This is a genomic window from Paenibacillus rubinfantis (assembly GCF_001486505.1).
Lineage (GTDB): Bacteria > Bacillota > Bacilli > Paenibacillales > Paenibacillaceae > Fontibacillus > Fontibacillus rubinfantis.
Map to the genome: position 1 here is coordinate 173,015 of NZ_LN909064.1, position 57,671 is coordinate 230,685.

The window sequence follows — 57,671 nt, forward strand, 5'->3', positions numbered from 1 at the left end:
CGCAACTTCCGGAAAGACATCAGCGTCTCCTTAAAAGGAGTGACCGTGGAAGGTCAATTCGATCGCTATGCCGTGAAGGTTTGGTTGGATTATGACTATGCTCCTTACGGTTACGGATACCTCCTTCCCTTCTCGGAGAAAGAAGCCAACGTGGTCATCGGCATCCCCGATATCCCCGCGAACCGGGGCGTGGAGCTAGAGAAGCTGTGGGAACCCTATTTTCAGCGGGTACAAAGCGAGCTGAACCAGGCGCTGCGCGTGACCGACGAATTTCAGATCACGCATTACCCGGTGGGGATTTGCGACAGGGGGCGGGTCGGTAACACCTTCTATGTAGGAAATTGCTTCGGCAGCTTGATGCCGTTTCTCGGATTCGGCCAATATCATGCGCTGCTCACCGGGGTGTACGCTGCTTACGATCTCTGCGGACTCGGCAATTATGAGGAGTTGACGGGGGCGTTTCGTCAAAGCTATGAGCATTCCCTGGTCCTTCGCCGGGTAATGGAGCAGTTGGACAATGCGGATTTGGATTGGATGGTCCGCGCGTTAAGTGGAACCTTGGGGAACAAGCTGTTTTTTGCCAAACGAATTAACCCCTTGAAAGTAGCTAGTTATTTGATGCGTCCTTATGTGAAAATCAAACAAGGAGTGACCTCCTGATCCAACGCGAGGAGGGGATCGGTTGTGATTACCGTACTGAATCTGGATGGCCGGGAGTTAACCCCGTGCACGCTGGACCGCGCCAGGCGGGAAGTGAACCGGGACCGGGCGGTCTGGGTGGATGAGCAGACGATTCAATTGCTCTATAACCCGTTCTTGTTCCGGGATTATCGGAAGATCGCCTTGAAGCGGGATCGTTATATTTGCTTATGGTGCGGCGAACCCGCAACGACGGTGGATCATCTCGTGCCCTCGAGCAAAGGCGGCTCGGATCTGCCCCATAACCTGATTGCTTCGTGCAGCGAGTGCAATTCGAGGCGCGGGAACCGTTCAGCGTTTAGCTATCTCCAGGAAAAGAAGGCGGGCGTCCCTCACCCCCTAAAGCTGCGTTACCGGATCCTGAGAGCGATGATGGGTCCCTATCTAACCTCTCAATGGAGAAGAAAACCTAGATAAGCCTGGCGGATGCCAGGTTTTTTGCGATGGCCGTGTGAAGAATCTCACAGAAGAAAGATATTAAAATTTAAGATAATTAGAGCATGGCAGTAATGCCTGTTGAATCTTCGAAGGGAGAGAGGGATGGACATGGCGTTAAATCGGGGTCCCGTCGAGCAAGATATCGTTATTGAGCGTGTGCAAGAGCTGTTTTCTTGCCGGGTGTTATGGAGCGAAGGGCGTCCTTGCTTGGAGTTTGATCGTGCGGAGGAGTTAGTAAGAATCTCCGATTACATAAGAGCGAACTTTGGGGTGGAGATGCTGGACGTATTTTTTACGGCCATTGAGAGCTTGCCTCCGGATGACGAAGACTAGCATGAGACGGCAAATAAGCTTCCGATGACTGATTTGTGAAAATTCGACCGGAACGGTTATATTCAGCGAGCGCGGGTATATTATTGAGGGTGACTAAATTATGAAGACTTGGTGAAGTAGATTGACGTTGAGAATGGTTCGCATATAATAATTAATATAAATAACTGCTGAAACCAAAAACAAAGGAGAGTTCAAATCATGTCATTGATTGGAAAAGAAGTCCTGCCTTTTAAAGCTCAAGCGTATCACAACGGAAATTTCATCGAAGTATCCGATGCGGATTTCAAAGGAAAATGGAGCGTCGTATGCTTCTATCCAGCCGACTTCACATTCGTATGCCCTACGGAGCTGGAAGACTTGCAAGATCAATATGCTACTTTGAAAGAGCTGGGCGTGGAGGTGTATTCCGTATCTACGGACTCCCACTTCGTGCACAAAGCTTGGCACGACAGCTCTGAAGCGATCGGCAAGGTTACTTACATTATGATCGGCGACCCATCCCACACGATCTCCCGTAACTTCGACGTCCTGATCGAAGAAGAAGGCGTGGCAGACCGCGGTACCTTCATCATCGACCCGAACGGTGTGATCCAAGCGATCGAAATTACGGCTGGCGGCATTGGCCGCGATGCAAGCACGCTGATCGACAAGATCAAAGCGGCTCAATACGTACACAACCATCCAGGTGAAGTATGCCCGGCGAAATGGAAAGAAGGCGCCGCTACTTTGAAACCAAGCCTTGATTTGGTTGGCAAGATCTAAGGAGAGAGAATTATGAAACTGGATGCAGACATCAAACAGCAATTAGAGCAATATATTCAGCTTCTGGAAGGGAATGTTCTGCTGAAAGTCAGTGCCGGAACCGATGAGGTTTCGAACGAAATGGTGGACCTCGTCAACGAGTTGTCCAGCATGTCGGATAAAATTACCGTCAAGCAAACGACTTTACCCAGAACCCCAAGCTTCAGCGTAAATCGCGTTGGGGAAGACACCGGCATCACCTTTGCCGGTGTTCCACTGGGCCATGAGTTTACTTCCCTGGTACTGGCTTTGTTGCAAGTCAGCGGAAGACCACCGAAAGTTGAACAACCTATCATAGATCAGATCAAAGGAATCAAAGGCGAATACCGCTTTGAAACCTATGTGAGCTTGTCTTGCCACAACTGCCCGGACGTCGTGCAGGCATTGAACCTGATGAGCGTGCTTAACCCTGGCATTTCCCATACGATGATCGACGGCGCGGCTTTTAAAGACGAAGTCGAAAGCAAAGAGATCATGGCGGTGCCGACTGTATTCCTGAACGGCGAGCTGTTCGGCAACGGTCGGATGTCCGTTGAGGATATCCTGGGCAAGCTCGGCGCCTCGGATGCGACGGCCTTCGAAGGCAAAGAGCCTTACGACGTGTTGGTCGTAGGGGGCGGACCTGCCGGCGCCAGCGCGGCGATCTATGCAGCGCGCAAAGGCATCCGCACAGGGATCGTAGCGGAGCGCTTCGGCGGGCAAGTAAACGACACCCTGGGCATCGAGAACTTGATCGGCGTGAAGTACACGGAAGGGCCTAAGCTTGCGGCCAATCTGGAAGAGCACGCGAAGGAATACAACATCGACATCATGATGTCGCAGCGGGCGAAAGGCCTTCAGAAGAAGGACCTGATCGAAGTGGAATTGGAGAACGGGGCCGTGCTGAAGAGCAAGACCGTAATCGTATCCACCGGGGCACGCTGGCGCAACATGAATGTACCGGGCGAAGCGGAATTCAAGAACAAAGGCGTGGCGTATTGTCCGCATTGTGATGGTCCGTTGTTCGCTGGGAAACGCGTCGCTGTCGTTGGCGGAGGCAACTCCGGCGTTGAGGCGGCCATCGATCTGGCGGGCGTCGCATCCCATGTGACCGTGCTTGAATTTATGCCTGAGCTGAAAGCCGACTCCGTCTTGCAGGATCGCCTGAACAGCTTGCCGAACACTACCGTGATCAAGAACGCGCAAGTGAAGGAAGTCACGGGGGACAGCAAGGTGAACGGTGTGACCTACATCGATCGGGAGAGCGGCGAAGAGAAGCATCTCGAGCTGGAAGGCATCTTCGTTCAAATCGGCCTGGTTCCCAATACGGAATGGCTGGAAGGCACGCTGGAACGCACCCGGATGGGCGAGATCATCGTCGACAACCGTGGGGCAAGCACCCTGCCGGGCGTATTTGCCGCCGGCGACTGCACGAACTCGGCCTATAAACAAATCATTATCTCCATGGGATCGGGCGCAACCGCAGCTTTAGGCGCCTTCGATTACCTGATTCGCAATCAATAACATCACGCGTTACTTCTTAAGGCCTGCTCCTCGAGCGGGCCTTTTTTGTCGTCTAAACCTAAAGTTTGTTGACTATAGTCTCAAGTTTATGGTCTGGATGAAAGCGCTATCTTCCCGATAAAATGAAGATACAAGAGGCGCACACGCTAAAGGAAAGAGGTGACAGAGCATGAGCTCGAAGGAAACTAGAAAGCGCTTGCATACGCGTTGGCGCAAGCAAGATACGGAGCTGACGTTACTGGCCCTGCCAACGACCCTGTGGTACATCCTGTTCAGTTTCCTGCCAATGTTCGGGATCATTATCGCCTTTAAGAACTTTAAAATAACCGGGGGTTTCCTGAGCAACGTATTCAACAGTCCATGGGCAGGCCTCAAAAACTTTGAATTCCTGTTCAAATCCAACGATGCCTGGATCATCATCCGAAACACCCTGGGCTACAACCTGATCTTTATCGTCCTAGGGATTGTCATTCCCGTGGCGTTGGCCATCCTGATCGGGATGCTTCACAACCGCCGGGCAGGGAAAGCTTATCAAACGATGATGTTCTTGCCTTATTTTCTCTCATGGGTTGTTGTTTCAGCCGTTGGTTGGGCGTTCCTCAGCTTTGACAAAGGGATTCTGAATCAAATGCTGGTGGGAGCCGGAAACGATCCGGTGAACTGGTACATGGAACCGAAATATTGGCCTTACTTCTTGATCTTCATGAATGTGTGGAAGGGGCTTGGGTACGGGATGGTCGTCTATCTGGCGACGATCGCCGGCATTGATAAAACCTACTATGAAGCAGCCGTCATCGATGGTGCTACACTTTGGCAGCAAACTCGTTTTATTACGTTGCCGCTGATGAAGCTGGTCATCGTCATGATGTTTATCCTGGCGGTGGGGCGGATCTTCTACACGGACTTCGGGTTATTCTTCCAGGTGCCGCGGGATTCCAACTCCCTGTTTAATGTGGCCACAACCATTGATGTCTTGGTTTATAAGCAGCTCAAGACGGCAACCGTCGGCATGGCTTCGGCCGCAGCTTTTGTCCAATCGGTGCTCGGCTGCTTGATGATTCTGGCGGCGAACTGGACCGTCCGCAAAATTGATCCAGATAGCGCGATGATTTAAGGGGGTGCGTTTATGGCAACAAGAACGGTTTACGAGAGCGGTCTGGATCGCTTTAATCGTCCAAGCAAAGGAGTGAATGTGCTCCTTCATCTCCTCTTCTTCTTCCTTGCAGTGATTTGTGTCGTACCGATGCTGGTGGTCCTGTCCATCTCGCTGTCGAGTGAGGATTCGATCCGGGAAAACGGCTATCACCTGTTCCCAACCGCATTCTCGGGAGATGCCTACGGATATATCGCGAAGCAGGGGACGATGATTTTGCAAGCCTTGGGGATCTCCGTCTTCGTCACGATCGTCGGAACCGTGTTGGGGATTCTGCTCACCACCTCAATGGGGTACGTGCTTTCCCGGCCGAATTACAAGCTGAAGGGCTTCCTGACCTGGGTTGTCTTTATCCCGATGGTGTTCAACGGGGGCTTGGTCTCCAGCTATTATATCAACGCGAATCTGCTGGGGTTAAAGGACACGGTTTGGTCGCTGATTCTGCCCCTGGCGGTCTCCTCGTTTAACGTCATTATCTGCAAAACCTTCTTCAAAAGCACGATTCCGGACGGGTTAATCGAATCCGCCGAAATCGATGGAGCCGGCCAACTGCGGATCTTCTTCTCGATCATCCTGCCGATCTCCTTGCCAGTGATCGCAACGATTGGGTTGTTCCTGTGCTTTGGGTACTGGAATGACTGGTTCCAATCGATGTTGTACATCAATAATCAGGATCTGTTCTCCTTGCAGGCGCTCCTGAACAACTTGATGAGCAATGTGGATGCGCTGGCCAGAAATGCCTCTAGCTTAGGGATTAGCTACGCTGAGCTGGTTGCTACAATGCCTAAAGAGTCTGCCCGCATGGCGGTTGCCATCGTGATCGTGCTTCCGGTCGCATTTGCCTACCCGTTCTTCCAGCGGTACTTCATCTCCGGTTTGACGGTAGGCGCGGTCAAAGGATAATCCGAAGTAAACTGAGCTTGTCTCGGTTTATGTATAAATTTAGAACACAAAAGGGAGGAAATATTTTATGAAAAGGTCTTTGAAGCTCATCTCTACCTTATGTATTATGATGCTTCTCATGTCCGTTCTAGCTGCCTGCGGTTCGAAATCCAATTCTCCGTCGGCGAACAATGCTTCAGACGCTTCGAACAACACGTCTACAGACACCTCCACATCAACGAACTCGGGAGAAATCCCAACTCTGGTCTGGTGGACGATCGGCGGGCAAATCCCGGATAACTTCGAGAAAGCTATTGAAGCGATGAATGAATATACCGCCGAGAAAATCGGCGTAAAGATCGACATCAAGGTCGCGAGCTGGGGCGATTGGGATACGAAAATCAACACGATCGTAAATACAGGAGAACCTTTCGATATCCTGTTCACCAACGTTTCTAAATACAATCAACAGGTGGCGATCGGGGCGCTGGCGGACATCACCGATCTGGTGCAAAGCGAGACGCCGGAACTGTACAAGTTCATTCCGGAGAAGGTATGGGATGGGACGAAGATTGGCGGCAAGCTTTACTCCGTGCCAACCTATAAGGATTCCTCGTTGACCCAATATTGGGTATTCGACCATAAGTATGTTGAGAAATACGGCATTGACTTGAGCAACATCAAGACCTTGAAGGATCTGGATAAACCGTTCCACGACATGAAAGCTGGAGAAGGCAAGAGCTTCTATCCATTGCCGATGACGCAAGGCGACGGATTTAACGGATTCTTTAACCGGTACGACGATCTGGCGTTGGGATTCCCTCCGGTTGGCGTGAAGGTGGATGACGCTTCCCGTAAAGTGGTTTCCGTTCTGGAACAGCAAGATGTGATGGACGAACTGAAGATTTTGCATCGATGGTATAAGGACGGCATTATCAATCCGGATGCTCCAACCAAACCGGAAGCGGACAAAGGCCGCGCGTTCTTCAGTGCCCAAGGCTTCCCTGGAGCAGATATCACTTGGCAAATCAACGAAGGCGTAGAGAAGTACGACATGACGCAGATTTACGGTCCGCTCTACACCACTGCTACGATCCAAGGTTCCCTCAACGGAATCTCGGCAAACTCGAAATATAAGAAGGAAGCTCTGAAATACCTGGAGCTGGTTAATACGGATCCGAAGCTTCGCAACATGCTGGCCTTTGGTGAAGAGGGCGTTGATTACGTGAAGGTGGACGGCGAAAAAGTCATTGAACGGACTTCCGATACTTGGCCGCTGGCAGGGTATACGCAAGGAACCTTCTTTAACATGGCCACCACTAAAGGTGCTCCTGAAGATCAATGGGCACAGGTTCAGAAGTTGAATGAAGTAGCAACGGCTTCGTCCCTGCTGGGCTTCTCGTTGGACACGACCAACCTGACGACCGAAGTAGCAAACGTCAAAGCCACATGGGATAAATACCGTTATGAATTGCTTACAGGTGCATCCGATTCGGAGAAAATGGTTCCCAAAATCATCGAAGAGCTGAAGAAGGCGGGAATGGATACCATCATGAAGGCCGCTCAAGAGCAGATCGATGCCTACTTTCAATAAGAGTTAAGCTTGATGCGACGGCCCGGACGGAAGAATTATCTACCGTCCGGGCTTTCTATATGATGCTATAATGATAGTGAAGGATGGCAATGGAATCAGCGCCGTAGGATCAAGGACGAAGGAGGCGCGAGAATGGGTTCCTTTTGGCAGATTAAAATCTATCGCAGCAAATTCATTGCCTACATGGTGTTTGTCGTGACGATCGGTCTGGCGCTGGGCATCATGACCTGTGCGGTCCTCATGTATCAGTGGATCGAAGGTGCCCGGAGCGAGGCGGTCAGCGCCTTCGGCCGGATCGAGAATGAACTGCAGTATGATACCGATCGAATTGAAGCGTACATGCAGCGAATCTACTCCAATGATCGTCTGATGAAAGATGTGCGTTATTTTCTGGGCAATACCGCGGAGGGTTATCTGACGAACAGGTTAGAATATAGCATGTACAACGAACCGCTGGTTTCTTTTCCGGAAGATATGAGGGCTTTCTTATACAGCTCGATGAAGGGGGATCTAACCCAAGTCAGCTTGCACACCGAGACCGACAGCAATATGGTGCGGTTTGATGAGAACGGCAACGCCAGCTTTCGATTTAACGTGTCGAACAAAGATGAGATCTTTCGCGAGAAGCTTGAGAAGGGATTCGTGTACCGCAAGAAATTGTCCGATCCTAATCAGATCTCCCGTCAGATCGGAGAATTTCGCTACCTGATCGGCAGCGAGCCGCTCTTCCGAAAGGTGCAAGGTTATAAACTGGATATCGCCGCCGCCGTAAGTGCTTCGGGAGATGTGTATATGATCTCCGGCATGGATCACGGAACGAAGGAGATGATCCTTCGCGCCACGGAGGAGAAACGCAACAGCGGGTATTCCTCGTTGGGAGGAACCAGGAACGTATTTTTCATGACCTTTTCCTCCACGAAGTTCGATTACCGGTTTGTGATTCTCGTGGATTTGTCGCACCTGATCCGGCAAAAGGCGGGGATTCTGATCACGGTCGTAGCAATCGTTCTGTTGGCCATGATCAGCGTGCTGATGCTCATCGTTTACAATATGCGGGATGATGCGAGGTTCTTAAAACAAATCATCCATTCGATCAAACGCGTGAAAACGGCGGATTTTACGTCGAGTTCCCCGGCCCGGTATCGGCGCAACGAATACGGCATGATTGCCCGCGAATTGGACGATATGGTGCATGAGCTTGATAAACACATCCGCACCGAGTACTTGTTGAAACTAAAGCAGCAGGAAACCGAAATGAAAGCGCTTCAGCATCAGATCAATCCGCATTTTCTCTATAATACCTTGGAGTCGATCCGTTCTACCGCTTTGCAACACCGGGATGTGGACACCGCGGACGCCATTGCGACCTTAGGTTCTCTCTATCGCGATATCGTTCATAAGGATAATCTGATCTCCATCGGCGAAGAGCTGGAGCTGCTGCAGAAATTCCTCAGCATCATGGAGCTGAAGTATCCCGGTAGGTTCTACTACCAAATCAATGTGGATGAGACGCTCTTGTCCATCTTAACGGTTAAGTTCTGGATGCAGCCGCTCGCGGAGAATTTCTTCGTACATGGTTTTAATCCGAGCAGCGAGTTTAATCTGCTTGTCGTAAATGGCTGGGAGGAGGACGAACGTTATGTTCTGGAATTCGTGGATAACGGCAAATGGATCCCGGAAGCGCGGTTGGAGGAAGTAAGGCGGAACCTTTATTGTAAAGAGGATACGCCGGTACCGGGTATCGGGTTACGGAATGTGTATACGCGGCTGCATTTTTTCTATGGGGAAGTCTTTGCGATGGACATTGAGAATAACGAGGAAGCCGGCGTTAAGATTACCGTGATGATCTCAAAGGGGTGACTTCTGGATGTATAAACTTCTGATCGTGGATGACGAACCGCAGATACTGGAGGGCATGAAGCGAACCTTGGATTGGTCCGAATACGGATTCCACCAAATCGAGACCAGCGAAACGAGACAAGACGCGATTGCCAAGTCCGTGGAACTCCTGCCGGACATCGCCATCTTTGATGTCTGTATCGGCACCGACCTTGGCTATGAGATAATTCATCAGCTCAATGAGCTGCGTCTTCCCACTAAATACATCATTATGAGCGGGTACAGCGAGTTCGAATATGCCCAAGCGGCGATTCGCTGCGGCGTGAAGGACTATCTGCTTAAACCCGTTGATCGTTCCAAGCTGCAGAAGGTGATCGAGAAGATCATCGTGGAGGATCTGAACGGAACGTTAGACGGGATTCACCGGAACGACCTGAGCACGGACCCGATCTTGGGGATTCCTTACGAGGAGCTGTCCAAGTTGACCAACCGCATCCTGCTGATGGTGAAGGCGGAATATGCCCAGAACATCACGCTGAAGTCGGTGGCCGAGTGTTTTCGCATGAACAGCACCTATCTGGGGCAGCTGTTTCTCAAGGAGACCCGCATGAAGTTCTCGGAATATCTGATGGCTTACCGAATGCGATGCGCGAAGGAACGGATTCTGGCCACGAACGAGAAGATCGCCAGCATCGCGCATGACGTGGGGTACCCGAACCTGAATTATTTTTACACGCATTTTCAAGGCTATTATGGCCTGTCCCCCTCGGATCTGCGAAAAAAAGGTTAAGTTCCTCGTAGCGGAAAGGAGGATGTTATGCAGCATCCCTCTTGGTTCAGTCGCTTGACCCTTTGCGTGGTGGGGGTCAGCTTGTTCTTCCTGCTTGCCGCCGGCTGTTCTCTGTCTTCGGATCATCGGGATACGGTGCCCCGCGGGGACATGGTGAATCTGGTCTACTATACGATTGGCGAGCCGGATCCGGATCTGGAGATGGTGAATGACCAAATCAACGAGGTGCTGGCCAAGAAAATCGGCATCACCCTCACCTATGTCAAGATCGGATGGCAGGAATACGAAAATCGCCTGAACACGATGGTCTCGGCCGGGACTCCCTTTGATATCGCCTATGCCCCGGAATTTACCACGTATGTGAAGCGTGGGGCCTGGCTGCGGCTGGATGACTATCTGTCCAGTACGGGCAAGGATATGTACGATGTGATCGACCCTATTTTTTGGGAAGGGGTGCGCATGGACGATGGGGGGATTTACGGTGTGCCGACCAATAAGGAATTAGCGGTGCGCCAGCAGTGGATGTATCCGGAAGAGCTGGTGAACAAGTACAACATCGATACCACCCAGTATAAGACCTTGGAGTCGTTGGAACCCCTGTTTCGGATGATCCAGCAGAAGGAACCCGATTACTTGCCGATGGAGCTGGATAAGGACTCTCACAATTTCTTCGCCTTGTACGGATATGAGTACGTGATTGACAAGGAGCTTCCGTTAATGCTGAAGTCGCTGGACGCGAACTCCCGGGTCGTGGATATTTTTGAGACGCTGGAAGCCCGGCGGGTGCTGGATACGCTTCGGCGTTATTATCAGGCAGGCTACATCAACGAAGATGCGGCTTTGCGGGAGAGTCAGCAGTTGGAACGAGGGAAGAAGGTGTTCTGGAAGGCATCCAGCGGCGGCCCGCTATCCGAACATAGCTGGAGCAAGGATCGCGGCTACCCCGTGGTAGCACAGCCCGTAACGACCGAGGTGGTCACGACCGAAGACGTACGGGGAGGCGTCATGGCAGTGAGTGCGGATACGAAGTATCCGGTCGAATGCATCAAGTTTCTGAATCTGCTAAATACCGACCCTGAGGTGCGGAACTTGTTTAACTATGGGATCGAGGGCGTACATTACACCTTGGACAAGAACGATCAAATCGTGCTGATCCCTCGAAAGGATGCCGACGGGAACCCGATTCCGGGTGCCTTGCCGGGTTATACAGGCGTGACGTATACCCAAGGGAACTGGTTTATCTTAAAGACGAGGGGCGGCGAGGATCCGGAGCCGTTGAACAAGTGGGAGGAATTTCGCGCCTCCAACGCCCGGGCCGTGAAATCCAGCACATTTGGGTTTACGCCGGATCTATCGATGATGCCGATCCAGCTGCAGAACATCAAGATGGTCTGGCAAAAATACTATCCGAGCCTCATGACAGGCAGCGTGGACGTCGACACGGAGTTGCCGAAGTTTAACGCGGAGCTGAAGCAGGCCGGCTTGGACGAGGTGCGGGCCGAGGTGCAGAAGCAGTTGGATGCTTGGCGGGCTTCGAGTAAGCGGTGAGTCCGCGGTTCTAAGGTGGAAATGGAAACGGCGGTGCAGGGAGAACTCCCGGGCACCGCCGTTTTGGGTTTATTGCAGAAGGAGATGTCTCGGGAACGGAGAATAACTCTAAATCAGCAAAATTATCGAACTAGCGGAGGGAGCCATTTTGAAGCAGATTTTTCGGTATTTTCGATTTCACGTTTTCCTAATCCTCATCTTAGCCTTGAGTCCGATTCTTCCTCATGATGCGTATGGTGATAACGTTCCAACGGGAAGCGGCTCGGAGGTTTACTCCATTCTCAAGGAGCTTTCGGATGCGAAGTATAAAGGGAGAGTACCCGGAACGCCTCAGTATAAGCAAGCCGCCACTTATGTCAAAGGTTTGTTCAAGAAGTGGGGAGTGGCTCCTTTGGGGGTGGACCATCTCTTAAGTTACCAGACCAATCTGGCCACGTACATAGATCAGCCCAGCATGTCGTTAGACGGGAAGCCTCTGACGATCCTGCAAGACTTTAAGCCTCACGGAAGCAGCGGTTCCGGAACGATCAAGGGCGAATCGATTCTCTATGCCGGCATGGGGTACCCCGAGGACATTGCATCGCTTAACCTTAAGAATCAAATTGTTCTGATGGATGCCAATACTAAGCCGGATAAGGCCATGGGCGTAGCGGACCGAATGATCCTGATGAAAAACAAAGGAGCCAAAGCGGTGCTTCTGCTGCCAACCCGGTTTTACCCGATTTACTCCTATGAGCGGCCATTAAATGGCGCGGAGACCGGTATAGTCTCGGTATATATCCGCGAGAAGTTGCTGGATACCGCGAATTTGAAGGTAGGGGATTCGTTGGCCAAGCGTATCGAGATTCATGTCAAGATCGACCGGAAAAGCTCCGTGGAGGCGCAAAACGTGGTTGGCTTCGTACCCGGGAAAGACCCGCATCGTACGGTGATCGTGTCCGCGACGCTGGATGGTTTGGGGTACATCCCGAATACGGCGGCCTTCCAAGCGGCAAGCATGAACGGGAGCGGCGTAGCAGCGGTATTGTCACTGGCCCGATACTATCAAGAACATCAACCGGAAACCAACGTCCTATTTGCCCTGTTCGGCAGCGAAACCACAAATCGCGACGGGGTTACTTCCTTCTTGAAACAGTATTCTTCACTCTCGAAGGCCAAAATCATCGGAGTCTACAATCTATTTGATCTAGGCGGCAGCGAGCAATTTCCGAAACTGTACGGAACCGCAACGGATGGCAGCCCGATAGCCGAATCCATGAAAACAAGCCAGGACGTGGCCTATACGGACCATGGCGTCAAAGAGCTATACAATTTCACCAACGGGGTTTTTGAATCCAAGGGGATTCCCAATGCCTTCATCCGAGGCTCCGAATCCATCGATACCTTGAAAGATACGATTCAGGCCATCAACCTTTCGGCCTTGCAGAAGCATATCAAGACCATTCAAGGCCTTGTCGACCAGTTGATGAAGGATCCGGGTTATGCCCTTTATGTGTCGCCCTCAAGCGTGACCCCGGATGAACGAGGCATGGTATACGTACCGGAAGTAAACCATAACATGAGCTTCTTCTCAACCGAATACTTTGATGTCTATTATGAAGCGGACCGTTGGAAGAATCCCGAGGGCCTCGCCAAGACAATCGACAAGGTCTACGAACAAATTTCCTGGTGGAACTATTTCCCGCAGGATCATGAACGCATCAAGGTATACTATACGAATAGTTATGAAGACAACTGGGCGACGGCCCATCGAACGCCGGAACCTCAGAATAAAACGTCGGGCGGGCTGCAAAGTCCGGATAACCATAGCATAAGCGTGGTTTATGTCCCTAATGTTCCGGAGGATCTGGTCAACTCGCTGGGGACGATCTATCATGAGCTTAATCACAATCTCGTGACCTATAAATTAAAGGAATTGGGATACGGGAACGGGTACAAAACCGAGGTGCAGGAAATTCAAGGGCATGCCAATAACTATGAATCTCAAGAAATGGGGTATCGGGCACTCCGTTCTTCGCTAGCGGGCCTCCTCCAAAAGCCGCTGTCCAGCATCAGCTGGGATCGGTATGTCACAGACCTGGAACCGGGCAAGGAGCTGGATACGACGTATAATCAATCCGCCAGCCTGATCTTCTACATTTACAGTAAGTATGATCCGGAGAAAGGGCGGGAGTTTGCTTACCGCATGTATACGGAGGATAATCAACCGCTGAAAACCATCGTGAAGGAAACCTTGGGCGTCGATTTCGATGATTTTATTACAGGATGGTATGATTGGTTTCAGGGGAAAGAGGTAACCCCCCTTCCCTATAAGAAGGGCGTTTATTCTCCTCCCTCAAGAAGCGCGGCAGGGGATCCTTCGGGAGGAACCGCCTCGAACGGTCAGTTTCAGGCTATCGCGGGGAATATCGCCCAAGGAAATATCACGAGCCAAGGCTTGAAAATTTCCTCGGTTACGGTTGCCCAGAAAGGGACGGATGCGATCTTCTCCATTGCTTATACAAGTCAAAGAGAGTTTTCCTTCTTGTTGTTTGATCCGCCAAACGGCAATCAAATCAGCGTGAGGGATAAAGTAAAGCCAGGAACGAATAAGCTTCAGGTCAAGGTGCCCGTAAGCAAACTGCGATCCGTTGAGAATCTAACCATGAACCTATTTGATAACAGCAGCAATAATTTTATGTCCATCGACATGAATGAATTGTGGAAGATCTTAAAATAGTGGGCGAAAAACAAGCACTGACCTTGTGGGTCAGTGCTTGTTCGTTCCTATTTCTTCTTTCCCTTCGGGACTTGGACCGTAGTGTTGGCGGTCGTCTTGTTGCCGGCCTTGTCGGTAGCTTCGTAGGTAATGGTGTAGATTCTTCCGTTCCCTTTGCCCGAACGCTCCGCCCGAAGCTGGAATTCCTGATCGGCGGTTCCAATATCGGCGCCTTGGATGTCGTTCGGTTTATCCCCGTCGCCGAGGCCGTTATCGCTCTCATTGCTGGTGATGGATACCAACTTGATCGACGCGAGGCCGGAACCCGCATCGGTCGCCTTCCAGTTGATCCGGATCGGAACCAGCTTGTGATTCGGCGTCGAGAGAACGGCGGGGCTGGCGGTAATCTTCAAGACGGGCGGCGTTGTATCGGCAGGTCCCTTGCCCGCCAGCGTCAGTACGCCGTAAACGGAGGTGTCCTGATACCCGTTGCCGGTCGTGTCGTTCCAAGCGGCCACGCTTTGGCGCGCGCCGTCCTTGGCATCGTTGATCTGCGCGTCGAAGCCGATTTTCACGTTGTTCGCCGGGCTGACCGTTTTAAGCGGAATCTTCATTTCGACCGTATAATTCGTGCCGTCGACCTTGGTGGCCGATACGAAACCAGTGGCGAGCTTCTCTGGATTAAAGCTGGCCTCATTCGCATAGTTGACGCGGTATTGTCCATCGTCGTCTTGGTAGAACGAGGTCTTGGCATTGTTTTCGTCCACGAACACCTCGACCGAATCCTGCTCCCAAGGGTTTGGACTGTTCTTATCCAGCTGCGCGTCGCTGACTTGGATCAGGACGTACAGGTTGTGATCGTCCCAGAGGGCCTTAGCCGTACCGGTTGCGCCTTGCCAAGCCGTTTGGTAACGCTGGATCGGCATCGCCGTTGCCTTGCTCCAAACCGCATCCGCCGTTCCATCTACGGTAGGCGTACCATAGAACGCGGTAGACTGGTTGGCTTCCGATACATCCGGTTGATGCTCTGCGATGAATTTGGCCGGATCGATCACGCCGTAGTAAGCCGGTTTGGCCTGAAGGTTCTTGTCGAACAGCAACGGGTTGGACGAGGAGCGCCAGCTGGTGCCATCATCCAATCCCCAGAAGGTGACGCGGGCAATGTGGTCCGCATGCGCCTTGAAGATCTGCATCAATTGCGCGTACAAATAACCTTGCGCGTTGGCCAGCTTCTCGGACAGCTGGTAGTTGCTGCCGGCTTGGATGTCCAACTCGGTGATGCTGACCTCCACGCCCAAGGAAATGAATTTCTCCAGGGACAGTCGAACGTTCTCCGGATTCGTGTTGACGTTATAGTGCGCCTGCATGCCGACGCCATCGATCAGCCGTTTGCCAGGATGGGTCAGCGCATATTTGTCGTTCAGCGCTTTGACCATGTTGTAGATGGCTTGGGCCTTGTTCTGGTTATCTTCGTTGTAATCGTTGTAATACAGCTTGATATTCCATTCCGGATGCCGGTCGAGCACTTCCCGGGCGGCGAGGAACGCCTGCTCGACATAGTCGGCGCCGATCGCGGTCTTCCACGGGGCTTGCCGCAAGGAGGCTTGCCAATCCGCCGGATTCCCGGGGTTATCGTTCATCGCTTCGTTCACGACGTCCCAAGAAATCACCCGGTCGCCGAAATGTTCCATGACGGTTTGAATATGGGTGCGCAAGTTCGCCAAGGCTTCCTCCCGGCTTAAAGGCACCACGTTCCCTTGCGCATCGGTAGCGGTATTCATCCAGGCCGGCGATTGCTGATGCCATACCAATACGTGGCCATGCATTTGCATGCCTTCCGCCCGGACTTTATCGACCATGGCATCCGCCGCGGTAAACGTAAAGTTGCCTTTCGTCGGCTGCAGGCCGTCGGGTTTCATGGCGTTGCCGGCCGTGGCGACGTTATGGTGCATGCCAAGCAGCTCCAGGCGCACGCCTTCCAAATCTTCTGCCGAGATGGCGTTACCGATCAAGAAGTCGTTTTGGTAAGCCGTTTTAACCGGGATCAGGTCCTTTTGGATGGCAATCGGGCCGGATCCGGTGCTTTCGAAGCTCACGTCGTCAATGTAAAAAGAAGCGGTCGCGTTATTCGAACTTTCGACGTAGATCGTTAGGAATTCGCCGCCTACGCTGTTGTAACGGTAGGTTCCTTCAAACTGGACCCAGTTGTCCCCGGTGCTGAGGGTCTTGGGAGAAAGGGCGACGTAATTCGCGCTGCTGCCTTCGCCGATTTGGGTGGACAGCTGGAGTTGCGAGCTGGCGGGATCGATGAGCTTCACCCAGGCCGAAATCTTGTATTCGGCGCCTTGGTCCACGTATTTCTCCACGCGCAGCGTGGGTCCGTGCCAGGTGTTGGTGCGGCCTTCCACCTTCAGCGCATAGGAACCGCCCGGCGTATGGTTCGCCTCGTTCGTCACGGTCAGCGTTTCCGTACCGGCTCGTCCCGTGAACCCGCCGGCGGTTTGATCTTCAAAGGTGATCGTGGAGAAAGGCAATGCCGGGTCTCTTGGCGGTTGCTCGCCGCCGCCGGAGCCTGCTTGTTCCGTGATGCGAATGTCTCCGATGTAGTAAGAGATTGCAGCGCCTTCAGCGTTGGAGTTGATGCGCAGCGCCTTGTCCGCGCCCGTATCCACGGTAAACTCCTTCGTTAACGTCACGGCTTGGCCGGCGAGATAATCCGCCTCGGCATAATTGCCGTAGCTGTCTACGGTTTGGAGGGCGGCTTTGGCGCCGGCAGGCACGCTAACGGCGGCGTCCACGTATACGGTCACGTTGACCGTATAGGTTTTGCCGTTAGTCAGGCCGATGTCGCTAAACCGGAAATCGGCTGCATCCCAGTTGTTCACCCGGTTGCTGACATAGAGGGCGCCTCCGTCCTCGTTGCCGGCAAACGTCTTGCCGGTGACTTGGGTCAGGGTTGCACCTCCCGATTGGATCGCCTTGCCTACTCCGGTCGCGAAGTCCTCATGATACACCGTGACCGTGCCGTCCGAAGCCGAGGTATCGGCCTTGGTTACCGAGATCGGCCATCCAGCAGGCAACAGCAAGACGGCGGCGATCAGCAGCATGAGGGCACGTTTCATCGTTTGATTCATTCGATCACTCCCCTTTGTCAATGAATGTGATGGTTAAGCGCTTTCATTTTGTTGGAAGGCTCCTCCTTTCCTGCCTCAAATAATACCACCCCGCCGGGAAGCCTGGCTTTCTCGAAATTAAAGGGAATACCGTGCTTTTTTTATATAAATTGGTTGGGGTGGCGGCCATGTGCATGATTGTTCCAGCGGTGAGGGAACTGGACCGCCAAACGAGGAAACGATCGAACCCAAATCGTAAAACGAAAAAGACACCCGAAAGGGTGTCTTTTAGTATCATGATTATCCATAAACCCGAATCTCGATCACCTCGGCATGCCGCGCCCCGTTCGTTTCTTCGACGATAAGCCGGATGGCTTTGACCAGGACGGCGGTTTCCAGGCGGTGCACTCGCTTGCGCCAACGATTGTTGGTTTCCGTGATGAGGGTGGTCCAGTTCCCGGCGGGATCCTGGGCCTCGAGCCGATAGCTCTTGACCAGCTCAGGGATCACCTCGAACGGCGTGCGGTGGTGGTGCAGGTTGATCAGGTCCTCGTTGACGTCGTCGTTAAATATCAAATGAATTTCACGGACGGCTTGCTCGTTCTCCCAGGCGAGCTCGACCCAAGGTTGGGCATCCCGCGCCATCGGCTCCGACAGCCAGAGATGCGGCCCGCCGTAAGGCCGCTTATAACCGTCCAGAATCTGCTCAGGGCGATAGGCGTCGGTGGTGAAGTCTGCGCGGAAGCAAAACGTTTTGCGCACCAGGCGCTTCATGCTCCATTCCACGACGGGCTGGCTGTCGTCATGGTCCTCCAGATCCTTCGAGACGCCGGCTGCCGCGCCCCGTTCGAAGGCAAGCAGTCCCGTCAGCGGCGTATGCGACAAGTAGAGTCGGACCGAGGGGTTGCTGCGGATGATGACAAAAGCGTTCTGCGGCTCTTCCGGCGTCCAGTCGAGCCGGACGGGCACCCACTGTCCGTCGCCCTTGGCCACGGCTACGGTCGCTTGGTATTCCAGGGCGGCAGGCACGTAGTTTTCCGGTCTTCCGGTGCTCCACACCTCGACGGTGAGCTCCGTGTCTTGCGCCGAGTCCACCCGCCATTCGATCGTGCCGGCGAGGCCGGGATCGGCCGGAAGCAGCAGGGCGACGTCGCGTTCCAGCGGATACGCCTCATCGGCCGATTCCACCGCCAGCCGGGACAGGAAGGAGGAGGCGCTCAGCTTCGCGCTCCGGGCCAAGTCCGTGGCGTCCTCGTTGGCGACGCCTAGCACGGAGGCATCCCTGTCTCTTATCCACTTCTAGATGGGTTTAGGAGCCAGGGCAATGGGGTCCGCATGCGCCTTGAAGATCTGCACCAATTGCGCGTACAAATAACCTTGCGCGTTGGCAGGCTTCTCGGACAGCTGGTAGTTGGCAGGTCGCCATGACCCGCGTCGTGCCGAACGCGACATGCGTCGCGCTGATGTTGCGGCCCGCAAACAGCAGATTGGACACGTTCGCGGAGTAGAGCGAGCGGAACGGGATATGGTAGTTCCCGTCCGCGTGCAGATGCTTTGAGCCGCTCTCCGTGGCGTACATCCCTTGCGGCGGATGCAGGTCGATCGACCAGCCGCCGAACGCGACCCGGTCCTCGAACGGCTCCTGCGCCAGAATGTCGTTCTGGGTCAGCGTGTAGTCGCCGAGAAAACGGCGGTATTCCCGCTTGCCGGGGATCGAGCCGACCCATTCCAGGGTCATGTGGTCGGCATCGAACTGTCCGGAATTTTTGATGTAATCCCAAATTCCGTAGATGACGGCCGACAACTCGTCGCGGATGCGCTCGTTGTCATGCACGGTGTCCAGCTCGCCGCCCCATTCGATCCACCAGTAGTGGCAGCCCGAGTCGCCGCTGCGGATCACGCGCTTGAGCGGGATCGGGGTCTGCGTAATATCCTTGGCGAAGGACGGCGGGACGAATTTCACCGGGTGCCCGGCATCCTTCGTGTAGAACAGCAGCGTGCTGCCGAGCGTGATGTCGTCGGCGACCTCGGGCGCCCAGGCCTCACCGAATTCGTGCCGGGCCTCCCGGCCGAGCCGGTACTTGGCGCCGGCCAGGAACCCGACCAGCCCGTCCCCGGTGCAGTCGAGGAAGATCGGGCTCTCGAAGCGGATACGCCGCTCCGAGCCCATCATCCAGCCGGTGACGGACCGGATCTGCCGCGCCTCCTCTTCGCCGTCCGCCTCGACTTCGTGCACGTCGGTGTTCAGGTATAACGAGAGGTTCGGCTCGGCCAGTACCGTTTCCAGCACGATCATATCCCACAGATAGGGGTTGCCGTCGGGATTGCGGTACTGGTTCTCCACGAACATTTCGCCCATGATCCCGGTCTCGCGGGCGTACCGGTTCGTGCCGTGCGCGGTCGCTCCGCAGACCCAGACGCGCACCTCGCTGCTGGAATTGCCGCCGAGCACCGGGCGGTTCTGCACGAGCGCCACCTTGCGCCCGAGCCTGGCCGCCGCCACGGCGGCGCAAACGCCGGCCAGTCCTCCGCCGACGACCGTAATGTCGCTGTGTACCGTTTCGTTTCTCATTGGTTTGTAAACCCCTTTCGTTTGACTGAATTAGTTGAAGGAGATGCCGAAATGATGATCCGACGAGCCCTAAGTGTGAGTGCCGAGCCATAAATGCGAGTGGCGAGTAATATATGCGAAAAACCGAATACATTTCGTCTCTTTTGGTGATTTTGGCGGATTGTATATGAAATTTCATATATAATCAGCGCTCAGGGGGACGGAAGCTGGGAATCTGTATGAAAAATCGAATACAATTCGCATTTTTGGTCGTTAGCAACGAATTGTGTTCGAAAAACCGAATACAATTACGGACGAAGAAATCGCCTCACCCCTTCACCGCCGAGCTGGCCACGCCTTCGATAATGTACCGCTGGCCGATCAGGAAAACGACGATCATCGGGATAATGCCGGCGGCGGCAGCGGCCATCATGCCGTTGTAATCCACGGTGTTTTCCAGGATGAAGTTTTGCAGGCCGAGCGGAACGGTAAACAGTTTATGGTCGATCAGGAAGACCAGCGCGTTCTCGTAATCGTTCCAATGCCAGGAGAAGTCGATGATCGCCAAGGTCGCCAGCGACGGCTTGGCCATCGGCAGAACGATGCGGGAGAAGATGCGGAAATGGCCCGCCCCGTCGATAAACGCCGCTTCGGAAATTTCCGCCGGCACGGAGAGGAAGAACTGCCGCATCATAAATACGCCGAAGATCGTGAACATGCCGGGCAAAATCAGCGCCCAATGCGTGTTGAATATCCCGACCCAGTCGAACATGATGAATTTCGGCACGAACAGTACTTGCGGCGGGACCATCATCATCGAGAGGGAAATGAGGAACATCGCGTTCCGCCCCTTGAATTCGATGCGGGAGAACCCGTAAGCGGCGAGGGACGAGAGCAGGACGGCCCCCGCCGTGCTGATGACGGCGACCTTCAGCGAGTTGGCGTAATACTGCACGAAGCTGTTGTCGCCGGACCAGATTTTGACGTGATGGCTCCAATTGAAATGGGCCGGAATCCACCGGATCGGATATTCGAACACCTCTGCAGGCGTCTTAAACGAAGTGCTGATCATCCAGAGGAAAGGAACGATCATCACGATGCTGAAGAACAACATGACAACGGTTAGGATCGTTTTGCGGAGCATGGCTTTGGACATGTCGGTTTCCTCCTCCTTTTAGTAGTGAACCCAGCGTTTTTGGCCCAGCCACTGGATGACGGTGAAGATCAGGATAATCGCGAACAACGCCCAGGAAATCGTGGAGGCGTAGCCCATTTCGTAATAGCGGAAAGCGTTCTGGTAAATGAACAGCGACAAAACGGTGGTGCTGTTGCCCGGACCGCCTTGGGTAATCGCCTGAATGATCCCGAAATGCTTAATCGACATAATGAGGCCGGTAATCAGCAGCAGGAACGTGGTGGGGCTGACGAGGGGCCACAAAATGCTGCGGATCATCTGCCAGGTCCGTGCACCGTCGATCTTGGCGGCTTCCAGCAGTTCGCCGGACACTTCTTGCAGCGCGGCCAAATAGATGATCATGTTGTAGCCGAGCATAAACCAGATCCAGATGATGTCGATCGCGTACATCGAGGATTCCGTCGTCGACAACCAGCCGGGGGGATGGGCGATGCCGATCGACCGCAGGATTCCGTTAATCGGCCCGTTGTTCGGGCTGAACAGCAGCATCCACACGAACGCTACGGCGACGCCGCTGGTAATGTAGGGCATGAAGTACAGCGCGCGAAGCAGATTTTTCAAATAGACGGAACGGTTCAAGATGACGGCCACCACGAAGGCCAGCGCGATCGAGACCGGGACGGACACCAGGAACAGCAACGTGTTTTTGATTGCGATATAAAAAACCTCATCCCCGAGCATCCGTTGAATATTAGCGAGTCCGACAAATTTCGTGTCCGGGCTCATGAATTTGTAATCCGTAAACATGAGGTAAAACGAATAGAGGGCAGGCAGGATAAAAAACAGGATCACGCCGATCATGTTCGGCCCGATAAACAGATAGCCGAGATACTGCTGCCGTTTCATCCAGGAACTTCTCACGCGGGTCTCACTCCTTAACGTCGTATGCTTGCTACTCCAGCATATCAATCGGGGCTTAGGCGGTTAAGGAACAAAACCCCCGACTTCATGCTACAGAAATACGCAATTTCAGGGCTGGGGCGAGCGGACCGGATCATAGTTTTGTTCTATCGCAAGTGCTTGTTTACGCGAAAAAAAACAGCGGCACTCCACTGGAGCACCGCTAACCGCGAACAGGATTCGCTTATGAGGATACGGCCGTTTCGGAAGGTCTCCCGGTTTTGGCCGTTTGCCGGTATTGGCTGGGCGTTTGGCCTGTCAGCCGTTTGAAGATTTTGATGAAGTAGTTGTCGTTCAGGAAACCCACGCGATGGCCCACCTCGTATACGGGCAAATCCGAATGGCGGAGATAATGGATCGCATGGTTAACCCTTACCTGATGCAGATAATGGATCAGGGTGTGTCCGGTTTTCTTCTTGAACAAGGTGCTGACGTAATTCTCGCCCATCATTACCAGCTGGGACATCGATTTGACGGTAATGTCCTCCGCATAATGGGCATGAATGTATTGCAGAATTTTCTGGATTTCCGGGTGGGAGGTGACCTCTTCATGGAGAAGAGGCAGCGCTCCCGGCTGGCGATCCGCCGCCACCTCGGCAGGCAGGGTTCCGGAGGCTTGCGGTTCCCGGCTGAGCAGCTCGCCGCGGATCTTCCGCAACGTATCCCGCAGCGAGTTGACGCTCATGGACAACTTCAGAATATAGTTCGACGCCCCGTATTCCATCGCCTGCCGGACATATTCGAAATCGCTCATGCACGTCAGCATGACGAACCGGGAGTCGTGTCCCTCGGCCCGCGTCTGCTTCAGCAGTTCAACGCCGTCCATGTCCGGCATGATGATGTCGGTAATCACGAGATCGGGTTCTTCCCGCCGGATGAATTCGAGCGCTTCCGTGCCGGTTCCGGCCTCTCCGCAGACGGTAAACCCCAGCTCTTCCCAGGCGATGATCTCCCGCACGGATTCCCGTACGAAGACTTCGTCTTCTACCAGCAACACTTTCCACATGATCAACAACCTCCCGTTGCAAAGATGATTAAGCCGGATGCTCGGACCCGTAAGGCGTGGACAGCAGGAACGGGATCGCGAACCGCACGGTGACGCCCTGCTCGGACGACAGCACTTCCATGGTGCCTTGATCGCGGAACAGGAGCCGCAGTCTTTCCTTGACGTTGCTTAGCCCGATGCCTGGACGCTTGCGCTCGGCCTGGTTTTTTCGCGAGGGGTCCATCCCCACTCCGTTATCCTGAACCTCGACGATCAGTCGGCCCGAGTCCTCCAGGTACACGCAGAGATGGATGAACCCTTGGCCGCGCAAAGGGGCAATGCCATGGATGATGGCGTTCTCTACCAGCGGCTGTAGGCTGAGTTTCGGTACCAGCGCGAATAGAATATGGTCTTCGTATTGATACGTGACGTCGAATTTATGCGAATAGCGGACCTGCTGGATGTGCACATAAGCCTGCACCAGCTCGATCTCGTCCTTTAGGTAAATCAGGTCCTTCTCGGTATTCAAACTGGCTTCCAGCAGTTTGCCGAGAGATAAGGTCATGTTCGTAATCTCGTCGTTGTGCTGGCGGATCGCGATCCATTTGATCGTGTTCAGCGTGTTCAACAGGAAGTGGGGGTTCGTCTGGGCCAGCAGCATCTGGAAATGGACCGCTTCCTTCTGGCGTTCTTCGGCGTTCAGCTTCTGGATCAGGAGATTGGTGTCGTCCAGCATCGTATTGAAGGTGCGCGTCAGGTCCAGGACTTCGCCATGGAATTTGTGCTCCGGCAGGCGGATTTTCAGGTTCTTCTGAACGGCGGCTTTCATCTTGGCCTGCAGATGGGATAAAGGACGGGTAATCGTCGTCGAGATGACGAAGGTCATGATCAGGAAGACGCCCATCAGCGCGAAGAAGGTCACGAAATATTGGCGCTTCAGCTCCTCGATTTCCACGAACAACACGGACAGCGGGATGCGGTTGACGATATACCAGTCCAACGACTCGACGTAAATGTAATTAATGAAGGAGTTGGAATCCTTGTCGATAAAATACTGCTTCCCCGGTTGGTTGGCGATTTCCGCTTTTACCTTTTTCGGCAGCGCCGTATCCGGAACCGACTGGGAGATGTCCTCTCCCGCGCTCGTCATGATAAAATACTGCTGCTGCAAATCCGATTGCTTGTGAATGGTTCGCAGCCAAGACGAGTAGTCGATACTGATGCGGGCTAACCCGTAGGGCGTGTTCCGGCTGTCTTCCAAATACGCGTAGAGGGACAGCAGATACGTACTGGTCGAGACGTCCCGCAGGACGTAGTTCGGATCATTGGGCACCCAATGGTAGGCACTTGCGTTCATGAGCTCTTTGCTGAAGCCCGGCAGGCTTCGGAGCTTGTCGTAGGCCAACGGCTCCCTGGGCAGATACGAGGTGTATGCGTTTTCATTTAGGTCCAGGATCAAGAAATATACCGAAGGATTATACAGGAAGAAGCTATTGTTCAGGTTGTTGAAAATACTCTCCATCTGCCGTTTGTTCTCCAACTCATCGTGCTGCTCGGGATAGCGAAGGACGGATTTGACCGTGTCTTCCTGCTTCAGGAAGATCAGCGTTTTGAAGGCGATGCCGATCTGGTCCTCCAGCGTCCGGTACATTTGCTCCAATTGGGAGTGGCTTTGTTGGCTGATTTTTTGCTGGACCAAGGTTTCGATGCGTTGGTAGTTGTACAAATTCAGGGCGCTGAAGGGGAGAATGATCAGACAGACGAACGCCATGAACAGACGATATTTCAGCTTCTGCGGGATCAGGTATCGCAGCAGTTTGGACATGCGGAACGCCCCCAATACGGTGTAACCGGTGTTTGTGTCCATTATATCACACGCCTAATCCCGCAAACGCCTTCTCGAAAATTGCATAGTTTTGTATCAATCATGCAAAGATTTGTTCTATTCCGATGTCATAAGCGCCGGCTTTTGAAGCAACGGCCCCATGAAAGCCGCCAGCCGCTCGCCGATGCGGACCATGCCGAAATTGCCGGGATGCAGCAGGTCGTGGGACAAGCCCCGCCAGTCATCGAGAAGCTCCTGTCCGTCAACGTAATGGACCTGGGGTTGCCCGGAGCATCGCACGATGTCGCGCAGCGCGTCCCGATACTCCCGGCTGGCGGCGTTGACCTCTCTCTCCGGCCAGGCCCAGCCTAAATCGGCGAAGCTCGGAAACAAGCCGATGCAAACGAGGAGTTTGTCCGGGTGGGCCTTGGCGATGGTCTGCACCATATAGGCGGCCTTTGCTTTGAACTCCGCGGCGGATATGCCTTGATTCAGCATGTTGACCGAAAGGCATAACGAAGCGATGGCCCAATCGTTCCTTGCGGCGATATGGTCGGCCATCGCCGGTTCGCAGAACGCGGCCCCCGGCATGCCCAGGTTGATCGGATCCAGCCCTAACCGCCAGGCCGTTTGGCTGACGTAGGAAAGGTCCGGCGTCGAAGCCGAGATGCCGAACGTAATCGACGTACCGTAAGCCAAGTATTTGAGGGCGGGCATCTCATGTGATTGCGGTGGGCGGACCCTGCCGCTCGGAAGGTCGATCAAATGAACCTCAAATCCCTGCAGCACGATCCGCCAGATCGGGCCATACGCGGAGCGGGGGACTTCCCCGCGCCAGGGCGCCGCGAACTGGAACATCGGCTCCCGTTCTTGAAGGCGGATCGTCGTTGGCGCCTCGCCGAGGCGTACGTCCTCCACCCAGTAATCGCCGTAGTATACCTGGGCCAGGCTGATGCCGCCATAGCTGGCGAGCGTCACGGGCACAGCCGTGCCCACCTCTGCGCCAAACCGGATTTCGATGGCGGATGCCCGGCGGATTTGCTCTTGCCCCTTCTCCAACAGCCCGGCCCGTACCGATTCGGGTACCCGCTGCAGCAGCAGCCCGGGACGGCCCTCCACGGGGACGAGTTCCGCGACGTTATGGAATTCGGCATTGCCGTACAACATGTTACCTGCCTCCTTAGTCCTTATGAAAAATGCCAAAAGAGGAGAAGGCCGCCTTAGGATGCGGCAACGTTCCTCCTCTTTATTTTGAAACTGGCTGCGTTTATTGGTTTTGTTTCAAAAAGCTGTTATGCCGGGCGACCATGGCTTCGATCGTCTGGTCAAGCGTTTGGGCACCGAGGAAATACTTCTCGTATTCCTGGGCACGCAGGTCCATGACTTCCTGCGGGAGGCTGCGCACGTAAGTCGGCGTCGTGTTGTCGAACATGACATACATCAACGAGTCGAGATCGTACGTATCGCGTTTGTCGCCCAGCAAGCTGTTCAACGCGTCGTCTTGGTTGGCGTCCTTGGAGGCGGGTAATCTTCCGCCTGCGGCCATCGGGGCCATGCCGCCGTCCGAATACCATTTCAGGAATTCCCAGGCTTCCGCCTGATGTTTGGATTTGGCGTTAATGGAAATATAGTCGCCCAGACCGCCGCGGGTCACGTATTGATCGGCGCTGTCCACCAGTCTCGGTACCGGTGCGAAAGCGATGGTGAAATCGCGCGGGAAATCCGTGAAGTTGTTCGAGCTGCGCAGCAGCCAGGCGCCGATATTGAGCATCGGCACTTCGCCGCTCAGGAATACCTGTTCGACCGGCATTTTGGACGTGAGCTGCTCGCCGAGCGGTGGCGTCGTTTTGTCTTCCTTCATCATCGTGTTTAGCGTTTCCAGCCATTTGGTCACGAGCGGGTGGTCCAGGTTGGATGTGCCGTCAGCCTTGGTGTAACCCTCTTGGGATAACACGGAGTCGATCGGGTCTACGAAAGGCTCCATATTTTGAATGAACCCGTATGGGTTGCTGCCCTTCAACTTCTTGGCGTATTCGCGCAATTCATCCCAGGTCCAGTCCTTGGGGACCGGCAAACCCGCCGCATCCAAGGCTTCCTTGTTCATCGCGATGAAGAAAGGGCTTTTCGTGGTCGGCACGCCGTAGTATTTGCCGTCGATTTTCCAGCTGGCTGCGTCCCCGCCCATTTTCTCGTCGATGTTGTAATCCGTGAATTGACTCAGATCCAGGGCCAATCCCGAATCCTTGCGCTTGGAGGCTTGCGAAATCGTGTAGTTGACGAACAAATCGACGTCTTGACCGGTGATCATCGCCGTATCCAGCTTCAAATTGCCGTCATCGTCATTCACGAAGCGGACATATTCGATTTGAACGTCGGGATGCTCTTTGTTCCAGTTGTCGATCACTTCCTGCGGCCCCGACTCCGGCGGAACGCCGCCCCACATGGTTAACTTGACCGGGCTTTTGGCCGTCTCCGCGCCTCCGTTGCTAGCGCTTTCATTCTTGGCGGCGGAAGAGCCGTTGCCATTGCCGTTCCCCCCGCAGCCTGCCAAGAGGCCCGTCAACAGTACAAGCGCCGCAGCCCCGGCGATCCAGCGTTTTTTCTTATTCACAATTGACACCCTCCCTAAGCAAACTCGTTATTGTCTTTGCATCCTCAGCATAACAAACCGGGTAAACCGTCATAAGTAACAAAATACCAGAGAATATGGAACAAACCTGTGCATTTTGCCGGGAGGCGGGGAGGGGAAATGTTCTATCGGACTAGAGAAATAAAGTGTTAAAGTCATCTTGACTTTCCAAATCCGAATCGCTACGATGTTCTGGTTGTTAGGATAGAAATGTGGCAGAGAGAGGATTAGAGTTGGAATGAAAAAGAGAATCGCGGATATTGCTATTATTATTGTGGGGGCCTTTTTGTTTGCGTTGGCCGTCAACTTGTTTATTATTCCGAACGACTTTGGTGAGGGGGGCGTTACGGGGGTCACGATCATTTTGTACTACTTGTTTCAGTGGTCGCCGTCGCTGGTCAATATCGTGATCAACGGGTTGCTGCTGATTGTGGGATACAGGTTCCTGGATCGACGGACGACGATCTATACGGTGATTGCGGTAGCATTTAACTCGTTGTTCCTGCATTTGACGGAAAACTGGCGGATCGATTCGCACGAGCCTACTATCAATGCGGTGTTCGCCGGCGTGATCGTAGGGGTAGGTATCGGTCTGATCGTACGGGTCGGCGGGACGACGGCAGGAACCGTCATTCTGGCGCGGATCGCCAATAAATATCTCGATTGGAATATCAGCTATGCGCTGCTGTTTTTCGATCTGATCGTGGCATTCTCCTCCTATTTCATCATTGGCGCGGAGAAGCTGATGCTGACGATCGTGATCCTATATGTAGGCACGAAGGTGATGGACTTTATGATTGAGGGGCTGAATCCCAAGAAAGCCGTCACCATTATCTCCGAGAAACAAAACGACATCGCCGAGATGGTCATCACCCAAATGGACCGCGGCGTAACCGTCCTGTCGGGCCATGGCTACTATACGAAGAACCCAAAAGAGGTTCTCTACATCGTCATCAGCAAGCAAGAGGTATCCACCTTGAAAAAAATCGTCCGCTCCATCGACCAAGCTGCGTTCCTGACAATCCACGATGTGCGGGATGTGTTTGGGGAGGGATTTTTGGATATATCGAAGTGAGGTTTCGGCTGGGAAATTAGCTTTGAATGTGACGATAACAAAGCCCCGGCAGATATAGGCTTCCGGGGGCTTTATGCATCGAAATCTCTGACCTTTCTTGCAAAAATAACGAAATCATCAAGGTGGTGCTCAAGAATGGCCTGGACGATTTCAATTTGTATGCTCCGGTAATCATGTACGGCTATATTACGGAAACCAACCATAGCCTTCAGATTACGGTTAAGCTCTTCGTCAATCACCCCATTATCCAAGAGCAGATCAAAAGCCTCCCGACTGCTCTGAGGGATTCCCCATTTATTTTCAGAGATCAGATGCATGGCCAGATCGATACAAGCTTCACAGGCGCGCTGTAGGTTCAAGATTATGGAATCCTGTTTAGTGTAGTTTTCGAGGTTCTCTTGCTTTCCTTCATACTCTTCATGGATCCGTTTCAGGCAACGGTTGATCGTTTCTGATTTGTTTGTTAGGATATCGCGGTTCAATTTGCTCACCCTCTCCGGTAATTCTCCATGATTTCTTTGCGTTCGTCGTTAAGTAGGGCGTATTCCTTGAGGGCTTGCATAAATGCAGTCTGCCGGACATACGGCTCGACATCTTGCAGTACCTCGCCTGTTCCAATGATTTGTGCTTTGAAGACGGGATTGGCCAGAGGAAAATAAATCAGATCAACCTCGCGCCCTACCAGATTGGCAAGTTCAGAAGCGGCCATAAATAGTTCATACGCGGAGGGAGAGAGTTCCTCGGATATAAAAGCAATATCTACATCGCTGTCTTGGCGCATCTCTCCCCTTGCAGCCGACCCGAATAATATTACGGTATGCGCTTTGAAGTGCTCGTTTAAATAATTGATTATGGCGGATTTTTGTTGTGGTTCAAGTCTTGGATTCGGCATAAGACACCATCCATTCGTTCAGTCAAATTGGAACCTTATCTTGAGCGTATCCAAATATGCTTGAAAATACAAGTGAGGGAATCAGACGGGTACTTAGGTTACTTACTCAAATATCACTTCCTGATCCGCATTATAGATATGAACCGACGAGCTTACTTGGACTGCTTCATCATAATCCCCTAGAGCAATATAGCTCTTTCTTGAAGGGTCCATTTCTTGCCGATGCCATTCGTTCTGGTTGAAAGTGGCCTGAATGAAGCTGCCTTCCTGAAGTAGCTGGTCATCATGGATTCGAATCATGAGGTAAGGATATCCTGATTGAATGCCAAACACCTGAACGGGCTGGCTGTCGTCTCGTTCAGCATGAGATCCATATGATAATCCAGCTTCTGGTTGATTACGCTGACGACACGTCGAGAATTTCGAAGTTCTCTTTTTCTTGCAACTGCTGGATATGGGAGTTGGTAACGGGGCTGTAGGATTCGCGTTGAGACAGGTAAACTAAGAGAATAAGCGTTATAAGAAAGAGTAGGGGGAGTCCGCGGGTCAGCCATGGTGTATTGAGCATAGTTTTACCTCATGTGTTCAAAATGTTAAATGGTCAAATATCGAAAAAGGCATCCTAACGATCCTTTAGGCTATTTAATGTTTCATCGTACTCAACTATCACACTAGAAAGGGTTTCGAGAAACTCAGCGCTGATTCCTTCAGGTAGAGTTACATTTTTGATCTTATGGATAATAATTGCTCCTTCAGTTTGCTCCAGCCCGATTTGCTTCAGAGCTTCAGTCATAGTAATTCTGAGCTCTTTTTCTAACTTCGTTACTTTACGCTCCATTTCGTACATCACCTTCGCCTTTCATAGAACTTATTATTATACTATTCAACCGTTATAACAACACGTTGGAATCCGATTGCAACTTTGTTTTAACCACTCTTACACCATAATTTATTTACGGGCAAGGCTTAGAGTGGCGCATGACCGATTCAAAAGATTCCCTAGATTTAGGGAGATGATACGTATATACGTACCACATGCCGCCTCTATTTTTGTTATTTTCTTGATAAAAAGGAGGCCTTATTATGTTACCTATTCTCGAGTCTTTCTACTACGGCCACCTCATCTATGAGGAGAAGAGAGCCCCGAAAGATCCGCAATACTACCAACTCAGCAGAGAGCTATCCAAAGCTACGATAGCATGGAAGGAGAAGTTATCTAGTGAGGATTTCACAGAATTGGAGGTACTAATCGACTTGCAACAGCAAATTCAAGGAATGGAGATGGCGGCAGCGTTCACGCATGGTTTTAGATTGGGTGCTGGATTGATGATCGAAGTGCTCTCGGGAAATGACGGGGAAAGGGGGTAAATTAATCGCTAAGTCGATTGGGTAACTCGATGAAAAAAAGGCATATGGTCTCTGCATACGCCTTTACTATGCAAATCGGTTGCCTCTCCTAAAATACCCTCAAAACCACCCACAACCCCACCAACGTCGCGAACAATATCGGAATCGTCAGCACGATACCAACCTTGAAGTACGTTCCCCAGGAGATGCGGACGCCCTTCTTGGCGAGGACATGGAGCCAGACCAGGGTGGCGAGCGAGCCGATTGGCGTGATCTTCGGGCCGAGGTCGGCACCGATGACATTGGCGTAGATCAGCGACTCGCGGATCGGGCCGGAGGTGGCGGTTTCGGCGATGCCGAGCACCCCGGTCATGACGGCCGGCAGGTTATTCATGATCGACGACAAGAACGCGGTGATGTAGCCCATAGCCATCGTGGACACGAACAGGCCTTGATCCGCCGCCGCTTGGATGAGGTCGGCCAAGACCTCGGTCAACCCGGCATTGCCGAGGCCATATACGACGAGGTACATCCCGATCGAGAAAACGACGATGTTCCACGGCGCGCCTTTCATGACGGCCTTCGTGTCGACCGCTTGGCTCCGGCGGGCGATCGCCCAGAAGATCAGGGCCACCGCGTCGGCAAGCAAGGAGACCGGGAGATGAAGAAACTCGCTCACCAGGTATCCGATCAACAGAACCCCCATCACCACCCAGGACAGGCGGAACAGATGCAGGTCTTTGATCGCCTCGGTCGGTGCTTTCAGCTGGGATGGATCATAGGCCCGAGGAATGCTTTTGCGAAAATAAAGCAGCAGCACCGCAATCGTCGCCCCAAGCGAAAACAGATTCGGAATCATCATCCGGGCGGCGTATTGCGCGAAGCCAATCCCGAAATAGTCTGCCGACACGATGTTAACCAGGTTGCTGACAACAAGCGGCAACGACGTGGTGTCCGCAATAAACCCGCTAGCCATGATGAACGGGAAGATCATTTTTTCCTCAAATTTCAAATGTCGGACCATCGCCAGTACAATCGGTGTAAGAATCAAGGCTGCCCCGTCATTGGCAAAAAATGCCGACACCACCGCTCCCAACAGGCTGACATAAATGAACATGCGGATACCGCTGCGTTGTGCCGCCCGAGCCATGTGCAGTGCTGCCCATTCAAATAAGCCGATCTCGTCCAAGATCAGCGAAATGATAATGATGGCAATAAACGTTAAAGTGGCGTTCCACGTGATTTGTACAACTTCCCCCACGTCGTCAAAGCCAACGACGCCGGCCAGTAGGGCCAGTACCGCGCCGCCACAAGCAGACCACCCGATATTCAGCCCTTTTGGCTGCCAAATGACAAAGGTCAAGGTTATCACAAAAATAAGCGATGCTGCCAAGATGTCAAAGTCCATCGGTTTCTCTTTTTCCCCCAAACGCGCTCTATCAATCTCTTTCTATCTATAAGCCGTTAATCATTGTCTCACTGCTTTTCTCTTTTGTACATAGGGGAAATAGGAACGTTGCGGACAAGCATCATTTCAATATTATTTACTGTGCGGAGGGGTGCATATGCAGACTATTTTAAACGCAACGGACGTAAGAGCTAACTTTGGTGGATTTATTGATACGATTGTGAGAGAGAAGCCGCAAGCGATTAAACGCAATCGGGATGTCATTATGGCCTTTTCCAAACAGCAGATGAAAGAATTGTTATCGGTTTATGAATTGACTTTTGAATATGAACAAGATGAAGATGGCCGTTATGCAGGGTCTATCGAGCAGATTGAGGATATTGTTGCAGACGGTGAGACACTTGATGAGCTTCGATTAGAATTAGCCCGTCAATTGGTTGAATATGCGATTGATTATGAAAATAACTACTTTCGATACTACAATACACCTAACCGCCATAATCATGCCCCATATATATTACGCGTGCTGATCGAGGATGACCTTGAGTCGGTTGCAGGGATGCTGCATGCCTAGTAGGAGTGATCTGGAGAACTTCCTTAAGCACGATGGATGGATTATAGTAAGTCAGAACGGTAGAGACAAAATTTATGAAAAACGTTGCCTGATGGAGAAGTGTTGCGGACGGCCGTGTCCAAAGGGACAGGTGAAATCGGCAAGGGACTGTTTAATCGGATTCTCAAACAGCAACTGCGCGTTGATAAGGAATATTTTAATTCTAAGAAGTGATGCTAAATACCCAAGACCAGCGCTTTGGTTCTATTTAGGAACTACCTCGCGCTGGTCTTATTTTTAATGAACAGTACCCTCTCACAACAATAACCAAACAACCACCGGCGCCAGCACCGAGCCGAATACCGCGCTAAAGGTCAGCGCCACCGTACTGGTCGAGACGACGGTGGGTCCAAACTCGGCGGCTTTGCCTGTTCCAAGCGCGTGGGAGGCAGCCCCAAAGCCAATGCCCCGCCCATACTCGCTGGTGATTCCCAAGCATTTGAAGACCAGCGGCCCCAGGATCACGCCCGTTAGCCCCGCGATCATCACCAGGGCGGAGGTGACGGAGGCGTTGCCTCCCAAGCTGCTGGAGATTTCCATCGCTACCGGTGTGGTGATGGATTTGGGCAAGAGGGACAGGATCAGTTCACGGGGATACCCTTCCCATAGGGCCAATCCAATCCCGCTGATCATTCCGGCCAAAATCCCAACGAAGGTGCCGGCGAGGACGGCTTTCCATTCTTTGAGCAACGCGTCGAGCTCTTTGTACATCGGATAAGCGAGAGCGACGACGGCGGGGCCAAGAGCATACTGCAGCCAACGTCCGCCACGCATGAAATCCCCGTAGGAGTTCCCCGTCGTCATGAGCAAGCCGATGACCAGCGTGGAACAGGTTAAGACAGGGACGAGAATCGCCCATTTCAGCTTGCGATACATCCCGCTCATCAGAAGGTATAAGAAGACAACGCCCAGCACTATGCCTGTTTCGTATAGGACTTCACGCATGTAGCCGCCTCCTCTGGTTGAGCTTTTGGAGTTCGTTGGGCCGCCCATTGCGTCGTCAACCCCGCTAGAACCAAGGTTAAAAGTGTGCTGAATACAACAATTACAATCAGCCATTGTCCACCATGAGTGAACACCTGAAAATAGTCCATAACCCCAACCGTAGCCGGGACCAGAAATAAGGGGATGTATTTTTGCATAAACCCGGCCCCTTGTTCGATCCACTTTGCAGGGACGATCCGTAACTTAAGCGCGAGGAACAGAAGGACCAGGCCGAAGATGCTGCCGGGAATCGGCGCCTGCGTCCACATCTGAAGCAACGTACCTGCACCGTAGAATAAAGTAAGCAACGTAATCTGTAAGAAGAACTTGATGACTTTCATAATTGATGAAGAGGGGTCCCTTCATTCCGCCTCCCTTACTGCCGAAAAATGTCATGGCTATCTTATCCCAATCCCGAGCGCACTTACAAGGGCAAATTACCGAACAAAATTGTAAGCGCTAATCATGGTTCGCCTGGTGAAGTGCGAAGTGATAAGGGTAAAAAAGGGCTTTATTTCCTCTAAAGATCGAGTTTGGCGCGAAATAGCTGCATTTTTACCCTTATATCATAAAAGTAGGCTGGAAAAGAGGAGTTTGGGTGGGGATCCGGCAAAATAACGCCACAAAAGTCCCTTATTTAACGTACCGCGAGTTCAAAAGTCCACATAAGACCATAAATGTCCGTTATTCCGCCCACCGCCCACCGTTACTTACCTCCCAAGGCTTCCCGTTTTTCTTCAATCCCACCTCCTGCCTCCCCCCATCCCCCGACACTCCCAATTTAATAAACTTCGCCATTTCCATTAATCCAGCGCAAACAGTCAAAACCTATACTCTTCTTGGGTCGAACTCAACAGAAATACATGGCGAACCCACAATAATCCACAGGGAGTGCATAGAAACCATGAAATTTGGGTTAAAAAAGCAGGTAGTGCTGGGTCTGGTCTTATCCTTGTTCGTATTGATGCTTGCCGCTTGTGGAGCAGGGGGTAACGGCGGCAACGGGAGTAGCGCCGCTGCAACGGATACAAGCGGATCGGCACAGGCGGAAGAGCTGTCGCTGGCCGATCTGGAAGCGAAGGCCAAAGAGGAAGGTTCGGTTGTGAGCGTCGGTATGCCGGACACGTGGGCGAACTGGAAAGATACCTGGGCAGATCTGAAATCGAAATATTCGCTGGATCACACGGACACGGATATGTCGAGTGCCGAGGAGATCGCCAAATTTGAAGCGGAGAAGGATAAGCCAACCGCGGACATCGGCGACGTCGGTATCGCGTTTGGTCCGGTTGCAGTGGATAAAGGCGTAACGCAACCGTACAAAACCTCGTATTGGGACGAGATCCCGGATTGGGCCAAGGACAAGGACGGCCACTGGGTCGTCGGTTATCAAGGCTCCATCGCGTTTTTCACCAATACGGAACTGGTCAAAAATCCGCCGCAAAGCTGGGAAGACCTGAAGAACGGCGACTATAAAATCATCGTTGGTGACGTGACCAAAGCCGCGCAAGCGCAAATGGCCGTCCTCGCGGCCGCCATGGCCTATGGTGGGGACGAGACGAACATCGAGCCGGGGATTGCTTACTTCGAAGACTTGGCGAAAAAAGGCCGCTTGTCCAGTGCGGAAGCTTCGCTGGCGAACATCGAGAAGGGCGAAGTGCAAGTGACCTTGTTCTGGGACTTCAATGCCCTGAATTACCGCGATCAACTGGGCGGTGCGGGCAAGTTTAACGTGGCGATTCCGAAGGAAGGCAGCGTGGTCAGCGGCTACGCCACGATCATCAACAAATACGCGCCGCATCCGAATGCCGCGAAGCTGACGCGGGAATACATCTTAAGCGATGCCGGCCAAATCAACCTGGCGAAGGGTTATGCCCGTCCGATCCGCGAAAGTGTACAGCTTCCTGAGGAGGTTGCCGCCAAGCTGCTGCCGGCGGAGGCCTATGCCAACGTGAAGCCGGTCACCGACTACAAAGCCTGGGAAGAAACGACGAAGAAGCTGCCGCAACTGTGGCAGGAGCGCGTGCTCGTTCATATGAACTAACCGGGCAAATCACGGGTCCGTGTTCAACCCATTGAGGGGGGGCGTCAAACGTCTGGGACGGGGGACGCCCCTTTTTTCTAACCAAGGAGGGTGTGGCGTGAAGCGAAAAAATCGCTGGTTTTTGCTAGGGCTCGTTCCTTTCGTCGTCATGGTGGCCCTGTTCCAGCTGGTGCCGATCGTGTCGATGATTACGGGAAGCGTCCGCTCGGAGGAAGGCGCCGGAATGACGCTGGGGTATTACGCCCGTATTTTTCAAAGCGAGTATTATCTCAAAGCGATTCAGAACAGCTTGCTGATTTCGGTCTTCTCGAGCGTGATCGGGATCGTCGTCGGATTGGCGTGCGCCTATTCCGTAACGCGGTTTGCGCCGAAGATGCGGGACCGCCTGATCATGGTGTCCAATATGACTTCGAATTTTGCCGGCGTACCGCTCGCCTTTGCGTACATTATTCTGCTGGGCAGCAATGGGGTATTTACTTTGCTCTTTAAGCAGTGGGGCTGGGATGTATTTGCCGGTTTTAACTTATATAGCTGGTCGGGACTTGTCCTGGTGTATGTCTATTTTCAAGTTCCTTTAGCGTTATTGTTGCTGTACCCTTCGTTCTACGGCATTCGAGAGCAGTGGAAAGAGGCGGCGTCCCTGCTGGGCGCGAGCCATTGGCAGTTTTGGAGAACGATCGGGATCCCGGTGCTGATGCCGGCCGTGTTCGGCACGCTGGGAATTTTATTCGCCAATGCGATGGGCGCTTACGCGACGGCTTATGCCCTCGTCGGCAGCAATTTCAACTTGCTTGCCGTGCGGATCGGGAACTTGGTCTCGGGCGACGTCGTGACCGAGCCGCAGCTGGGGAATGCGCTGGCGGTCATTCTAGGCCTGTCGACGCTGCTGGCAGTTTACCTGAACCACAAGATGACCCAGCGATTACACCGGTTCCAACCTGGCTCGGCGGAGCGGAAGGTTCGCAGCCGGAGGAAATGGCCCAAGCTGAAATCGCCTGCCCTTAAGGAGGAATTGTGATGCAGACGCCAAGCAAGAAGGCGGGCTGGGCTCCGCGTTCCCTGATGCTGCTCGTGATGATTTATTTGCTGCTTCCCTTGCTGGCAACGATGATTTACGCGTTCGCGAAGGAGTGGCAAGCGACCCTGCTGCCGCAGAGCTGGACGCTGGAATGGTTCAGCGGGATGTTTCAGGATGTTCGTTTCCTGGACGCGTTATGGAAATCGTTGTATCTCTGCGGGATCAGCATCGCGCTTAGCCTGGCCGTCATGCTGCCGGCCGTGTTCATTATCACTGTCTATTTGCCCCGGTTGGAGAGCTTCATGAAAGGGATTGTGGTGCTCCCTTATGCCGTTCCGGGCGTCGTTGCCGCAGTGGGGTTGATCCGCGCGTACTCCTCCGGCCCGATCAATATTTCGGGGACCGCGTACATTTTGATCGGTGCGTATTTCATCATCGTTCTGCCTTATATGTACCAGGGTATCCGCAACAGCCTGTTGACCGTATCGGCGCCGGAACTGCTGAATGCCGCGGAGATGCTGGGCGCGGGCCGCATGCGGGCGTTCGTGACCGTGATTTTGCCAAACATCTGGCCGGGGGTGGTGACGTCGACTCTGCTGTCTTTTTCCGTCCTTTTCGGGGAGTTTGTGATGACGAACATGCTGGTGGGCGGACACATTCAGACGATTCAGGTGTATTTGTCCCGGCGGATGAATGAAAGCGGGCATTTAGCCAGCGCGATCGCGATTTCGTATTTCTTGTTTATCCTGGCGTTGTCCATGGTCTTGATGAAGCTCGGCAAAAAAGTAAACAGGGGGATTTCGGAATGAAGCCATATCTGAAGCTGGAAGGGATCCGCAAGCAGTTTGGAACGGCTACGGTGCTGAATCGCGTGAACTTGGAGATCCGCGAGGGGGAGTTAGTCACGCTGTTAGGGCCTTCAGGTTGCGGAAAAAGCACGCTCCTACGCTGCATCGCCGGCCTGACGGAGATCGACGAAGGGCAGATCTGGCTGGACGACAAGGACATTGTGAATCTGCCCCCTCGGAACCGGGAGATTGGCATGGTGTTCCAATCGTACGCTTTGTTCCCGAATATGACGGTCCGCGAAAATATCGAATACGGGATGCGGATGCGCGGCGTTGCCAAGGAAGCCCGCCGTCAGAGATCCGGCGAACTGCTAGAGCTTATCGATTTGGCCGATAAGCGAGACGCTTATCCCGCACAGCTGTCGGGGGGACAGCAGCAGCGCGTGGCGCTCGCCCGTTCTCTGGCTATCCGTCCGAAGGTGCTGCTATTGGATGAGCCGCTGAGCGCGCTGGATGCGAAGATCCGCAAAAATCTGCGCACGGAAATCCGCGAGATCCAGAAGCAGTTTAACATGACAACGATCTTCGTCACACACGATCAGGAGGAAGCGTTAACCTTGTCCGACCGGGTCTGCCTGATGAACCAGGGGAATATCATACAGCAAGGGACCCCGGAGGAGTTGTACGCCAAGCCCGCTACGGAGTTCGTGGCGCGGTTTATGGGCAGCTACAACGTGCTGACGCGGGCTGAAGCATTACGGTTGTTTGGTGCGGTGCCCGGCGATGCGGAGAGCTACGCCATCCGGCCGGAGGCGCTCTCGTTGGTCGGATCGGAGCAAGCTGCGGACCCGGTCTATTCGGACAAACCCATCGTGGAGGGCAACGTTCACTCGGCGTCGATTCTCGGCAATGTCATCCGTTACGCCATCGATGCGGCCGGCATTCGACTGACGGTGGATATGTTGAACGACGGGAGATCCCGGCGGTTCGCGGAGAACCATCCCATCGCCCTCGCTTTAGATCATACGCAACTGCTGCAGCTGGAGAAGGAAGGAGCTTAAGCAAGTTGTCCATTTCATCCGAAGAACGCAAACGCGTCATCATGGAGCAGTTAAAGCAGGAGGGACAGGTGAAGGTTCCGGAGCTGTCGCATCGTTTAACCGTGTCGGAAGAGACCGTACGCCGCGATTTGATCCTGCTGGAGAAGGAAGGTTTGGCCAAAAGAGTCTACGGCGGCGCAGTCCTCACCAAGCTGACCAGCTATGAACCGCCGTACTTGCAGCGCCAGAAGGTCAAGGCGGAGGAGAAGGAGCGGATCGGCCGCGCCGCCGCCGAGCTGATTGAATCCGGCGACACCATCGCTATCGACATCGGGACGACAACGCTGGAGATGGCCAAGGCGATCGCCGGCAGGGAGCGGCTGACGATCCTGACGAACTCGCTCGCTGTGGCGTATCACCTGATGGAGTCGTTGAACGGCGGGAGGTTTTCCGGGAAGATTTTTGTGGTGGGCGGAGAATTAAATCCGGAGCAACAGTCCATGTCAGGGACGATTGGCGAGAGCATCCTGTCGCAATTTAGGGTCGATAAGGCGTTTATCTCCATTGGCGGAATGTCCTTGGAGCGGGGGATCAGCGATTACGATGTCGACGAAACAGGCATGTCGCGCCGGATGATTGAGGCCGCGTCCCGCACGATCGTGTTGGCCGATGCGTCCAAGCTAGGTAAGGAAGCATTCGTGGAGATCGCGCCGCTGAGCCGGGTACACGCCATTGTAAGCGACGTTGCCGTGCCCAAGGAATGGATGCAGGCGCTACGCGGCCATCGCATTCAATGGATTGAGGCCACCAATTAAAGGGGGAGAAATGAATGTCATCAGCAAAAGCAGAAACCGAACTAGAAACAGAAGCCAAGAAGCTCGTTGTGGTTGTGTTGGACGGCTTAAGATATGATGCAGCTCGCAAGTATCTCGGGTACATGGAGCATCTCGTGGAGCAGGGAGAGGTGGCCTGCTATCAAGTGCAGTCGCAGCTTCCGAGCCTGTCCCGCCCGCTCTATGAAGTGTTGCTGACCGGTACGCCGGTTGCCAGAAACGGCATTACGGCCAATCACATCGCGCGGCTGAGCCGGGAGCAAAGCGTGTTCCATCTTGCCGTAACCGCTGGATTAAGAACGGCCGCCGCCGCGTACCATTGGGTCGGCGAACTGTACAACCGGGCGCCGTTTAACCCGGTGACCGACCGGCATCAGCATGAGGAGAGCCAGCCGATTCAGCATGGAATCTTTTATTTCGAGGACCACTATCCGGATAGCCACCTGTTCCTCGATGCGGAGCATTTGCGCACGGCGTACGATCCGCATTTTCTCTATATCCATTCGATGAACATCGACGATATGGGGCATAAGCACGGCGGGGAGAGCAAGCAGTACGAAGGCGCCGTCCGCGCGGCGGACGGGATGCTGGCTACGCTGGTGCCGCTTTGGAGATCGCAAGGGTACGAAATCATCGTCACGTCCGATCACGGCATGAATGCGGCGGGACAGCACGGAGGCACCGAGCCGGAGGAGCGAAACGTTCCGATGTATGTATTTGGCGAGTTACCGATCCCGTCGCCGATGCTCCAAGGGAATCAGGGCTTGTCCCAGCTCTATCTGGCTCCGCTGATGTGCCATTATCTAGGGATTAAGCCTTCCGAGGCTATGGTGAAATGGGAGTAGACAAGGAGGCGTTTGCGGTTGAAGGTTGACATGCATTTTCATTTGGAGGAAGGCCCGTATTCCATGCGCTGGTTGTCGCGGACCTTGCAAGGGCTGGCTTCGACCGAGCCGGGGCCGGACCCGGCGCTCGGGCATCATACGATGGAGTATGCCGAGGAAATGGCGAAGCTGTTGTCTCGGCGAATGGAGCAGGGGAGTTATAGCGAGGAGTGGCTGGATCGCTACTTGATCCGGGGGCGCGAACGCGGGATTCAGGAGTTTGGCGTGGTTGATCATTTATACCGGTTTCGGGAGTGTCGGCCGTATTACGAGAAACACATGCTGCTGGATGACAGCCGGGTGGGTAAACTGCAGCGGGCTTGGCTGGATCAGGTTTGCGTGGCTTCCATCACGGATTTCGTCAACTTTGTTGCGGAAGCGAAAAAGACGCGGCCCGATCTCGCGCTTGGCATTGAGGCGGATTTCTTCCCCGGCGGCGAAGCGGAGCTGGGCGAAATTTTGGCAGGTTACGATTGGGATTACGTGATCGGCTCGGTGCATTTTTTGGAAGGCTGGGGGTTCGACAATCCGGAGGCGAAGACTGGCTTCGATGGCCGGGATCCCGTGCAGACCTATGCGGACTATTACGAATTGCTGCGGCAAGCCTGCGCCTCGGGGTTGTTTCACATTATCGCCCACCCGGACAACTTGAAAGTGTTTGGTTTTCGGCCGGCCGACGAGAAGAAGCTGCTGCCGTATTACCGGAGCATCGCCAAGGAAATGGTGCGCAGCGGTGTAGCCACCGAGATCAATACCGGCCTTGCGTACCGCTATCCCATCGCGGAGAGCTGCCCGAGCCCGTTGTTCCTGTCCGTACTTGCCCATTACGAAGTTCCGTTGACGTTATCCTCGGACGCTCATTTTCCGGACGATATCGGCACTTTGCTAGATACAGCCTTGTCCGATGCGATCGACCAGGGGTACAAGGAGTTGGCGGTGTTTCGGGATGGGAAGCGGCGGATGGTACCGATCTTCGCGAATAAAGCAGCAGCCAAGGAAGTCGGAGGAGCCCAAGCCAGCCCCTGACTGCATAGAACGACGTATTTCCGTGCAAGTTACCTACAAAAACGGTTAGGAGCGTGCGTCATGCAGCAGGATTACGAGTTCACCGATCTGGAGGGACGGGAGTCGCTAGTCCAAGAGATTCGGAGGCTGGAGGAGAAGATCGAGCAGTCCCTCGGCGAAAAGGTCAATCTGATCGCTTACTCTGAGAAAAGAGAAGAGTCGAGCCACTAGTACGAAAATGCGCATGGAGGATCGGTTTATCCCATGGTTCAGACGGTTTGCGCTAGCGCGAATCCGAGAGAACGCCCTTAGGGGCGTTTTTATTTTTGCCATGCCTTCGTTGGCGACAATGAAACCAATGGGTTCGATATGATGTATTATTAAGTAAATGACCATCTGAAGGAGGGACGGGAAGTGGGAATCTTGTCGAGGTTTAAGGATGTCATGCGGTCGAATCTCTCCGCCATGCTGGAGCGTTCACAGGATCCGGCGGCGACGGTGGATGCCTACCTGCGTCAATTGAGCCTGGATATCGGGCAGGTCAAGGCGGAGACGACAGCGGTTCAGGCGGAGGAGGACCGGGCCAAGCGAGCGCTGGATGAATGCGCCGAGGAGGTTCGGAAGCTGCAGCGTTACGCGGAGAAGGCCGTGGGATCGGGCGATGAGTCCGCCGCGTTGAAGTTTCTGGAGCGCAAGGCGAAGCAGGCGGAGCGGCTGCAGGGGTTGCAGACGGCTTATGACCAAGCGGCGGAAAATTCGTCCAAGATGAAGCAGATGCTGGGGAAGCTTGTCTCCGATTTACAGAAGCTGGAGGCGCGGCAAGCCACGCTGAAGAGTAAGCTGGCGGAGGCAGAAGCGCTAAGCCGGGCCCAGGCTTCGGGCGGCTCGGAAACGGCGCTTCGCGAGCTGGAGGCCAAGGCCGAGCAAGCGCTAAACGAAGCGCTGGCTTTGGCGGAGCTTCGGGCCGGGTCGCAGGAGGATGATCTTGATGCGATCTTCGCGGAGTTGGAGAAGAACAACGCTGCGGGGATGAAGTCGGACGAAGCCCCGGGATCTGGACCTGAGAGCGAACTGGCGGCGCTCAAAGCGAAAATCAACAAACAGGATTCCTGAAAATTGAATTCGGATGGATCGAGGTGAACGAATTGCCGGTTATTGAATACAAATGCCCGAACTGCGGCAGCGGCATGACGTTTGATAGTACGACGGGCATGCTGTCCTGCCCGAGCTGCGGCCGCAAGGACAATATTGAGCAAATTCCCGACCCGCTGAAGCAGCAGGTGTTTGCGGAGGATGAGGTCCGGGAGTACCACTGCGAGAGTTGCGGCGCGGTCATCGTCACGGAGCCGGAGACCAGTGCAACGACCTGCAGCTTCTGTGGGTCCGCCGTGGTGCTCAGCGATCGCTTGACCGGGAAGCTGGCCCCGCAGCGGGTGATTCCTTTTGCGATCAGCAAGGAAGAGGCGATGGCAGCCTTCAAAAAATGGTGCCGGAAAGGGCTGCTCACCCCCCGCGGATTCATGACCGCGGATCGCATTCAGGGCATCACCGGGATGTATGTCCCGTTCTGGTTATACGATTTACTCAATAACGTGGATGTCCGCGGGCAAGGGACCAAGGTAAGGAGCTATCGGCGAGGCGAATATCAATACACGGAGACGGATTATTACGAGTTTTACCGGAGAATTCGGTTAAATTATGTGCGGCTGCCGATTGATGCCTCGGCCAAAATGGACGATCAGCTGATGGATAAGCTGGAGCCTTTTCCCTACGATCAATTAAAGACGTTTAAGACGCCGTATCTCGCCGGTTACATTGCCGAAAAGTACAACTATACCAGCGAGCAGCTCACGCCGAGAGCCCGGGAAAAAACGATGCCTTATATCGAATCTTATATTTCTTCAACCGTTTCTGAGTACACTACGGTAAGTTATGCCGGCAAACAGATCGACACGATCGTTAAGCGAGCCGACTACTCGCTGCTGCCGGTGTGGATGGTTTATTACAACTACAAGGGCAAGCAGTACACCTTTGCCATGAACGGCCAGACGGGGAAAGTGGTCGGGAAACCGCCGCTAAGCAAAGGAAAAATGGCGGCATGGTTTGCCGGCGTTTCGGCGGTATCTTTTCTGGGGCTGAAAATCGTGGCCTGGGTATGGGGAGGCGTATTCCTATGAACAAGCGAGGGGTAGCCGCGTTCTCGTTCCTAATTCTAATCGCGTTAAGTATGCTGACTCCATTGACGGCTCAGGCTGAATCATCCCCAGCCCACAAGAAGCTAATCTACGATGAGGCCGAACTCCTGTATCCGGAATATCTTGATGATTTAGACGCCTTGGCGAATGAATATGGGCCCAAAAGAGAACTCGACATCATGGTCTATACGACGGATAACCCCGAAGACGAGGACGTCGTGAAGCTGACCGAGGCTTTCTATGACGAGCGAGCCCCGGGCTACGATAAAGCGCATGGAAACGCCGTGATTTTGACGTTGGATATGCGTAATCGGGATTTATATCTGGCAGGCTTCTATAAAGGCGAGGAAGTTCTGGATGACAGCCGTTTGGACAAAATACGCAACAAAATCGCCCCCATGCTAACCGCAGGCGATTATCACGGCGCGTTTGCAGAATACATACGCACGGTTTACCGGTATGCGGGGTTCCGACCGGGAGTGAATCCGGATAATCTCCTGTTTGATACCAGCGTTCAACTTCTGATTGCGTTGATCGTTGGAGCGTTGGTCGTTGGTGTGATGGCGTTCCGGAGCGGCGGCCGGGTGACGGTGAACAGCCGTACCTATGAGGACTCGGGTGACTCTGGCGTCATTTGGCGACAAGACAACTATCTCCGCACGACGGTCACGAAAACGAAGATCGAGAGCAGCAACAATAGCGGCGGTGGTGGCAGTGGAGGTGGCGGCGGAGGCGGCGGTACAACCAGCGGCGGACACTCCCATAGCGGAAGCCGGGGATCATTCTAAAGGAAGGGGCAGGAAAGCCGATGAGTTTTTTTAAAAGCCAATTTGCCAATGTCGTGGAATGGGAAGAATTCCGGGACGACATGATTTTCTGGAAATGGAGCAACCGTGAGATCAAAAAAGGGAGTAAGCTGATCATCCGCTCGGGGCAGGATGCGATCTTCATCAATAACGGGAAGATTGAGGGGATTTTTAAGGAGGAAGGCGAGTATAACATTGCTTCGGAGATCGTGCCGTTCCTATCCACGTTGAAGGGGTTTAAGTTTGGATTCAACAGCGGGATGCGGGTTGAGGTGTTGTTCGTCAACACGAAGGAGTTTACCGTTCGCTGGGGCACGCAGAATCCGGTGTTAATCCCTACGCCTCAGTTGCCCGGCGGGATGCCGATCCGCGCGAACGGCACGTTTAATTTCAAGGTGAATGACTACGTGACCCTCATCGATAAGGTGGCGGGGGTCAAGCAAAGCTATCTGGTGGAGGACGTCAAGCTTCGCATTACCTCCGTACTCGACCAGTTGCTGATGAAGTGGATTAGCCGGGAAGGCAAGGACATGTTTAATCTGCAGGCCAATGCCGTGGATATCGCGAGGGGCATTCAGGAAGACCTCGATATGCAGGTGATGGACGATGGGCTGGCGATCACGGGGTTCCAGGTGATGAGCTTCAGTTATCCGAAGGAAATCCAGGATATGATCACCAAGACGGCATCGCATGAGATGATCGGCAATCTGCCGAAATACCAGCAGGTCAGCATGACTGACGGCCTCGCCTCGGGGAAGGTGCAAGGCGGCGGGGCGGCTTCGGATATGGCGGGTATGATGATGGGGATGAACCTGGCCAAGGAAATGATGAAGAACCTGAATCCGGAACCGGGTCAGGGGAAAGATCAGCCGCAGTCGCAAAAATCAGAGGAGAGCCAGCCGCCGCGTCCTTCCGCACCCGAAGCGGGCTCCAAGCGCCCTAACTTCTGCCCCAATTGCGGGGCCAAGAACGAAGGCGCGAACTTCTGTCCGAATTGCGGGCAGAAGTTGGCGTAAAGAAGCAGACGAAAAACCGCCCGAGCGCAAATGACTCGGGCGGTTTATTTGCTTCCATGGAGTGGAGTCACTTCTCCTCCAACGCTCTTTGCTTCAACAAATCGCGGATTTCAGCTAGCAGCTCCTCTTCTTTGGAAGGGGCGGGGGGCGTTTCGGGCTTTGGCTCCTCTTTCTCTTTGCGTCTCAGCCTGTTAATTCCCTTGACGAACAGGAAGATGGAGAAGGAGACGATAAAGAAGTCGATGACGGTTTGGAGGAAAGCGCCGTATTTCAGCACCGTGTCCCCATACTGGAACTGCATCTCCTTCAAGTCAATACCGCCCACCAGCAACCCGACGACCGGCATCAGAATGTCGTTGACCAGGGAGGTCACGATACTTCCGAAGGCGGCACCGATAATGACCCCGATGGCTAGATCAAGCACGTTCCCTTTTAGCGCAAAGGCTTTGAATTCTTTCCACATGATGTCGGACCTCACTTTTGGCATAATATTAGCAGTATACCATGAGCGGACCGAAGGTAGTCCATAGGAGGAAAGGCGGGATATGAGTTCTAACGGACACTAGAGACGTTAAAGGGGAGTCATCAGGCACTTCTGCAACGTAACGGACTGAGATGACGTTATTTCCGGGAAGTTCCCGGGAAGTGCAGCTTTCCGAGGCAAATAAGGCCCGTGGAGTCCGTTACACGGGGAAATACTCGGGAAATGTGCGAATAAGGTCATTACGGTCCGTTACAGCGGCTGGCTCATCGATTGACCCGTTCCAGGCTCGTCGCTCCCCCTGTCGCCAGAATGCTGGGCCCATCCCAGGTTGGCTCATCGCTAGGCCCACGCCCGTCCCACGCTCAACCATAGGAGCGCCCGGAAGATCGGACGGATGATCGGGATAGGACGGCCCATTCGTCACTCGGTTTGGCCTCTCACATGGCTCACGTCTCACCATGCCGGCTCCCGTGTCTCGCCTTGCCGAGGACCTGATTCCGCTGTTGCCGAGCACTCACGTCATGGCCCGTCTTGCCACGGCCCCGCGATTCCCCTACAGCTCGTCCGCCAACCCCAGCAAAGCGATCCCCATCAGCACCAGCACGACGACGGCGTATTGCAGCCGACTAAGCCGTTCCTTGAGGAACAGGCGGGACAGAATGACCGAAAATACGCTGTACGAAGCGATCAGCGGGGCCGCGACGATGGCGTTGCTAGCCATGGCGAACACGTAGAAGAATTGGCCGGCCGTCTCGAAGATTGCAGCAACCCCTTTGACGCGTTCTCCCCAGAAGTTGAAGCGTTGTTTTTTGACCGCAACCAAGTAAATAAACACCGCTGCGGCGCACAGGAAAAAGGTAAACTCGTAAGCCAGCAGCGCCGCATCTTCCCCGATCAGCTTCAGCTCGTCCAGGTAAATCCCGTCGGCAAACGTGCCTAATCCGTCAAGCAGGCAGTACAACAGGGGAAACGTAATCGCCATCATACCGATTTGGTATTTGGCATCGATTAGCTCCTTCCCCGACTTCAGGGCCATCCGTTCCCCTTGCTTCTCCAGAATTGCCAGCCCCACTACGCCGAAGGTGATGATCGCCACCCCCGCAATTTCCACCCAGCCCAGATCACGGGGGAAAAACAGATACAGCAGGATCGCCGTCACCGCTCCAGAGGAGTTCTGCACCGGCGAAGCGATGGATAGCTCCATGTACCGGAGCCCGAAATAGCCGATTGCCATCGATAGGATGTACAGCGCCGATACCGGCAAATACCGAATCATATCCATCGGATCGAAAGACAACCCCTTGATCAGAAGATAAGCCGTGCCGTGAATCCCCATCACCAGACCGACCATGACGACGATTTTTAGATGACTGAACCGGTCTTGGCTGTCACTGCCCTTTTTATAGAAAAGATCAGCGCCCCCCCACGCTAAAGACGTAAGTAGTGCGAATAAAAACCACATGTTGTTGCTCCTCCCCTAAAAATAACAATCTTTCTGATTATACAAACCGGTCCACGGGGATTGTCTATGACAAAATTTACCGGAGGGCGGCCCGAGCTGCCGGGGAGGACAACCCCAAATCCCCCCTTGAAAAAATGCAAACGCTCTCTAATTGTGTTACAATGCTTCTAATATGAAATCATAGGAACGATAACAAATGATAGGGGCGGGTGGGTCGCTGAATGAGAGGATATAACCTGTGGCGTCCGATATTTCTGATTTTAATCGCGCTGCTGACGAATAGCTTGGTCTCGAACCTTTGTATATTGTTTGGAATGACACCTGAAGCTGCCAAGAATATCGGATTTGTGGCGATGATGCTCGCCGCGTTGGTCGTGTATACCCGATTTTCGAAAAACCGCCGCAAGTAAGCAAGGAAGAGAAAAGAGACGCGTCCCGCGTCTCTTTTTTGTTGGTATCCGTTTATAGCAGCGGTTCCCGAATCAACGGCAGGGTGCAGCAGTGGATACCGCCGCCCATCTTGGCGATTTCGGAGGTCTCGACGGGGATGACCTGAACGCCTTGGCTCGAGAGCAGGTCGATCGTATGCTTCCCGTCTGCGGAGAACAGAACCTTCCCCGGAGCTAGGGTTAAGCCATTGATGGTTAGTGCTGGATCGCGGGGATCGACATGGAGCAGCTCGAAGCCGCGTCCGTGCAGCTCTTCCAGAAACCAATAGGGCAGTAAGGCGATATTCACCAGCGCTTTGCGGCGGTCGACCATCAGGAAGGCTTCGTCCAGGTGAATGATCGAGGCGGGCAAATCGATGACGAGGAGTTCGATCTGCTGCAGCGACAGAATATGGCGTACCTGCTCGATGCCTTCGGGGTTTACCCGCTCCGACCGGCCAAGAACCGCCGTTTGCCGATCCAGCATGACAAAGCTGCCGCCCTCGGCGAAGCCGCCGCCTTGGATCATGCCGAGGATTGGGACGCCGGCGGCGCCAAGGGTGCGGGCAGCCAGCGCCGTTTCCCCATACCGGACGTACAAGGCAAGCCGGGACAAAATCACACCGCCGGGGATAACCATCCCCAAATCGCGGGTATACATCATTTCCGGCCAAGGCTTGTCCGGCGGGTCCAGCCAGAGAATCCGAACGCCCTCCTTCTCCAGGGCGGCGGCTAAAGCTTGATGCTGCGCTTGCAAGCGTTTGAGCTTGGGGGCGGCGGTGCCGTTGGATTTACTTGGCTTCCCCCGGATATGCTGAAGCAGGACGGGACCGGATTCGATTGCGCCGGCGTGATCATGGAGCTGCAGCACTTCCTCGCCCGGTGCGTGCATCAGCACCAGACGAAGGGGACCTATCGGATTATCCGCGCCCCAACGGGATGTCCAGACGGCCTCCAGCAGCTCCGGGTCATGAAACGGTTCAAGCACTAGTTTTCGTGACAAATAGGGATAAGAAGACGGCATACGGTGCTCCTTTCCATGCCTGAGAGTAAGGGGGTTATGATCGCCCATCCTTTCAGCGTTCCCATTTCAAGACCTCGACAAAACAGGCAGCCGTCGAAGGGGCGACGACTGCCTTACGGTTATACCATCAGGGCCTTGATGCCGTTAAACAACGGGATAATCGATTTGATGGCGTTGTAGCCCATTTTCATCAGGGGCATGTATTTTTGGACCTTTTGCACCATGCCGAATATTCCGGGCCGACGGGGTCTTTCCGGGATTTCACCTTCCAGGCCCTGTTCCTGTGAACCGCCGGATTCTCCGCTTGCGCCTTCCAGGCCTACCCATCCAGGTCTTCTCGGCCGCCCCTGGCCTCCTGCGAAACCATAGCCGCCATAGGTTCCGGGCCCAGGTCCCGGTCTTCCGGGATTCCCAAGAAAGTTACCGTACCCTCCCCCAGGGCCGCCGCCATAACCCCAGCCCCCTGGACGAATGCCGGTGCCTGCGTATGGATTCCCCGGAACGCCGCTGCCGAATAACGGCTGGAAGGCCGATACCCGGGCTTTTTTGCTGCGCGCCGCCGCTTTTTTCTTTGATTTTTTCTTATGGCGCGGAGGGACGGACAGAAGAAGACCGTTCGGATCCAGCCCGGCGATCCATCCGATATAAGAAGATCCGTCGTGCAAAACCACACGAACCGGCTGGCCTTTCAGCTGCTTCGCGCGATTGCGAATGTGTGCCGAACTTGCCATGCAAGGATCACCTCAGTGCTTGAGATTTTTTCGGTAGACGTTTTGCTCGTTATATCTTACTCGGATTTTTGCGCGCTGCCTGTGCTTGTTCCTTAGTTTTTGGCCGATTCGTGATATTTGCCCACACCTGCATAAAATTTGGGCAACTTGGAAATTTAACTAATGAATAAAAATTTTCGACCGAGGAGTTGGCCCGGAATGAAAACGTTGAACGTTGTAGCGCTCACCTTACTGATTGTGGGCGGGTTAAACTGGTTGTTGATAGGGCTCTTTCAATACGATTTGGTAGCGAGCATTTTCGGCGGGCAAGACTCAACCCTGTCGCGCGTGATCTATACCATCGTTGGCATTTGCGCTATCTACGCGTTTAAGTTCTTCAACGATGTCACGGAAGACGAAGTCGCCAGATAAGTAATGCCGGAGAAGAGAAGTCCGTGCAGGTAAGCGGTAAGTCCGGGATGCGGAATGCATCCCGGTTATTTTTTTTTCGAAGAGACGTTGGTTTTCGGAAAAAGATACGGGGCAAGCCCGTTTGCGATAACTCGGTGGCCCCGGTCGTTCGGATGAATCGGCAGCGTGCCGCCGAGGATATCCTCCAGCTGGCCTCCCCGGTACCCGTCGATCAGTTCGGCTTGCTTGCCTTCGAACCATTTGTGCGCCGGTGCGATTTTGGCGCCGTGGGCCGCGGCGATGGTTTGGGTCGTCTGGTTCAGACGGCTGATCCACTCGACCGCGATCGAGCTGCTCGGAAACGGATTATACTGCGTGCAGCAGACGATCCGGGCCGAGCTGATTTTGCGGATATGCTCCAGGATGGCGCTTAGATTTCGGCGGAACTGCAGGAGCATCTCCATATTCGGAAACGGCCCGCCATTCACAAGCGGCGTAATCGCCGCATTGGCCAAATCGACGCCGCCGATCCAAACCGATACGACCGAGGAGCGTTTAATCATTTCCGATCCCTGCCACAGCACGGCGTCCAGCAGATTGCTGCTGGTCCAGCCGGAACGGGCCAATACATAACCCCTGATCATGCGGGGGTTTGAACGATTATAAGTTGATACGGCCAACTGGGGATATGCCAATCTCGGCGAGGAAGCGTTATCGCCATACGTAATGGAATCCCCAAGCGCGGTGTAAATCATCTGCAGGTCACCCACCCAACATAGACTTTACACCTATAGTATTGCGAACCGGGTGGGGAGGTGCGGTTTATCCCAAAGAGAGCCGACCCGATGGAACGGGCCGGCCCTTCATTATCTATGCTGCGCAAGGTGCTGCAATTCCGAGCGGTCTTGCCGGGAGTGGCGAACCAGCTCTGCATAGTAGCCGCCCTGGACTAGCAGCGTCTCGTGCGTGCCCTGCTCGGCGATGCGGCCGTCCCGGATGACGAGGATGCGGTCGGCCTGCTGCACGGTGGACAGCCGGTGCGCGATGACCAGCGTTGTCCGTCCGGCAGACACCACGTTCAGCGCGTTTTGGATCAACTGCTCCGTTTGCGAATCCAGGTTGGCTGTCGCCTCATCGAGAATCAGGATGTTCGGTCGAAAAGCCAGGATCCGCGCGAAGGAGATCAGCTGCCGCTCTCCGGCGGACAGCCCGCTGCCTCGGTTGGACAGCCGGGTGTCGTAGCCGTCCTTCAGCCGCGCGATCATGGGCTCGGCGCCGATCCGGCGGCAGGCCTGGATCACTTCCTCGCGGCTGATGTCCTCGCGGAAGAGGCGGACGTTGTCGATGATGGACCCGGCGAACAGGAACGGGTCCTGCTGCACCAGTCCGACGATGCGATGCAGCGAGGCTTGCGGGAGACGGCGGATATCCGTGCCGTCGATTTCGACGCTGCCATCGTCCACGTCATAGAACCGCGTCAGCAGGTTCACCAGCGAGCTCTTGCCTGCGCCAGTTGTGCCGACGATGCCGATGAATTCGCCTTCTCGGACGTGGAGGTCGAGGCCGTGCAACACCTCCTGCCCCTCCGTGTACGAGAAGCGAATGTGATTGAAATCGATCCGCCCGCGCACGGCAGGAGCCAGCATCGGCTGGGTTTCCTTCGGCACAGGGTCTTTCACCTCCGGCTCGGAGGAGAAAATCCGCCACAGCCGATCGACCGACACGATCGTAGATTGCAGCGTGTTCCACTGCTGGGTAATCTGGTTGATCGGCTGGAAGAACTGGCGGATATAGCTGATAAAGGCATACAGCACGCCAAATTCGATGCGCTCTCCGAGCACCGCAGAGCCGCCGATCCAAACCACGAAAGCCACCGATAAATTGCCGAGGATATCAAAGGATCGGTTGAACAGGACGGTCGCCCGCACTTCCCGCAGGTTGGCTTTTAAATACGCCGAGTTCCGCTCCCCAAAGCGGGAGATCTGTTCCCCTTCCTGATGGAACGACTGGATCAAGCTCATGCCGTTCAGATTTTCCGCCGTAAACGCGATAAGCCGGGACAGCAGGGAGCGGGCCCGCTGATAGCTGGTGCGCAGATACTTGCGGAACGCAACGGCGATCACGGTAATGATCGGAAAAAGAATCAAGCAATATAAAGCCAGCTTCACGTCCAGCGCAAACATAAATACGACAACCAGGATCAGCGATAATCCGTCGCGCACCAAGCTCAGCAGTACTTGGGTGAAAAACTGGTTGATCGTCTCCGTGTCGCTGGACTCATTTGTAACGAGGCCGCCGGCGGAGTTGCGGTCGAAGAAGGACATCGACTGCCTCGTGATCTGCTTAAATAAATCCTTGCGCAGCACGGCAACAATGCTTTGCCCGGCCCGTTGCAATAGGTTCGCTTGCCAATAAGAGAAGACGCCGCTCACGGCCTCAAGTGCAAGGTAGGCCAAAGCCAGACCCAACAGGATGCTAGGGCCATGGGCACCAAACAGCACCTTTTCGTCGATGGCGTATTTAATCAGGAACGGCTGCAGCAAGTCGGCGGAAATGGCCAGGAAAGCAAAGCCAAATACGGCGAGGAACGCCTTTTGATGCGGTTTGGCATAAGCGAGCAACGCCGTAAACGCCTTTCGCCGCTGCTCCGGGGTGATCTCGTATTTCTTGCGGGTGTCCGCCGCTTCCGAGTTAGACGGCATCGCTGTCGCCTCCTTCCTGGAGGTGATACAGACTGGCGTACAAGCCCCCGGCACGCAGCAGCTCTTCATGGGTGCCTTGCTCGGCAATCCGCCCATCGTCCAGCACGAGGATCCGGTCGGCGTGTTTCACCGCGCTGATGCGATGGGCGATGATCAAGGTTGTCTTGCCCTGCCGGGCTTTGCGCAGACGGGATAGGATCCGCGTCTCCGTTACGGCGTCAACGGCGCTGACGCTGTCGTCCAGCAGAAGAATCGGGGCGTCCTTGATCAGCCCCCGGGCCAGGCTGGTCCGCTGGCGTTGTCCGCCGGACAACGTGAGGCCGCGTTCGCCCAGCTCGGTGTCAAATCGCTTCGGGAAGCCGGCGACGTTATCGTAGAGATCGGCCAATTTAGCGGCCGCCTCAATCGCGCTCAGCTCCGACGTCCGGTCGTAGAAGGCGATGTTATCCCGCAGCGTCGTGCTGAACAGGAAGCCGTCCTGCGGCACGTAAGCGATGCGGGTGCGCAGGCTCTCCAACGTCAGGCTGCGGACGTCGCGGCCGCCGATGAAGACCGTGCCGCGAGGCGGGTCGTAGACCCGCAGCAGCAGCTTGACAAGCGTGGTTTTGCCGCTGCCGGTCCGGCCCACCACGCCCAGCGTTTCCCCAGGGTTGAGCCGGAGATGGATATCCTTCAGCGACTCGCGTGCGGCGTCCGGATAGGTAAATGTTAAGCCGCGGATGTCGATGCGCAAGGCTTGCGCGTCCTCCGGCAGCAGCAAGGCTCCGTCTTCGTCGCGGATGTCCGGCGTCACGGACAACAAGCGGTTCAGCCGGTCCAGCGAAGCCCGCGCCCGCTGCATGAAGTTGATGACGTTGCCGATGAGCCGAAGCGGGTTCATGATCATCCGCAGGTACAACGTCAGGGCGACGAAGCTGCCCAGCGACAGCTCGCCGCGCGCGACGAGCAGGCCGCCGTAAGCGATGGCGACGGCCATCGAGATCGCGCCGGTAAACGGCAGCAGCACCTGGAACAGCGAACTCATGCGCACCAGCGACAGCTGGCTGCTCAGGATGCGGTCGACCGTTTGGCCGAACCGGGCGCGGGCGATCTCTTCGGTCGCAAAGCTCTTCGTCACTTTGATGCCTTCAAACTGCTCCTCCGCCGCTTCGGTCATCGCCGCTAACGACTCCTGCACCTTCCGCGAGTTGTCGCGGATTTTGGGACCGAAACCGATCACGATCCACGGGATGGCGAGCAGCGGCACTACGCAAACCACGATCAAAAGCGCCGGAATATCGCTGACCGTCATCATCGTAATGACGGAAATCAACAACACCGACGCATTGGTTAATTGGTTCAACCCGTTGGCGATCGATTCCCGCACGCCGGTGACGTCATTCATCACGTAGCTGAGCAGCTTGCCGATCCCGTTTTTCGAGAAGAACGCTTCGCTTAATTGAGTAAAATGCCGAAACAATTGGATCCGGGCGCGAAATTCGAACATTCGCCCCAGGCGATGGTTGATGTATTGCCCGAGTCCAAAACACAGGCCGTAGACGACGGCGATGGCGGCCAGAATGAGCGCGTATCGGCCCACACCGCTTCGCGTCAGCCCGCCTTGCTGGAGGTGATCCGTGAAATCCCCCAGTACCTTTGGAAAATACGAATACGTCACGTTGGCGGCCGTCAGGCATAACGCGGCCGTCACATACAGCGGCAAATGCGACTTCATGTGGCCAAGCAGCAAGGTTTTTCCCCGCATCGGGCATCCCGTCCTCTCCCAGAAAAGTTTGCCGGTTCTCTCCATCCTCCTATTTTCCAGTCTCAGCCTTTTTATCATACTGCGAATCACGGGATCCATCAAACCGTAGGACACGCGATTTTGCATATTTATACACCTCGGATGTGCAGGTGGTTTGCAATAAGCCACGCGTTACGCTCTAACTCGCAACATTTGCATAAAACCCGTCCCCCCGCGGAAACTTATAGGAAAATCATTGCAATGAAGGAAGATGCTTGTGGACCATTCCGACGAAAAGAAGCGGCAAGACGGAGGGCGCTTCACCCTGGAGCTGGCCCGAAAATCCAGTGATTTTCATGAGTTTTCCCCCTTTGAGGACGACGAGGGCTTGCTTCAAATCGCCTTCTACCGTTCGCTGGTGTCGACGGACAAAGTGACGCATTTTCTGCTGCCTGCCCTTCAGCAGCATCGGGACCGGCTTCAACACCCGGAGGGGATTCGGGAGTTTCTTCCGTTTGCCGAGGTGACCCAGACGGACGAGGAGTCCGAGGCTGTTACCAAGATCATGGAGGGGTTCGTCCTGCTGCGGATAAGGTCAGCGGGTGGCAGATATCTCCTGGCAAATCTGGTAAACAGCCAATCGGGGCAGCGTCAGAGTAACGATACGGAGAACGAGTCCAGCGTGATTGGACCTAAAGCCGGATTCGTGGAAAACTTGGATACCAACCTGCATCTCCTGCGGCAAAAGCTTCCGACGCCGCGGTTGATCATCGAAGCCCTGACGATCGGATCGCACTCCAAAACCCAAGTTGCGCTCGTTTATCTGGAGGGGGTGACGAACAAGGAGTACGTCCAGACGATGAGGCAACGCCTCCAAGCCTTTGATATTGAGGCGCTGTACGATACCTCCCAGTTGGAGGAAATCCTGTCGGACGACTCCAACACCTTGTTTCCTTTGTTCCTCTCCACCGAACGGATCGATCGGATCGTATATGCGATTACCTCTGGACAGGTCGTGGTGTTCTCGAATGGCTCCCCCTACGCGATGGCAGCCCCAGCCAATTTTCTGGGGTTTTTCGCGTCCCCGGAGGATTATTACATGCCTTGGGTATTGGGGAGTTTTTTTCGTCTGATCCGCCTGTTGAGCGTCATGTTCTCGATCTTTGCCACCCCGATGTACGTGGCGGTGATGACGTTTCATTATGAAGTGATTCCGGAAAGCATCCTGGGGCCGCTGATCCAATCGCGTATTCATGTGCCGTTTCCGCCTGTGGTGGAGGTCATCTTTCTGGAGATTACTATCGACCTGCTTCGGGAGGCGGGCGCGCGCCTGCCGTCTAAAATCGGCCAGACTCTGGGCATCGTTGGCGGGATCGTGATCGGCGAAGCCTCGGTACAAGCGGCGTTATCCAGCAATATCCTGCTGATTATCGTGGCCCTTTCGGCGTTGGCTTCCTTTACGACCCCGAACTATAAAATGGCCAATACCATCCGGTTGCTGCGGTTTCCCTTCGTTTTGTTGTCGGCGTTTTGGGGAGGGCTTGGCATCACGGCCGGTTTTCTGTTGATGATGGGACATTTGATCCGGCTTAAATCGCTGGGGATGCCTTATGTTGTCCCGCTGTATCCCTTCCGCAAGGGGAATTTGGACGACAGCGTGATTCGCGCCTCCTATCAATACTCGTATCATCGAAACCTGTTTCTCCGTCCCTTGTCGGGGTTTCGTTATCGCCCTCGTTCCCGAAAGGAGGATCGCGATGTGGAATAAGCGGTATCAGTGCCGATGGTGGTTACAGATCGTTTCGGCTTTCCTTCTTCTGGCTCTACTTCTGACGGGCTGCAGCCAAACCCGGATCGTTGACAACATCAAGATCCTCTCCGTGCTGGGGGTGAACCGAGATAACAAGCAATACCAGGCGGTTGGTCTGTACCTGAATCATTTGCAGGGCGACCAAATCATGTCCCTTCAGGGGAAAGGCGAGAACATGGAGCTTCTGCTTAGCCAAATGAATATGCAGTCGCCCCATCCGATTCATTTGGGGAAATTGCGGCTGCTGGTTTTAGACCGGCATATGGCCGAGCAGGGAATCGCCCACTTATTGCATACCTTTTGCCGAAATCCGCTGATCAGTACAAGCATGATTGTGGCGATCTCTGAGCAGGCTCCTGAACGGTTATTCCGGAATTTGGAGGGGAAAAGTCGAGAGACGCTGCCTTATTACTTAATCGAGCAGAATGTTAAATCCGATAACGTGCCGCTGAACAATCTGCATATTTTTCTGTACAACTATTACGGCGAGGGAAGGGATCCCTTTGCCCCTCTACTAAGTGAGAATCACGAGGGTAAGATCGAACTGACAGGCCTCGGCATCTTTCAGAATGACCGCTTAAAATTAGTGCTTAGACCCAAGGAGACGTTACTCTTCAAGATGCTGAAAGGTCGAGGAACGGGCGGGGATCTTCCGGTATCCGTACCCGCAAGGCAAGGGGGGTATGAGGTGGCCGCCTTTAGTGTGTTTAAGGGCATGCCGGTATTGCGATTGTCTCGGGAAGGCGATGCGATGAAATTAACGATCCATCTGCATCTGGAAGGCATGTTGAAGGACCCTCCTGTGGGAATGAATATGCGGGATCCAGGGCCTTTCAAAGAGATCGTGTCTGCCATGGAGCAGCAAATTGATGAAGGCGCCAGGAAACTGATAACCCTGCTACGGGACAATGGCGTGGATCCGCTCGGGGTAGGCGATTTTGTCCGGGCGCATCACCGGTCTTGGGAGGAAGAAGCTTTTTATAAGAGGGATTATCCGAAGATGCACTTTGAGGTTCATACCGAAATTACCCTGAAAGAATCGGGGATCGGAAACTAGAAAAGAAGGCAGGGAGTCGGATGAGCGGTACCGTCAAGGAAAGCAATCAAGTGTCGGGCTACTTTACCTGGTTCCTGGTTCACGCTGTCCAGACCGGGATAGGCATCTTGAATTATCAGCAAAAGATCGTGCACGGGGCGGAGCAGGATGCCTGGGTATCCGTCCTCTTCGTTGGCGTCTGTATGCATTTGGTGGTTTGGATGATGTTCCGTCTGCTGCGAATGGCCGATGGCGGGGATATCCTGTCCCTTCACCGCCAACTGTTTGGGCCCATCGCGGGGACCTGCGCATCCGGGCTCCTGTTCGTTTATTGCGTCTTGTTCTGTGCGGGGCAGATCCGTCAGTATGGGGAAATCCTTCATGTTTGGGTATTTCCTGATGCACCGCTTTGGCAATCTGCGTTAATCATTTTTGCGGTTGCGGGGTATATCGTTTCGGG

General features: G+C 54.1%; 55 protein-coding genes (2 of these 55 running past the window's edge). 32 read left to right on the forward strand and 23 right to left on the reverse strand.

Annotation, left to right across the window (positions count from 1 at the left end):
• The 12 genes from BN3277_RS09190 to BN3277_RS09245 form a co-directional block, all read left to right on the forward strand.
• Nucleotides 1-660, forward strand: partial view of an NAD(P)/FAD-dependent oxidoreductase gene (locus BN3277_RS09190; protein WP_059041977.1) — the 3' portion only. 444 nt of this gene lie to the left of the window's left edge; the window shows 660 of its 1,104 coding nt (coding positions 445-1,104); its start codon lies beyond the left edge, outside the window; it ends in the stop codon at nucleotides 658-660.
• A 24-nt stretch (nucleotides 661-684) separates the two neighbouring features.
• A complete protein-coding gene (locus tag BN3277_RS09195; protein WP_059041978.1) occupies nucleotides 685-1,116 on the forward strand; it encodes an HNH endonuclease in 432 nt (143 codons plus the stop codon).
• Nucleotides 1,117-1,245: 129 nt separating this feature from the next.
• Entirely contained in the window at nucleotides 1,246-1,470 is a 225-nt protein-coding gene (locus tag BN3277_RS09200) for a hypothetical protein (RefSeq protein WP_059042703.1), read from the forward strand.
• Between the two features lie 198 nt (nucleotides 1,471-1,668).
• Nucleotides 1,669-2,232 (forward strand): alkyl hydroperoxide reductase subunit C, encoded by a 564-nt coding sequence (ahpC, locus tag BN3277_RS09205; RefSeq protein WP_059041979.1) that lies wholly within the window; start codon nucleotides 1,669-1,671, stop codon nucleotides 2,230-2,232.
• A gap of 12 nt (nucleotides 2,233-2,244) precedes the next feature.
• On the forward strand, nucleotides 2,245-3,774 hold the full coding sequence (gene ahpF, locus BN3277_RS09210; RefSeq protein ID WP_059041980.1) for an alkyl hydroperoxide reductase subunit F: 1,530 nt from the start codon (nucleotides 2,245-2,247) through the stop codon (nucleotides 3,772-3,774).
• Between the two features lie 169 nt (nucleotides 3,775-3,943).
• The gene (locus tag BN3277_RS09215) at nucleotides 3,944-4,888 is read left to right on the forward strand and encodes an ABC transporter permease (protein WP_059041981.1); all 945 of its coding nucleotides are present in this window, start codon (nucleotides 3,944-3,946) and stop codon (nucleotides 4,886-4,888) included.
• A 12-nt stretch (nucleotides 4,889-4,900) separates the two neighbouring features.
• Nucleotides 4,901-5,830, forward strand: coding sequence for a carbohydrate ABC transporter permease (locus BN3277_RS09220; RefSeq protein WP_059041982.1), 930 nt, complete (start codon nucleotides 4,901-4,903; stop codon nucleotides 5,828-5,830).
• A gap of 67 nt (nucleotides 5,831-5,897) precedes the next feature.
• The gene (locus BN3277_RS09225) at nucleotides 5,898-7,403 is read left to right on the forward strand and encodes an ABC transporter substrate-binding protein (RefSeq protein ID WP_059041983.1); all 1,506 of its coding nucleotides are present in this window, start codon (nucleotides 5,898-5,900) and stop codon (nucleotides 7,401-7,403) included.
• A gap of 132 nt (nucleotides 7,404-7,535) precedes the next feature.
• Nucleotides 7,536-9,263: a sensor histidine kinase gene (locus tag BN3277_RS09230; RefSeq protein WP_059041984.1), complete on the forward strand. Its 1,728-nt coding sequence runs from the start codon at nucleotides 7,536-7,538 to the stop codon at nucleotides 9,261-9,263.
• A 7-nt stretch (nucleotides 9,264-9,270) separates the two neighbouring features.
• Entirely contained in the window at nucleotides 9,271-10,032 is a 762-nt protein-coding gene (locus BN3277_RS09235) for a response regulator transcription factor (RefSeq protein ID WP_059041985.1), read from the forward strand.
• A 27-nt stretch (nucleotides 10,033-10,059) separates the two neighbouring features.
• Nucleotides 10,060-11,580 (forward strand): ABC transporter substrate-binding protein, encoded by a 1,521-nt coding sequence (locus BN3277_RS09240; protein WP_059041986.1) that lies wholly within the window; start codon nucleotides 10,060-10,062, stop codon nucleotides 11,578-11,580.
• 148 nt (nucleotides 11,581-11,728) lie between these two features.
• Entirely contained in the window at nucleotides 11,729-14,299 is a 2,571-nt protein-coding gene (locus BN3277_RS09245; protein ID WP_059041987.1) for a M28 family peptidase, read from the forward strand.
• A 47-nt stretch (nucleotides 14,300-14,346) separates the two neighbouring features.
• On the opposite strand, the gene BN3277_RS09250 is transcribed toward BN3277_RS09245, so the two are convergent.
• The 9 genes from BN3277_RS09250 to BN3277_RS09290 form a co-directional block, all read right to left on the reverse strand.
• The gene (locus BN3277_RS09250; RefSeq protein WP_059041988.1) at nucleotides 14,347-17,412 is read right to left on the reverse strand and encodes an endo-1,4-beta-xylanase; all 3,066 of its coding nucleotides are present in this window, start codon (nucleotides 17,410-17,412) and stop codon (nucleotides 14,347-14,349) included.
• 279 nt (nucleotides 17,413-17,691) lie between these two features.
• Nucleotides 17,692-18,630, reverse strand: coding sequence for a hypothetical protein (locus BN3277_RS25500; RefSeq protein WP_148501020.1), 939 nt, complete (start codon nucleotides 18,628-18,630; stop codon nucleotides 17,692-17,694).
• A 70-nt stretch (nucleotides 18,631-18,700) separates the two neighbouring features.
• Nucleotides 18,701-19,963 carry an FAD-dependent oxidoreductase gene (locus BN3277_RS25505; RefSeq protein ID WP_392396627.1) on the reverse strand — a complete coding sequence of 421 codons (1,263 nt, stop codon included), beginning with the start codon at nucleotides 19,961-19,963 and terminating at the stop codon, nucleotides 18,701-18,703.
• A 307-nt stretch (nucleotides 19,964-20,270) separates the two neighbouring features.
• Nucleotides 20,271-21,098, reverse strand: coding sequence for a carbohydrate ABC transporter permease (locus BN3277_RS09265; protein WP_059041990.1), 828 nt, complete (start codon nucleotides 21,096-21,098; stop codon nucleotides 20,271-20,273).
• Between the two features lie 18 nt (nucleotides 21,099-21,116).
• Nucleotides 21,117-21,998: a carbohydrate ABC transporter permease gene (locus BN3277_RS09270; RefSeq protein ID WP_059041991.1), complete on the reverse strand. Its 882-nt coding sequence runs from the start codon at nucleotides 21,996-21,998 to the stop codon at nucleotides 21,117-21,119.
• A 223-nt stretch (nucleotides 21,999-22,221) separates the two neighbouring features.
• The gene (locus BN3277_RS09275; protein WP_059041992.1) at nucleotides 22,222-23,043 is read right to left on the reverse strand and encodes a response regulator; all 822 of its coding nucleotides are present in this window, start codon (nucleotides 23,041-23,043) and stop codon (nucleotides 22,222-22,224) included.
• A 28-nt stretch (nucleotides 23,044-23,071) separates the two neighbouring features.
• Nucleotides 23,072-24,889, reverse strand: coding sequence for a sensor histidine kinase (locus BN3277_RS09280; protein WP_232436373.1), 1,818 nt, complete (start codon nucleotides 24,887-24,889; stop codon nucleotides 23,072-23,074).
• 75 nt (nucleotides 24,890-24,964) lie between these two features.
• The gene (locus tag BN3277_RS09285; RefSeq protein ID WP_059041994.1) at nucleotides 24,965-26,014 is read right to left on the reverse strand and encodes an SGNH/GDSL hydrolase family protein; all 1,050 of its coding nucleotides are present in this window, start codon (nucleotides 26,012-26,014) and stop codon (nucleotides 24,965-24,967) included.
• Between the two features lie 100 nt (nucleotides 26,015-26,114).
• Nucleotides 26,115-27,458: an ABC transporter substrate-binding protein gene (locus tag BN3277_RS09290; protein ID WP_059041995.1), complete on the reverse strand. Its 1,344-nt coding sequence runs from the start codon at nucleotides 27,456-27,458 to the stop codon at nucleotides 26,115-26,117.
• A 256-nt stretch (nucleotides 27,459-27,714) separates the two neighbouring features.
• Here BN3277_RS09290 and BN3277_RS09295 point away from each other — a divergent pair, with 256 nt between their 5' ends.
• Nucleotides 27,715-28,551 (forward strand): YitT family protein, encoded by an 837-nt coding sequence (locus tag BN3277_RS09295; RefSeq protein ID WP_059041996.1) that lies wholly within the window; start codon nucleotides 27,715-27,717, stop codon nucleotides 28,549-28,551.
• 71 nt (nucleotides 28,552-28,622) lie between these two features.
• Here the strand turns inward: BN3277_RS09295 and hepT are convergent, their stop codons facing one another.
• The 4 genes from hepT to BN3277_RS09315 all read right to left on the reverse strand — a co-directional run bounded on the left by hepT (nucleotide 28,623) and on the right by BN3277_RS09315 (nucleotide 30,281).
• The gene (gene hepT, locus BN3277_RS09300) at nucleotides 28,623-29,033 is read right to left on the reverse strand and encodes a type VII toxin-antitoxin system HepT family RNase toxin (RefSeq protein ID WP_059042705.1); all 411 of its coding nucleotides are present in this window, start codon (nucleotides 29,031-29,033) and stop codon (nucleotides 28,623-28,625) included.
• A 5-nt stretch (nucleotides 29,034-29,038) separates the two neighbouring features.
• The gene (mntA, locus tag BN3277_RS09305) at nucleotides 29,039-29,443 is read right to left on the reverse strand and encodes a type VII toxin-antitoxin system MntA family adenylyltransferase antitoxin (protein ID WP_059041998.1); all 405 of its coding nucleotides are present in this window, start codon (nucleotides 29,441-29,443) and stop codon (nucleotides 29,039-29,041) included.
• Between the two features lie 102 nt (nucleotides 29,444-29,545).
• Nucleotides 29,546-29,743 carry a hypothetical protein gene (locus tag BN3277_RS09310; protein ID WP_059041999.1) on the reverse strand — a complete coding sequence of 66 codons (198 nt, stop codon included), beginning with the start codon at nucleotides 29,741-29,743 and terminating at the stop codon, nucleotides 29,546-29,548.
• A gap of 322 nt (nucleotides 29,744-30,065) precedes the next feature.
• A complete protein-coding gene (locus BN3277_RS09315) occupies nucleotides 30,066-30,281 on the reverse strand; it encodes an AbrB family transcriptional regulator (RefSeq protein WP_232436374.1) in 216 nt (71 codons plus the stop codon).
• A 245-nt stretch (nucleotides 30,282-30,526) separates the two neighbouring features.
• Between BN3277_RS09315 and BN3277_RS09320 the strand changes: the two genes are divergently transcribed.
• Nucleotides 30,527-30,811, forward strand: a complete 285-nt coding sequence (locus BN3277_RS09320) for a DUF6809 family protein (RefSeq protein WP_059042001.1) — start codon at nucleotides 30,527-30,529, stop codon at nucleotides 30,809-30,811.
• Nucleotides 30,812-30,899: 88 nt separating this feature from the next.
• On the opposite strand, the gene BN3277_RS09325 is transcribed toward BN3277_RS09320, so the two are convergent.
• Nucleotides 30,900-32,198 (reverse strand): arsenic transporter, encoded by a 1,299-nt coding sequence (locus tag BN3277_RS09325; RefSeq protein ID WP_059042706.1) that lies wholly within the window; start codon nucleotides 32,196-32,198, stop codon nucleotides 30,900-30,902.
• Between the two features lie 157 nt (nucleotides 32,199-32,355).
• On the opposite strand from BN3277_RS09325, the gene BN3277_RS09330 reads away from it, so the two are divergent.
• Nucleotides 32,356-32,772, forward strand: coding sequence for a hypothetical protein (locus tag BN3277_RS09330; protein WP_059042002.1), 417 nt, complete (start codon nucleotides 32,356-32,358; stop codon nucleotides 32,770-32,772).
• Nucleotides 32,773-33,066: 294 nt separating this feature from the next.
• On the opposite strand, the gene BN3277_RS09340 is transcribed toward BN3277_RS09330, so the two are convergent.
• A complete protein-coding gene (locus tag BN3277_RS09340; protein ID WP_059042003.1) occupies nucleotides 33,067-33,756 on the reverse strand; it encodes an LrgB family protein in 690 nt (229 codons plus the stop codon).
• A complete protein-coding gene (locus BN3277_RS09345) occupies nucleotides 33,726-34,136 on the reverse strand; it encodes a CidA/LrgA family protein (protein WP_059042004.1) in 411 nt (136 codons plus the stop codon). The genes BN3277_RS09340 and BN3277_RS09345 overlap by 31 nt, the downstream gene beginning before the upstream one ends.
• A gap of 563 nt (nucleotides 34,137-34,699) precedes the next feature.
• Between BN3277_RS09345 and BN3277_RS09350 the strand changes: the two genes are divergently transcribed.
• The 12 genes from BN3277_RS09350 to BN3277_RS09400 all read left to right on the forward strand — a co-directional run bounded on the left by BN3277_RS09350 (nucleotide 34,700) and on the right by BN3277_RS09400 (nucleotide 45,421).
• Complete coding sequence (locus BN3277_RS09350) at nucleotides 34,700-35,836, forward strand: ABC transporter substrate-binding protein (RefSeq protein ID WP_059042005.1); 1,137 nt, start codon at nucleotides 34,700-34,702, stop codon at nucleotides 35,834-35,836.
• Between the two features lie 97 nt (nucleotides 35,837-35,933).
• Nucleotides 35,934-36,854 carry an ABC transporter permease gene (locus BN3277_RS09355; RefSeq protein WP_059042006.1) on the forward strand — a complete coding sequence of 307 codons (921 nt, stop codon included), beginning with the start codon at nucleotides 35,934-35,936 and terminating at the stop codon, nucleotides 36,852-36,854.
• Nucleotides 36,854-37,663 (forward strand): ABC transporter permease, encoded by an 810-nt coding sequence (locus tag BN3277_RS09360; RefSeq protein WP_059042007.1) that lies wholly within the window; start codon nucleotides 36,854-36,856, stop codon nucleotides 37,661-37,663. Before BN3277_RS09355 ends, BN3277_RS09360 begins: the two co-directional genes overlap by 1 nt.
• Entirely contained in the window at nucleotides 37,660-38,703 is a 1,044-nt protein-coding gene (locus BN3277_RS09365) for an ABC transporter ATP-binding protein (RefSeq protein WP_059042008.1), read from the forward strand. The genes BN3277_RS09360 and BN3277_RS09365 overlap by 4 nt, the downstream gene beginning before the upstream one ends.
• Before the next feature lie 5 nt (nucleotides 38,704-38,708).
• Nucleotides 38,709-39,497: a DeoR/GlpR family DNA-binding transcription regulator gene (locus BN3277_RS09370; RefSeq protein ID WP_059042009.1), complete on the forward strand. Its 789-nt coding sequence runs from the start codon at nucleotides 38,709-38,711 to the stop codon at nucleotides 39,495-39,497.
• A gap of 14 nt (nucleotides 39,498-39,511) precedes the next feature.
• Nucleotides 39,512-40,360, forward strand: coding sequence for an alkaline phosphatase family protein (locus tag BN3277_RS09375; protein WP_059042010.1), 849 nt, complete (start codon nucleotides 39,512-39,514; stop codon nucleotides 40,358-40,360).
• A gap of 18 nt (nucleotides 40,361-40,378) precedes the next feature.
• Complete coding sequence (locus tag BN3277_RS09380) at nucleotides 40,379-41,425, forward strand: PHP domain-containing protein (RefSeq protein ID WP_059042011.1); 1,047 nt, start codon at nucleotides 40,379-40,381, stop codon at nucleotides 41,423-41,425.
• Between the two features lie 60 nt (nucleotides 41,426-41,485).
• Nucleotides 41,486-41,635, forward strand: coding sequence for a hypothetical protein (locus BN3277_RS25750; RefSeq protein ID WP_187380055.1), 150 nt, complete (start codon nucleotides 41,486-41,488; stop codon nucleotides 41,633-41,635).
• Nucleotides 41,636-41,818: 183 nt separating this feature from the next.
• Entirely contained in the window at nucleotides 41,819-42,517 is a 699-nt protein-coding gene (locus tag BN3277_RS09385; RefSeq protein WP_082691394.1) for a PspA/IM30 family protein, read from the forward strand.
• A gap of 32 nt (nucleotides 42,518-42,549) precedes the next feature.
• Nucleotides 42,550-43,581: a TFIIB-type zinc ribbon-containing protein gene (locus BN3277_RS09390; protein ID WP_059042708.1), complete on the forward strand. Its 1,032-nt coding sequence runs from the start codon at nucleotides 42,550-42,552 to the stop codon at nucleotides 43,579-43,581.
• Nucleotides 43,578-44,387 (forward strand): TPM domain-containing protein, encoded by an 810-nt coding sequence (locus tag BN3277_RS09395; protein WP_059042012.1) that lies wholly within the window; start codon nucleotides 43,578-43,580, stop codon nucleotides 44,385-44,387. The genes BN3277_RS09390 and BN3277_RS09395 overlap by 4 nt, the downstream gene beginning before the upstream one ends.
• Nucleotides 44,388-44,407: 20 nt before the next feature.
• Complete coding sequence (locus BN3277_RS09400; RefSeq protein WP_059042013.1) at nucleotides 44,408-45,421, forward strand: SPFH domain-containing protein; 1,014 nt, start codon at nucleotides 44,408-44,410, stop codon at nucleotides 45,419-45,421.
• A 67-nt stretch (nucleotides 45,422-45,488) separates the two neighbouring features.
• Here BN3277_RS09400 and mscL read toward each other — a convergent pair whose 3' ends face one another.
• Entirely contained in the window at nucleotides 45,489-45,884 is a 396-nt protein-coding gene (gene mscL, locus BN3277_RS09405; protein ID WP_059042014.1) for a large conductance mechanosensitive channel protein MscL, read from the reverse strand.
• Between the two features lie 574 nt (nucleotides 45,885-46,458).
• Complete coding sequence (locus tag BN3277_RS09410) at nucleotides 46,459-47,367, reverse strand: EamA family transporter (protein WP_059042015.1); 909 nt, start codon at nucleotides 47,365-47,367, stop codon at nucleotides 46,459-46,461.
• A 221-nt stretch (nucleotides 47,368-47,588) separates the two neighbouring features.
• Here BN3277_RS09410 and BN3277_RS09415 point away from each other — a divergent pair, with 221 nt between their 5' ends.
• Nucleotides 47,589-47,777 (forward strand): hypothetical protein, encoded by a 189-nt coding sequence (locus BN3277_RS09415; RefSeq protein ID WP_059042016.1) that lies wholly within the window; start codon nucleotides 47,589-47,591, stop codon nucleotides 47,775-47,777.
• Between the two features lie 52 nt (nucleotides 47,778-47,829).
• Here the strand turns inward: BN3277_RS09415 and BN3277_RS09420 are convergent, their stop codons facing one another.
• A complete protein-coding gene (locus BN3277_RS09420) occupies nucleotides 47,830-48,819 on the reverse strand; it encodes a dimethylarginine dimethylaminohydrolase family protein (RefSeq protein WP_059042018.1) in 990 nt (329 codons plus the stop codon).
• Between the two features lie 119 nt (nucleotides 48,820-48,938).
• Complete coding sequence (locus tag BN3277_RS09425) at nucleotides 48,939-49,550, reverse strand: hypothetical protein (RefSeq protein WP_059042020.1); 612 nt, start codon at nucleotides 49,548-49,550, stop codon at nucleotides 48,939-48,941.
• Nucleotides 49,551-49,748: 198 nt separating this feature from the next.
• Between BN3277_RS09425 and BN3277_RS09430 the strand changes: the two genes are divergently transcribed.
• A complete protein-coding gene (locus BN3277_RS09430; RefSeq protein WP_059042022.1) occupies nucleotides 49,749-49,961 on the forward strand; it encodes a DUF378 domain-containing protein in 213 nt (70 codons plus the stop codon).
• 65 nt (nucleotides 49,962-50,026) lie between these two features.
• Here BN3277_RS09430 and BN3277_RS09435 read toward each other — a convergent pair whose 3' ends face one another.
• The 3 genes from BN3277_RS09435 to BN3277_RS09445 form a co-directional block, all read right to left on the reverse strand.
• Entirely contained in the window at nucleotides 50,027-50,695 is a 669-nt protein-coding gene (locus BN3277_RS09435) for an SGNH/GDSL hydrolase family protein (protein ID WP_059042024.1), read from the reverse strand.
• 111 nt (nucleotides 50,696-50,806) lie between these two features.
• Complete coding sequence (locus BN3277_RS09440; RefSeq protein ID WP_059042026.1) at nucleotides 50,807-52,642, reverse strand: ABC transporter ATP-binding protein; 1,836 nt, start codon at nucleotides 52,640-52,642, stop codon at nucleotides 50,807-50,809.
• Complete coding sequence (locus tag BN3277_RS09445) at nucleotides 52,632-54,386, reverse strand: ABC transporter ATP-binding protein (RefSeq protein WP_059042709.1); 1,755 nt, start codon at nucleotides 54,384-54,386, stop codon at nucleotides 52,632-52,634. The genes BN3277_RS09440 and BN3277_RS09445 overlap by 11 nt, the downstream gene beginning before the upstream one ends.
• Before the next feature lie 256 nt (nucleotides 54,387-54,642).
• On the opposite strand from BN3277_RS09445, the gene BN3277_RS09450 reads away from it, so the two are divergent.
• The 3 genes in view from BN3277_RS09450 to BN3277_RS09460 are tightly spaced (at most 20 nt apart) and all read left to right on the forward strand, a layout consistent with a single transcriptional unit that may run on beyond the window.
• On the forward strand, nucleotides 54,643-56,133 hold the full coding sequence (locus BN3277_RS09450) for a spore germination protein (RefSeq protein ID WP_232436375.1): 1,491 nt from the start codon (nucleotides 54,643-54,645) through the stop codon (nucleotides 56,131-56,133).
• Complete coding sequence (locus tag BN3277_RS09455) at nucleotides 56,123-57,232, forward strand: Ger(x)C family spore germination protein (RefSeq protein WP_059042030.1); 1,110 nt, start codon at nucleotides 56,123-56,125, stop codon at nucleotides 57,230-57,232. Before BN3277_RS09450 ends, BN3277_RS09455 begins: the two co-directional genes overlap by 11 nt.
• A gap of 20 nt (nucleotides 57,233-57,252) precedes the next feature.
• Nucleotides 57,253-57,671, forward strand: partial view of a GerAB/ArcD/ProY family transporter gene (locus BN3277_RS09460; RefSeq protein WP_059042032.1) — the 5' portion only. Its footprint extends 691 nt past the window's final position; the window shows 419 of its 1,110 coding nt (coding positions 1-419); its start codon is at nucleotides 57,253-57,255; its stop codon lies beyond the right edge, outside the window.

Coding starts and splice junctions, on each gene's coding strand:
- mntA (WP_059041998.1), bottom strand. CDS start 29,443: ATGCCGAATCCAAGACTTGAACCACAACAAAAATCCGCCATAATCAAT.
- BN3277_RS09295 (WP_059041996.1), top strand. CDS start 27,715: ATGAAAAAGAGAATCGCGGATATTGCTATTATTATTGTGGGGGCCTTT.
- BN3277_RS09400 (WP_059042013.1), top strand. CDS start 44,408: ATGAGTTTTTTTAAAAGCCAATTTGCCAATGTCGTGGAATGGGAAGAA.
- BN3277_RS09330 (WP_059042002.1), top strand. CDS start 32,356: ATGCAGACTATTTTAAACGCAACGGACGTAAGAGCTAACTTTGGTGGA.
- BN3277_RS09410 (WP_059042015.1), bottom strand. CDS start 47,367: ATGTGGTTTTTATTCGCACTACTTACGTCTTTAGCGTGGGGGGGCGCT.
- BN3277_RS09275 (WP_059041992.1), bottom strand. CDS start 23,043: ATGTGGAAAGTGTTGCTGGTAGAAGACGAAGTCTTCGTACGGGAATCC.
- BN3277_RS09320 (WP_059042001.1), top strand. CDS start 30,527: ATGTTACCTATTCTCGAGTCTTTCTACTACGGCCACCTCATCTATGAG.
- BN3277_RS09200 (WP_059042703.1), top strand. CDS start 1,246: ATGGCGTTAAATCGGGGTCCCGTCGAGCAAGATATCGTTATTGAGCGT.
- BN3277_RS09215 (WP_059041981.1), top strand. CDS start 3,944: ATGAGCTCGAAGGAAACTAGAAAGCGCTTGCATACGCGTTGGCGCAAG.
- BN3277_RS09350 (WP_059042005.1), top strand. CDS start 34,700: ATGAAATTTGGGTTAAAAAAGCAGGTAGTGCTGGGTCTGGTCTTATCC.
- BN3277_RS09280 (WP_232436373.1), bottom strand. CDS start 24,889: ATGGACACAAACACCGGTTACACCGTATTGGGGGCGTTCCGCATGTCC.
- BN3277_RS09310 (WP_059041999.1), bottom strand. CDS start 29,743: ATGATTCGAATCCATGATGACCAGCTACTTCAGGAAGGCAGCTTCATT.
- BN3277_RS09420 (WP_059042018.1), bottom strand. CDS start 48,819: ATGCCGTCTTCTTATCCCTATTTGTCACGAAAACTAGTGCTTGAACCG.
- BN3277_RS25505 (WP_392396627.1), bottom strand. CDS start 19,963: ATGAGAAACGAAACGGTACACAGCGACATTACGGTCGTCGGCGGAGGA.
- BN3277_RS09230 (WP_059041984.1), top strand. CDS start 7,536: ATGGGTTCCTTTTGGCAGATTAAAATCTATCGCAGCAAATTCATTGCC.
- BN3277_RS09430 (WP_059042022.1), top strand. CDS start 49,749: ATGAAAACGTTGAACGTTGTAGCGCTCACCTTACTGATTGTGGGCGGG.
- BN3277_RS09235 (WP_059041985.1), top strand. CDS start 9,271: ATGTATAAACTTCTGATCGTGGATGACGAACCGCAGATACTGGAGGGC.
- BN3277_RS09250 (WP_059041988.1), bottom strand. CDS start 17,412: ATGAATCAAACGATGAAACGTGCCCTCATGCTGCTGATCGCCGCCGTC.
- BN3277_RS09435 (WP_059042024.1), bottom strand. CDS start 50,695: ATGATTTACACCGCGCTTGGGGATTCCATTACGTATGGCGATAACGCT.
- mscL (WP_059042014.1), bottom strand. CDS start 45,884: ATGTGGAAAGAATTCAAAGCCTTTGCGCTAAAAGGGAACGTGCTTGAT.
- BN3277_RS09240 (WP_059041986.1), top strand. CDS start 10,060: ATGCAGCATCCCTCTTGGTTCAGTCGCTTGACCCTTTGCGTGGTGGGG.
- BN3277_RS09445 (WP_059042709.1), bottom strand. CDS start 54,386: ATGCGGGGAAAAACCTTGCTGCTTGGCCACATGAAGTCGCATTTGCCG.
- BN3277_RS09455 (WP_059042030.1), top strand. CDS start 56,123: ATGTGGAATAAGCGGTATCAGTGCCGATGGTGGTTACAGATCGTTTCG.
- BN3277_RS09395 (WP_059042012.1), top strand. CDS start 43,578: ATGAACAAGCGAGGGGTAGCCGCGTTCTCGTTCCTAATTCTAATCGCG.
- BN3277_RS09265 (WP_059041990.1), bottom strand. CDS start 21,098: ATGTCCAAAGCCATGCTCCGCAAAACGATCCTAACCGTTGTCATGTTG.
- BN3277_RS09220 (WP_059041982.1), top strand. CDS start 4,901: ATGGCAACAAGAACGGTTTACGAGAGCGGTCTGGATCGCTTTAATCGT.
- BN3277_RS09360 (WP_059042007.1), top strand. CDS start 36,854: ATGCAGACGCCAAGCAAGAAGGCGGGCTGGGCTCCGCGTTCCCTGATG.
- BN3277_RS09365 (WP_059042008.1), top strand. CDS start 37,660: ATGAAGCCATATCTGAAGCTGGAAGGGATCCGCAAGCAGTTTGGAACG.
- BN3277_RS09440 (WP_059042026.1), bottom strand. CDS start 52,642: ATGCCGTCTAACTCGGAAGCGGCGGACACCCGCAAGAAATACGAGATC.
- BN3277_RS25750 (WP_187380055.1), top strand. CDS start 41,486: ATGCAGCAGGATTACGAGTTCACCGATCTGGAGGGACGGGAGTCGCTA.
- BN3277_RS09345 (WP_059042004.1), bottom strand. CDS start 34,136: ATGAAAGTCATCAAGTTCTTCTTACAGATTACGTTGCTTACTTTATTC.
- BN3277_RS09325 (WP_059042706.1), bottom strand. CDS start 32,198: ATGGACTTTGACATCTTGGCAGCATCGCTTATTTTTGTGATAACCTTG.
- ahpF (WP_059041980.1), top strand. CDS start 2,245: ATGAAACTGGATGCAGACATCAAACAGCAATTAGAGCAATATATTCAG.
- BN3277_RS09415 (WP_059042016.1), top strand. CDS start 47,589: ATGAGAGGATATAACCTGTGGCGTCCGATATTTCTGATTTTAATCGCG.
- BN3277_RS09375 (WP_059042010.1), top strand. CDS start 39,512: ATGTCATCAGCAAAAGCAGAAACCGAACTAGAAACAGAAGCCAAGAAG.
- BN3277_RS09285 (WP_059041994.1), bottom strand. CDS start 26,014: ATGTTGTACGGCAATGCCGAATTCCATAACGTCGCGGAACTCGTCCCC.
- BN3277_RS09315 (WP_232436374.1), bottom strand. CDS start 30,281: ATGGAGCGTAAAGTAACGAAGTTAGAAAAAGAGCTCAGAATTACTATG.
- BN3277_RS09225 (WP_059041983.1), top strand. CDS start 5,898: ATGAAAAGGTCTTTGAAGCTCATCTCTACCTTATGTATTATGATGCTT.
- BN3277_RS09340 (WP_059042003.1), bottom strand. CDS start 33,756: ATGCGTGAAGTCCTATACGAAACAGGCATAGTGCTGGGCGTTGTCTTC.
- BN3277_RS09425 (WP_059042020.1), bottom strand. CDS start 49,550: ATGGCAAGTTCGGCACACATTCGCAATCGCGCGAAGCAGCTGAAAGGC.
- ahpC (WP_059041979.1), top strand. CDS start 1,669: ATGTCATTGATTGGAAAAGAAGTCCTGCCTTTTAAAGCTCAAGCGTAT.